General features: G+C 72.2%; 60 protein-coding genes (1 of these 60 only partly in view). 37 read left to right on the top strand and 23 right to left on the bottom strand.

Features of this window, described 5'->3' with window-relative positions; genetic code table 11:
• The first annotated feature begins 355 nt into the window (after nt 1–355).
• From NYO98_RS00005 to NYO98_RS00035, 7 genes are all read left to right on the top strand, one after another.
• Nucleotides 356–1,210, top strand: a complete 855-nt coding sequence (locus tag NYO98_RS00005) for an alpha/beta fold hydrolase (protein ID WP_268109459.1) — start codon at nt 356–358, stop codon at nt 1,208–1,210.
• 535 nt (nt 1,211–1,745) lie between these two features.
• On the top strand, nt 1,746–2,075 hold the full coding sequence (locus NYO98_RS00010) for a PepSY domain-containing protein (RefSeq protein ID WP_268109460.1): 330 nt from the start codon (nt 1,746–1,748) through the stop codon (nt 2,073–2,075).
• A 141-nt stretch (nt 2,076–2,216) separates the two neighbouring features.
• On the top strand, nt 2,217–2,804 hold the full coding sequence (locus NYO98_RS00015) for an ANTAR domain-containing protein (protein WP_268109461.1): 588 nt from the start codon (nt 2,217–2,219) through the stop codon (nt 2,802–2,804).
• Between the two features lie 77 nt (nt 2,805–2,881).
• A complete protein-coding gene (locus NYO98_RS00020; RefSeq protein ID WP_268109462.1) occupies nt 2,882–3,622 on the top strand; it encodes a TetR/AcrR family transcriptional regulator C-terminal domain-containing protein in 741 nt (246 codons plus the stop codon).
• A gap of 145 nt (nt 3,623–3,767) precedes the next feature.
• Nucleotides 3,768–4,595, top strand: a complete 828-nt coding sequence (locus tag NYO98_RS00025; protein WP_268109463.1) for a mechanosensitive ion channel family protein — start codon at nt 3,768–3,770, stop codon at nt 4,593–4,595.
• Nucleotides 4,596–4,671: 76 nt separating this feature from the next.
• Nucleotides 4,672–5,484: a PRC and DUF2382 domain-containing protein gene (locus NYO98_RS00030; RefSeq protein WP_268109464.1), complete on the top strand. Its 813-nt coding sequence runs from the start codon at nt 4,672–4,674 to the stop codon at nt 5,482–5,484.
• Nucleotides 5,481–6,140, top strand: coding sequence for a hypothetical protein (locus NYO98_RS00035; RefSeq protein ID WP_268109465.1), 660 nt, complete (start codon nt 5,481–5,483; stop codon nt 6,138–6,140). The genes NYO98_RS00030 and NYO98_RS00035 overlap by 4 nt, the downstream gene beginning before the upstream one ends.
• A gap of 73 nt (nt 6,141–6,213) precedes the next feature.
• Here NYO98_RS00035 and NYO98_RS00040 read toward each other — a convergent pair whose 3' ends face one another.
• Together NYO98_RS00040 and NYO98_RS00045 are read right to left on the bottom strand one after the other, a co-directional pair.
• Nucleotides 6,214–8,406, bottom strand: coding sequence for a glycoside hydrolase family 15 protein (locus NYO98_RS00040; RefSeq protein ID WP_268109466.1), 2,193 nt, complete (start codon nt 8,404–8,406; stop codon nt 6,214–6,216).
• Nucleotides 8,407–8,482: 76 nt separating this feature from the next.
• The gene (locus NYO98_RS00045) at nt 8,483–8,851 is read right to left on the bottom strand and encodes a SpoIIAA family protein (protein WP_268109467.1); all 369 of its coding nucleotides are present in this window, start codon (nt 8,849–8,851) and stop codon (nt 8,483–8,485) included.
• Between the two features lie 155 nt (nt 8,852–9,006).
• On the opposite strand from NYO98_RS00045, the gene NYO98_RS00050 reads away from it, so the two are divergent.
• Together NYO98_RS00050 and NYO98_RS00055 are read left to right on the top strand one after the other, a co-directional pair.
• Nucleotides 9,007–9,315 (top strand): hypothetical protein, encoded by a 309-nt coding sequence (locus NYO98_RS00050; protein WP_268109468.1) that lies wholly within the window; start codon nt 9,007–9,009, stop codon nt 9,313–9,315.
• Nucleotides 9,315–9,449 carry an ANTAR domain-containing protein gene (locus NYO98_RS00055; protein ID WP_268109469.1) on the top strand — a complete coding sequence of 45 codons (135 nt, stop codon included), beginning with the start codon at nt 9,315–9,317 and terminating at the stop codon, nt 9,447–9,449. Before NYO98_RS00050 ends, NYO98_RS00055 begins: the two co-directional genes overlap by 1 nt.
• A gap of 6 nt (nt 9,450–9,455) precedes the next feature.
• Here the strand turns inward: NYO98_RS00055 and NYO98_RS00060 are convergent, their stop codons facing one another.
• The gene (locus NYO98_RS00060; protein WP_268109470.1) at nt 9,456–10,469 is read right to left on the bottom strand and encodes a LacI family DNA-binding transcriptional regulator; all 1,014 of its coding nucleotides are present in this window, start codon (nt 10,467–10,469) and stop codon (nt 9,456–9,458) included.
• A gap of 197 nt (nt 10,470–10,666) precedes the next feature.
• Here NYO98_RS00060 and NYO98_RS00065 point away from each other — a divergent pair, with 197 nt between their 5' ends.
• The 12 genes from NYO98_RS00065 to NYO98_RS00120 all read left to right on the top strand — a co-directional run bounded on the left by NYO98_RS00065 (nt 10,667) and on the right by NYO98_RS00120 (nt 23,689).
• On the top strand, nt 10,667–12,184 hold the full coding sequence (locus NYO98_RS00065; RefSeq protein ID WP_268109471.1) for a sugar ABC transporter ATP-binding protein: 1,518 nt from the start codon (nt 10,667–10,669) through the stop codon (nt 12,182–12,184).
• Entirely contained in the window at nt 12,181–13,263 is a 1,083-nt protein-coding gene (locus NYO98_RS00070; protein ID WP_268109472.1) for an ABC transporter permease, read from the top strand. The genes NYO98_RS00065 and NYO98_RS00070 overlap by 4 nt, the downstream gene beginning before the upstream one ends.
• Complete coding sequence (locus NYO98_RS00075; RefSeq protein WP_268109473.1) at nt 13,260–14,309, top strand: ABC transporter permease; 1,050 nt, start codon at nt 13,260–13,262, stop codon at nt 14,307–14,309. Before NYO98_RS00070 ends, NYO98_RS00075 begins: the two co-directional genes overlap by 4 nt.
• Nucleotides 14,310–14,330: 21 nt before the next feature.
• Nucleotides 14,331–15,377: a rhamnose ABC transporter substrate-binding protein gene (gene rhaS, locus NYO98_RS00080; protein ID WP_268109474.1), complete on the top strand. Its 1,047-nt coding sequence runs from the start codon at nt 14,331–14,333 to the stop codon at nt 15,375–15,377.
• 99 nt (nt 15,378–15,476) lie between these two features.
• Nucleotides 15,477–15,863, top strand: coding sequence for an L-rhamnose mutarotase (locus NYO98_RS00085; protein WP_268109475.1), 387 nt, complete (start codon nt 15,477–15,479; stop codon nt 15,861–15,863).
• Entirely contained in the window at nt 15,863–17,026 is a 1,164-nt protein-coding gene (gene rhaI / locus NYO98_RS00090; RefSeq protein WP_268109476.1) for an L-rhamnose isomerase, read from the top strand. Before NYO98_RS00085 ends, rhaI begins: the two co-directional genes overlap by 1 nt.
• Nucleotides 17,027–17,059: 33 nt before the next feature.
• The gene (locus NYO98_RS00095) at nt 17,060–19,114 is read left to right on the top strand and encodes a bifunctional aldolase/short-chain dehydrogenase (RefSeq protein ID WP_268109477.1); all 2,055 of its coding nucleotides are present in this window, start codon (nt 17,060–17,062) and stop codon (nt 19,112–19,114) included.
• An 11-nt stretch (nt 19,115–19,125) separates the two neighbouring features.
• A complete protein-coding gene (locus tag NYO98_RS00100) occupies nt 19,126–20,616 on the top strand; it encodes a rhamnulokinase (protein ID WP_268109478.1) in 1,491 nt (496 codons plus the stop codon).
• 2 nt (nt 20,617–20,618) lie between these two features.
• On the top strand, nt 20,619–20,843 hold the full coding sequence (locus NYO98_RS00105) for a LuxR C-terminal-related transcriptional regulator (protein ID WP_268109479.1): 225 nt from the start codon (nt 20,619–20,621) through the stop codon (nt 20,841–20,843).
• Nucleotides 20,844–20,880: 37 nt separating this feature from the next.
• Complete coding sequence (locus NYO98_RS00110) at nt 20,881–21,618, top strand: (Fe-S)-binding protein (protein ID WP_407673837.1); 738 nt, start codon at nt 20,881–20,883, stop codon at nt 21,616–21,618.
• Nucleotides 21,615–23,108, top strand: a complete 1,494-nt coding sequence (locus NYO98_RS00115) for a lactate utilization protein B (RefSeq protein WP_268109480.1) — start codon at nt 21,615–21,617, stop codon at nt 23,106–23,108. The genes NYO98_RS00110 and NYO98_RS00115 overlap by 4 nt, the downstream gene beginning before the upstream one ends.
• Nucleotides 23,105–23,689, top strand: a complete 585-nt coding sequence (locus NYO98_RS00120; RefSeq protein WP_268109481.1) for a LutC/YkgG family protein — start codon at nt 23,105–23,107, stop codon at nt 23,687–23,689. Before NYO98_RS00115 ends, NYO98_RS00120 begins: the two co-directional genes overlap by 4 nt.
• 35 nt (nt 23,690–23,724) lie before the next feature.
• Here the strand turns inward: NYO98_RS00120 and NYO98_RS00125 are convergent, their stop codons facing one another.
• Complete coding sequence (locus NYO98_RS00125; protein WP_268109482.1) at nt 23,725–23,979, bottom strand: hypothetical protein; 255 nt, start codon at nt 23,977–23,979, stop codon at nt 23,725–23,727.
• 45 nt (nt 23,980–24,024) lie between these two features.
• A complete protein-coding gene (locus NYO98_RS00130) occupies nt 24,025–24,693 on the bottom strand; it encodes a hypothetical protein (protein WP_268109483.1) in 669 nt (222 codons plus the stop codon).
• A 112-nt stretch (nt 24,694–24,805) separates the two neighbouring features.
• Between NYO98_RS00130 and NYO98_RS00135 the strand changes: the two genes are divergently transcribed.
• From NYO98_RS00135 to NYO98_RS00150, 4 genes are all read left to right on the top strand, one after another.
• The gene (locus tag NYO98_RS00135; protein WP_268109484.1) at nt 24,806–25,798 is read left to right on the top strand and encodes an aldo/keto reductase; all 993 of its coding nucleotides are present in this window, start codon (nt 24,806–24,808) and stop codon (nt 25,796–25,798) included.
• Between the two features lie 25 nt (nt 25,799–25,823).
• Nucleotides 25,824–26,213, top strand: a complete 390-nt coding sequence (locus NYO98_RS00140; RefSeq protein ID WP_268109485.1) for a DUF1801 domain-containing protein — start codon at nt 25,824–25,826, stop codon at nt 26,211–26,213.
• 71 nt (nt 26,214–26,284) lie between these two features.
• The gene (locus NYO98_RS00145) at nt 26,285–26,923 is read left to right on the top strand and encodes a hypothetical protein (protein ID WP_268109486.1); all 639 of its coding nucleotides are present in this window, start codon (nt 26,285–26,287) and stop codon (nt 26,921–26,923) included.
• Nucleotides 26,924–27,051: 128 nt separating this feature from the next.
• The gene (locus NYO98_RS00150) at nt 27,052–28,566 is read left to right on the top strand and encodes a calcium-binding protein (protein ID WP_268109487.1); all 1,515 of its coding nucleotides are present in this window, start codon (nt 27,052–27,054) and stop codon (nt 28,564–28,566) included.
• Nucleotides 28,567–28,573: 7 nt separating this feature from the next.
• On the opposite strand, the gene NYO98_RS00155 is transcribed toward NYO98_RS00150, so the two are convergent.
• Nucleotides 28,574–29,350 (bottom strand): class I SAM-dependent methyltransferase, encoded by a 777-nt coding sequence (locus tag NYO98_RS00155; protein WP_268109488.1) that lies wholly within the window; start codon nt 29,348–29,350, stop codon nt 28,574–28,576.
• A gap of 39 nt (nt 29,351–29,389) precedes the next feature.
• On the opposite strand from NYO98_RS00155, the gene NYO98_RS00160 reads away from it, so the two are divergent.
• A complete protein-coding gene (locus NYO98_RS00160) occupies nt 29,390–30,025 on the top strand; it encodes a hypothetical protein (protein ID WP_268109489.1) in 636 nt (211 codons plus the stop codon).
• 14 nt (nt 30,026–30,039) lie between these two features.
• Here NYO98_RS00160 and NYO98_RS00165 read toward each other — a convergent pair whose 3' ends face one another.
• The 4 genes from NYO98_RS00165 to NYO98_RS00180 are packed head-to-tail and all read right to left on the bottom strand — an operon-like array spanning nt 30,040 to nt 32,800.
• Complete coding sequence (locus NYO98_RS00165; protein WP_268109490.1) at nt 30,040–30,924, bottom strand: homocysteine S-methyltransferase family protein; 885 nt, start codon at nt 30,922–30,924, stop codon at nt 30,040–30,042.
• Entirely contained in the window at nt 30,921–31,214 is a 294-nt protein-coding gene (locus NYO98_RS00170; RefSeq protein ID WP_268109491.1) for a virulence factor, read from the bottom strand. The genes NYO98_RS00165 and NYO98_RS00170 overlap by 4 nt, the downstream gene beginning before the upstream one ends.
• A gap of 48 nt (nt 31,215–31,262) precedes the next feature.
• Nucleotides 31,263–31,487: a hypothetical protein gene (locus NYO98_RS00175; RefSeq protein ID WP_268109492.1), complete on the bottom strand. Its 225-nt coding sequence runs from the start codon at nt 31,485–31,487 to the stop codon at nt 31,263–31,265.
• A 38-nt stretch (nt 31,488–31,525) separates the two neighbouring features.
• Nucleotides 31,526–32,800, bottom strand: a complete 1,275-nt coding sequence (locus NYO98_RS00180; protein ID WP_268109493.1) for a calcium-binding protein — start codon at nt 32,798–32,800, stop codon at nt 31,526–31,528.
• Nucleotides 32,801–32,988: 188 nt separating this feature from the next.
• Between NYO98_RS00180 and NYO98_RS00185 the strand changes: the two genes are divergently transcribed.
• The 3 genes from NYO98_RS00185 (at nt 32,989) to NYO98_RS00195 (ending at nt 36,485) form a co-directional block, all read left to right on the top strand.
• Nucleotides 32,989–34,341, top strand: coding sequence for a carotenoid oxygenase family protein (locus NYO98_RS00185; RefSeq protein WP_268109494.1), 1,353 nt, complete (start codon nt 32,989–32,991; stop codon nt 34,339–34,341).
• A gap of 87 nt (nt 34,342–34,428) precedes the next feature.
• Nucleotides 34,429–35,925 (top strand): amidase, encoded by a 1,497-nt coding sequence (locus NYO98_RS00190; protein WP_268109495.1) that lies wholly within the window; start codon nt 34,429–34,431, stop codon nt 35,923–35,925.
• Between the two features lie 116 nt (nt 35,926–36,041).
• The gene (locus NYO98_RS00195; RefSeq protein ID WP_268109496.1) at nt 36,042–36,485 is read left to right on the top strand and encodes a ferritin-like domain-containing protein; all 444 of its coding nucleotides are present in this window, start codon (nt 36,042–36,044) and stop codon (nt 36,483–36,485) included.
• A 79-nt stretch (nt 36,486–36,564) separates the two neighbouring features.
• On the opposite strand, the gene NYO98_RS00200 is transcribed toward NYO98_RS00195, so the two are convergent.
• The 6 genes from NYO98_RS00200 to NYO98_RS00225 all read right to left on the bottom strand — a co-directional run bounded on the left by NYO98_RS00200 (nt 36,565) and on the right by NYO98_RS00225 (nt 41,529).
• Nucleotides 36,565–37,056 (bottom strand): VOC family protein, encoded by a 492-nt coding sequence (locus NYO98_RS00200; protein ID WP_268109497.1) that lies wholly within the window; start codon nt 37,054–37,056, stop codon nt 36,565–36,567.
• A gap of 175 nt (nt 37,057–37,231) precedes the next feature.
• Nucleotides 37,232–38,590, bottom strand: coding sequence for a cytochrome P450 (locus tag NYO98_RS00205; RefSeq protein WP_268109498.1), 1,359 nt, complete (start codon nt 38,588–38,590; stop codon nt 37,232–37,234).
• A 55-nt stretch (nt 38,591–38,645) separates the two neighbouring features.
• Complete coding sequence (locus NYO98_RS00210) at nt 38,646–39,167, bottom strand: GNAT family N-acetyltransferase (RefSeq protein ID WP_268109499.1); 522 nt, start codon at nt 39,165–39,167, stop codon at nt 38,646–38,648.
• 80 nt (nt 39,168–39,247) lie between these two features.
• Nucleotides 39,248–40,120, bottom strand: coding sequence for an NmrA family NAD(P)-binding protein (locus NYO98_RS00215; RefSeq protein ID WP_268109500.1), 873 nt, complete (start codon nt 40,118–40,120; stop codon nt 39,248–39,250).
• A 65-nt stretch (nt 40,121–40,185) separates the two neighbouring features.
• On the bottom strand, nt 40,186–41,013 hold the full coding sequence (locus tag NYO98_RS00220) for a class I SAM-dependent methyltransferase (protein WP_326494418.1): 828 nt from the start codon (nt 41,011–41,013) through the stop codon (nt 40,186–40,188).
• A gap of 42 nt (nt 41,014–41,055) precedes the next feature.
• Nucleotides 41,056–41,529, bottom strand: coding sequence for a cupin domain-containing protein (locus tag NYO98_RS00225; protein WP_268109501.1), 474 nt, complete (start codon nt 41,527–41,529; stop codon nt 41,056–41,058).
• On the opposite strand from NYO98_RS00225, the gene NYO98_RS00230 reads away from it, so the two are divergent.
• The 3 genes from NYO98_RS00230 (at nt 41,530) to NYO98_RS00240 (ending at nt 44,292) form a co-directional block, all read left to right on the top strand.
• Nucleotides 41,530–42,027 carry a MarR family winged helix-turn-helix transcriptional regulator gene (locus NYO98_RS00230; RefSeq protein WP_268109502.1) on the top strand — a complete coding sequence of 166 codons (498 nt, stop codon included), beginning with the start codon at nt 41,530–41,532 and terminating at the stop codon, nt 42,025–42,027.
• Nucleotides 42,028–42,145: 118 nt separating this feature from the next.
• Complete coding sequence (locus NYO98_RS00235) at nt 42,146–43,198, top strand: aldose epimerase family protein (protein ID WP_268109503.1); 1,053 nt, start codon at nt 42,146–42,148, stop codon at nt 43,196–43,198.
• 71 nt (nt 43,199–43,269) lie between these two features.
• A complete protein-coding gene (locus tag NYO98_RS00240; protein WP_268109504.1) occupies nt 43,270–44,292 on the top strand; it encodes an NADPH:quinone reductase in 1,023 nt (340 codons plus the stop codon).
• Between the two features lie 25 nt (nt 44,293–44,317).
• On the opposite strand, the gene NYO98_RS00245 is transcribed toward NYO98_RS00240, so the two are convergent.
• The 4 genes from NYO98_RS00245 to NYO98_RS00260 are packed head-to-tail and all read right to left on the bottom strand — an operon-like array spanning nt 44,318 to nt 48,186.
• A complete protein-coding gene (locus tag NYO98_RS00245) occupies nt 44,318–45,019 on the bottom strand; it encodes a 3'-5' exonuclease (protein WP_268109505.1) in 702 nt (233 codons plus the stop codon).
• Nucleotides 45,016–46,869 (bottom strand): DUF294 nucleotidyltransferase-like domain-containing protein, encoded by a 1,854-nt coding sequence (locus NYO98_RS00250; protein WP_268109506.1) that lies wholly within the window; start codon nt 46,867–46,869, stop codon nt 45,016–45,018. Before NYO98_RS00250 ends, NYO98_RS00245 begins: the two co-directional genes overlap by 4 nt.
• Before the next feature lie 13 nt (nt 46,870–46,882).
• Nucleotides 46,883–47,689 (bottom strand): polyphosphate kinase 2, encoded by an 807-nt coding sequence (ppk2, locus tag NYO98_RS00255; RefSeq protein WP_268109507.1) that lies wholly within the window; start codon nt 47,687–47,689, stop codon nt 46,883–46,885.
• A gap of 53 nt (nt 47,690–47,742) precedes the next feature.
• Nucleotides 47,743–48,186, bottom strand: a complete 444-nt coding sequence (locus NYO98_RS00260) for an SRPBCC family protein (protein WP_268109508.1) — start codon at nt 48,184–48,186, stop codon at nt 47,743–47,745.
• A 99-nt stretch (nt 48,187–48,285) separates the two neighbouring features.
• Here NYO98_RS00260 and NYO98_RS00265 point away from each other — a divergent pair, with 99 nt between their 5' ends.
• The 5 genes from NYO98_RS00265 to NYO98_RS00285 all read left to right on the top strand — a co-directional run bounded on the left by NYO98_RS00265 (nt 48,286) and on the right by NYO98_RS00285 (nt 52,209).
• Nucleotides 48,286–48,780: a nucleoside deaminase gene (locus tag NYO98_RS00265; RefSeq protein WP_268109509.1), complete on the top strand. Its 495-nt coding sequence runs from the start codon at nt 48,286–48,288 to the stop codon at nt 48,778–48,780.
• On the top strand, nt 48,777–50,393 hold the full coding sequence (locus NYO98_RS00270; protein WP_268109510.1) for an amidohydrolase: 1,617 nt from the start codon (nt 48,777–48,779) through the stop codon (nt 50,391–50,393). The genes NYO98_RS00265 and NYO98_RS00270 overlap by 4 nt, the downstream gene beginning before the upstream one ends.
• 180 nt (nt 50,394–50,573) lie before the next feature.
• Nucleotides 50,574–51,056, top strand: a complete 483-nt coding sequence (locus NYO98_RS00275) for a PPOX class F420-dependent oxidoreductase (protein ID WP_268109511.1) — start codon at nt 50,574–50,576, stop codon at nt 51,054–51,056.
• Nucleotides 51,057–51,102: 46 nt separating this feature from the next.
• Nucleotides 51,103–51,693, top strand: coding sequence for a rhomboid family intramembrane serine protease (locus NYO98_RS00280; protein ID WP_268109512.1), 591 nt, complete (start codon nt 51,103–51,105; stop codon nt 51,691–51,693).
• A gap of 51 nt (nt 51,694–51,744) precedes the next feature.
• On the top strand, nt 51,745–52,209 hold the full coding sequence (locus NYO98_RS00285) for a hypothetical protein (protein WP_268109513.1): 465 nt from the start codon (nt 51,745–51,747) through the stop codon (nt 52,207–52,209).
• Here the strand turns inward: NYO98_RS00285 and NYO98_RS00290 are convergent.
• From NYO98_RS00290 to NYO98_RS00300, 3 genes are all read right to left on the bottom strand, one after another.
• On the bottom strand, nt 52,206–53,642 hold the full coding sequence (locus tag NYO98_RS00290) for an FAD-dependent oxidoreductase (protein ID WP_268109514.1): 1,437 nt from the start codon (nt 53,640–53,642) through the stop codon (nt 52,206–52,208). The two genes, NYO98_RS00285 and NYO98_RS00290, sit on opposite strands and share 4 nt — an antisense overlap.
• Entirely contained in the window at nt 53,639–53,782 is a 144-nt protein-coding gene (locus tag NYO98_RS00295; RefSeq protein ID WP_268109515.1) for a hypothetical protein, read from the bottom strand. Before NYO98_RS00295 ends, NYO98_RS00290 begins: the two co-directional genes overlap by 4 nt.
• Nucleotides 53,783–54,064: 282 nt before the next feature.
• On the bottom strand, nt 54,065–54,279 hold the 3' portion of the coding sequence (locus tag NYO98_RS00300; protein WP_268109516.1) for an HAD family hydrolase. The gene runs 475 nt beyond the window's last position; 215 of the gene's 690 nt are visible here — the last part of the coding sequence; its start codon lies beyond the right edge, outside the window — the gene reads right to left on this strand; the stop codon is at nt 54,065–54,067.

Consider the following 54,279-nt stretch of genomic DNA (forward strand, 5'->3'; position numbering starts at 1 on the left):
TCCCGCGGGGAGGTGAGGAAGAAGAAGGCCTCGATCCCGAGGCCGGCACAGGTCTAGATTCCGTTTCAGGGTGTCAAGCAGGTGCCGAACACCTCAGGTCAAGCAGGAACCGGAACTCTTCAGCGGCTCCGACTCCCCCGGGGACCCGAGACCCTGGGGGAGTCTTCTGCGTCCCGGGCAGGGCTCGCTCCACATCGAGTCCGCAGAACCCCGAGGGGTCAACGGTCCCGAGCGCGGGCGAGACCGATCATCCGTGCCGGCGACCGTCCTCTGTGTCCTGGAAGGGCGGAGACCGGCTCGGGTCGACGAGAACATGTGCTCTCACTTCCGTGACGCGGGGTCCACACTGAGTGTCATGGCCAATACGTACCGTTCGGCAGCCGGCGCCGAGGCGGTGCGCGACTGGTGCTCCGCTGGACTGGCGAGGTGGGAGCTTCCGCACTCCACACACGAGGTCGACACCTCCCACGGGACGACTCACGTCGTCGCGCTGGGGACGGGGGACGGGGTCTGCGTATACCTGCCCGGCACGAACTTCAACGCCGCGAGCAGCATGACGGTGCTCAGTCAGCTCGCCGACAAGTGTCGGGTCTATGCGGCAGACCTGCCCGGCCAACCGGGCCTGAGTGCGGCACAGCGGCCGCATCCCGAAGTGCCCGGCTATGCCGCCTGGTCGAGGGACCTGATCGCCTGGGTCAGAGAGCGCCACGAACACGGACGCATCGTGCTCGCCGGTCACTCCCGCGGAGCAGCGGTGGCCCTGTCGGCCGAACCGGACAGTGTGCAGGGCCTGGTCCTGCTGGCACCCGCGGGGCTGAGCGAGGTGCGCCCGTCCTTCGCGATGCTACAGGCGACACTGCCGTGGCTCGTCCGGCGCAACAGCGCCGGGTCGAGACGGTTGCTCGAGTACATGTCAGGCCCCACGCACGCGACTGACGATGACCTGGTCGAGTGGATGACCCTCGTGGCTCGGACCTGTCACACGACCGGGGCTCCCGGACCACTCCCGGACGACACACTGCTCCGTTGGAGGGGCCGCCAGGTGCTGGTCGCCGTCGGCGAGCATGACGTGTTCTTCCCCGTCAGCAGGCTCCGTGCGCCATGTCGGTCGATGCTCGGGCGGGAGCCGTTGGTGATACCCGGCGCCGGGCACCTCGTCGTCGACGAGGAGCCCGTCCTCGTGACGGAGCTGGTCGCGAGCCTGCTCTGACGGATCGTCTCATGCAGGGATCTCCTCGCCTGAGACGATCGCCGTCGCAAGGAGCCGTCCGATCGGAAGGGCCGAGGTGGCTGCCGGAGACGGCGCGTTGACCACGTGGAGGGTGCGCTGGGTGCGCCGGAGCATGAAGTCGTGCACGAACGTCCCGTCTGTGAGCACAGCCTGGGCACGTATCCCCGCCTCCCATGGCACGAGATCGGCCGCAACGAGACCCGGGGCGTACTTTCTGGCACTCGCGCAGGTAGCCGGTCTTCCAGAAGCATCTTGGTAACAGCCCGGACGCCATCCGCGCGCCCCCGTCCCGAGGGGGGAGGGGACGAGGGCGCGCGCTCGTGGGGTGCGCAGACCGTAGCGAGCCGGGCGGCGCCGGTCAGCCCGCGCCGCGGCGAAAGAGGCGATCTGAGGCAAACCTTTGCCCGGCGTCCAAGGCTTGGGCAACGTGCGCCCGGCAGCCGTGGCAGGCCGCTGGGTCAGTACCTGCCTACGGGTCTGGTCGTGCGGGTGTGCCGGGCGTAGCGTCGACGCCATGCGTTGGAAGCTGACCCGCAAGCGCATCGCGGCGGTCATCGCCGGCAGTGCCGCCCTCACGGCTGGGACGGTGGGTGTGGCGAGCGCGGTGTCCGGCGATGACGACGCTCGGGATCGCCCCATCCCCGCCTCGGAGCTGGAGCAGGCCGAGCGGGCCGCCCTCGAGGAGACCGGGAGCGGTGAGGTCACCGAGACCGAGGTCGGTGACGAGGAGAGCCGGTACGAGGTCGAGGTGACGCTGCAGGACGGCACGCAGGTCGACGTGCAGCTCGACGAGGATTTCCGGGTCGTGGGGACCGAGCGGGACGGTACCGACTCGGACGACTGACCGACCGCCCGTGACGCCCACCCCGCCCCGTCTCGGGTGCGGCTGAGTCTGGTCCGAAGGGGTTCTGGGTACTGTGCCTCGAAGACGTCGGGACCAGGTGGCAGTCGGCCTCCGGTCCGAGACGTCGGGCAGGCGGATGGCGTGGACCCGCTCCCGGCGACCGCCCAGGCGCTGGAGCTGCTGGGCGCGTCCGGTGACGAGGACGTCGGTGCCCGGATGGCGTGGCTCTCCGAAGCCGCCGCCGATGCCGTTCCGGAGGCCGGCGCCGTGGCGATCTGGTTCGCCGACGAGGACCTCACGCTGGCGTACGTCGCGCGGCACGGCGACGGGTCGCGTCATGTCGTCCATCCCGTGATGCGCTCCAGCCTGGCCGTGGCGATGGCAACGCCGACGAGGCTCATCTCGGTCGTCACGGTGTACTCGCGGCACACCGACGCGTTCGCCGGCCGCGTCGCCGCTCTCGAACGCGCGCTGGGCGCCGTTCGGGGAGCGTCCGTGGCGGACCACGACCTGGCGTTCGATGCCCGCCGGCGCGCCGAGCTCGCACCCACCCGGCTCCGCAGTCGCATGGTGATCGACACCGCCCTCGGGTTGCTCATGGGAAGTCGGGGGCTCAGCCTCGACGAGGCTGAGGAGTGGCTCGAGCGGATGTCGCGGTCCGACGGGCGCACCGCCCTCGAGGTGGCCACCCAGGTGGTCGCCGCCCACCGCGGCCCCGGTCAGGACTAGGTGCCCGCCGACGCGGCCCGGCGCGAGCTCCGCGCTACGGTGGCACGAAGGCGAAGTCTGCGACAGGGGGCGTCGAGGTGAGCGAGGAAGACGTGTACCCGGACGCGGACCGGGCGGCCGTGGACGACGAGCCGGCGCCGTCGGAGCGGGTCCCGCTCAGTCGCGAACGGATCGTCTCGGCGGCACTGGACTTCATCGACGCCAACGGCCTGCCCGGCCTGACCATGCGTCGGCTGGGGGAGCAGCTCGGGGTCGAGGCCATGTCGCTGTACCGGTACGTGCCCAGCAAGGAGGACCTGCTCGACGCGGTCGTCGAGTCCCTCGTGGCCGACGTCCGCAGCGACGACGTCGTCCTGGGCGCACCTCGAGACGGTTGGCAGGACTTCCTCCAGCGCCTCGCCCACGGGGTCAGGCGCATGGCGCTGGCGCACCCCAAGGCGTTCCCGCTCGTCGCCTCCCGGCCGGCCGAGGCGCCCTGGCTGCGGCCGCCGCTGCGCAGCCTGGAGATGGTGGAGACCTTCCTGTCCGGCCTCATCGAGGAGGGGTTCAGCGACGAGGCCGCCGTCGACGGCTACCGCGCCTACACCAGCTTCCTCCTCGGCCACCTGCTGCTCGAGGTGGCCGTCCACGGCGCCGACGTCGGCCCGCTCGACGTGCTCGACGACCAGACCGGCGAGCCCGGGACGTCGCACCACCCCACGGTCGCGCGCCTGCGCGACCCGCTGTCGCAGGACCGGTCGGCGGTCGAGTTCGAGGAGGCCCTCGAAGCGCTGCTCGACCGGATGACGGTCAGCCGCAACGAGCACCTGGCCGACTGAGTAGAACCCCCCCTTGCGGGGGTACGGACCGCATGGCCCTCTGGGACGTGGGTACGGCTTACAACGTAAACCACTCACCCATGCGGCGTCAGCCTGCGTCCTCTCCCCGTGCCGGGACGCAGCCGCGGCCGCGGACGGAGGACACATGAAAGACGCACTGCGTGACGGCTTGAGCACGATCGCCGAGTTCGTGCCCAAGCTCGTCCTGTTCCTGGTCATCCTGATCGTCGGCATCATCATCGCCAAGGTCATCGCCAAGGCCCTGAACGCACTGCTCGAGAAGGCCGGCTTCGACCGGGCGGTCGAGCGGGGTGGCATCAGGCGAGCCCTGTCGAACTCGACGATGGACGCCAGCGACATCGTCGCCAAGCTCATCTACTACACGCTGCTGCTGTTCGTGCTGCAGCTCGCCTTCGGCGTCTTCGGCGCCAACCCGATCAGCCGCCTCATCGAGGACGTGATCCGCTTCCTGCCCAGCCTGGTCGTCGCGATCATCATCCTCGTCGTGGCCGCCTCGATCGCCGCTGCGGTCAAGGGACTCGTCGAGAACATGATCGGCGGGCTCTCCTACGGCAAGGCGCTCGCCAACATCGCCTCCGGCTTCATCCTCTTCCTCGGTGTCATCGCGGCGCTCAACCAGGTCGGCGTGGCCACCACGGTCACCACCCCGGTGCTCATCGCCATCCTGGCCACCATCGCCGGCGTGATCGTCGTCGGCGTCGGCGGCGGGCTCATCCGCCCCATGCAGCAGCGGTGGGAGGGCTACCTGACAACCGCCGAGCGCGAGGCGCCCCGCATGAAGGCGCACGCCGACGGCGCGCCGTCGGTGCGTGAGCAGGCGAGGTCCGCTGCCCAGGACATGTCGTACTCCAGCAGCAGCAGCACCAACGGGACCACCGGGACCACGGGCAGCACCGCGGTCTACGACCAGACCGCCGACGCGGGCCACGACGCCACGCCGCGCCAGTACTGACCACCACAGACCCATCCACCAGGCAGGCCGACCGCTACCGGGCGGCCCGCGACGATCCCCCCAAGGAGAACGAAAGATGGACACCAACGACCACGGCCGCTACATCGGCCAGACGCTCTACTCCAGCGACGACGAGAAGGTCGGCAAGATCGGGCAGGTCTACCTGGACGACGACACCGACCGTCCCGAGTTCGTCACCGTCAACACCGGCCTCTTCGGCATGAACGAGTCCTTCGTCCCGGCCGCGAACGCCGACGTCACCGGCGACGGCGTGCGCGTCCCCTTCACCAAGGACCAGATCAAGGACGCCCCCAACGTCGACGTCGATGGCGGCCACCTCGACCAGGGCGAGGAGCAGCGGCTCTACCAGCACTACGGCATGACCTACTCGGAACGCTCCAGCGACTCGGGCCTGCCCGCCGACGGCACCGGCACCTACACCGGTGCCGGGACGGGCACCGCGGGCACGACCGGTGAGGGCCATGACACGTCGGGTCCGAACACCGACGAGGCGATGACCCGCTCGGAGGAGCGTCTCGACGTCGGTACGACGTCCCAGGAGGCCGGGCGCGCCCGGTTGCGCAAGTACGTGACCACCGAGCAGGAGACCGTCACCGTCCCGGTGAAGAAGGAGCGGGCCGTCCTCGAGACGGAGCCGATCACCGGGGAGAACCGCGACGAGGCGCTGGGCGGGCCGGCCATCTCGGAGGAGGAGCACGAGGTCGTGCTGCAGGAGGAGCGCGCGGTGGTGGGCAAGACCACGGAGCCGGTCGAGCGGGTCCGCCTGGGCACCGAGACCGTCACCGACGAGGAGACCGTCACCGAGGAGGTCCGCAAGGAGCACATCGAGGCGGAGGGCGAGGTCGACGACCGACGGGCGGACCGGTGAGCACCAGCGCCGACCACCCCCGCCACGACGGCCACGACACGAGCCGGGTCGACGTCGACGGCGCACGCGACGCGGACCGCGACGGCGTACCGGACCGGCGCACGGTCGTGGCACGCGAGAAGGAGGAGCACGGCGGCATCAAGTGGGGCTCGGCCTTCTTCGGCTGGCTCACGGCTGCCGGCACGGCGATCCTCGTCACCGCGCTCCTCAGCGCGATCGGGACTGCCGTGGGCCTGGGCGCACTGTCGGGCCCGCAGCAGGCCGAGCGCGAGGCGACGCAGAACGCCGAGACCGTCGGCATCGTCGGCGCGGTGGCCCTGCTGGTGATCCTCTTCGTGGCCTACTACGCCGGCGGCTACGTCGCCGGGCGGATGGCGCGCTTCGACGGGGCCAAGCAGGGCATCGCCGTGTGGCTGTGGGCTCTCGTCATCGCCATCCTGGTGGCGGTGGTGGTGGCCGTCGCGGGCAGTGAGTACAACGTGCTCTCGCAGCTGAACAGCCTGCCCCGCCTGCCGGTCAGCGAGGGCGACCTCGCCACCGGAGGGATCATCACGGCAGTCGCCGCGGTGGTGGCCAGCCTCGGCGGAGCGATCCTCGGCGGCCTGGCCGGGATGCGGTTCCACCGCAAGGTCGACCGCACCGGCCTGGGCGCCTGACCTCGGCACGAGCCGCCCGCCCCTCCGGATGGAGGGGCGGGCGGCTCTGCGTCGGGGACCGCCCGCTCCGACGTCAGCGCGCGTAGCGCCGGGCCACCACCGCCTGCTGGTCGACGGGTGTGCCGCGCTGGATCGTCCAGGCCAGCCGGACCAGCCCGGCGTGCGACCACGTGAGCGGGGTGGCGGCGCGGGTCCCCTCGCCCGCGGCGCAGCAGGCCTCGCCGGTGGGCGGCCGGCCGTCCCAGACCTGCTCGGAGATGAGGTCGCTCGTACCGGCGGCCGCGGCCATGGCGGCGAGGTAGGGCGTGGCGTCCTGCCCGGCGGTGACGGCGTACTCGCCGCGCTCCCCGGTCAGCAGCGGCCAGAGGCGACCGAGCGTCGTGCCGGTGTCGTCCTCGGTGATGTCCCACTGCCCGCCGTCGCGCGTCTCGCCGTACCCGTCGAAGCTGAAGCGGTGCCAGAACGGCCCGTTGGGCGTCTCGACCCGCAGGTCCGCGTCCACCACCGACAGCGTGGACAGCACGTCGGGGTCGTCCGGCTGCTCGAGCCCCAGACGGACCAGGTCGAGGAAGCTGGGGTCGACCACGCGTCGCTGGTCGACGTCGGAGGGGCCACCGTCGCCGATGCCGTACTCCGTGCCGCGGTCGGGACGACCGTCCTTGGTGATCCGCAGGTAGTAGGGGTCGTCGCTGAGCGGCCCGGTGGTGGTGCGGGTCCACTGCTTGACCTTCGACTGCCAGCGGTCGGCCAGTCGCAGCCAGCGGCGCGCGGACGCGCGGTCGCCGTTCTTCCGGGCGATGTCGGCGGCGCACACCAGCCCGGCGACCTGCGTGGCGATCGAGTTCGGGGAGTAGCCGGACTGGTTCTCCCACCGCTCCTGCGGGGAGTACGGCGCCCGCCGTCCGGTCTCCTCGTCGCGGAAGCGCACGAGGAAGTCCGCCGCCCGCTTCACGCTGCGGTAGGTGCGCGGTCCGTCGCGGCCGACCAGCCGGGCGAGCACGATCGGCAGCGCCACCTCGTCGAGCTGCAGCTCAGACCAGACCGGCGTCCCCTCGACGTCGGAGTTCTGCGGGAAGGACCCGTCGGGCAGCTGCTGCACGCCGAAGAGCCAGTCGACCGTGCGGCGCGCGGCCGCCCTGTCGCCCATCGCCCACAGCGCGGTGCCGAACTGGTAGGAGTCGCGCGACCACACGAGGTGGTAGGCGCCGGACGGGGACGAGAGGTCCTCGACCTCGTCGCCCCACACCCACGGGGCGGACGGCGAGGCCACGAGGGCGCCCGGGTTGAGCTTGTCCTCCGCGGCGGCCAGCACGAGGGCCGACGCGAGGTAGGCGCGGCGGACGGTCGCCGCGCTGTCCGGCACCGCCCGGAGCGTGCGCAGGTAGCGGTGCCACCCGCGGTCGTAGCGGGCAGCCGTGCGGCTCGCGCCCGCGTGGAGGCCCGCCCGGGCGGTGCGCTGCGCGTCCGCGCCGCTGCGGCCGTAGCCGAGCACCAGCGTCGCGCGCTGCTCACCGGCGAGCCCGGTCACGCCGGAGACCCGGCCGGTCTGGACGACGTTGCCGGGGCCGGCCGCGCGGCCGCCCTCGTCGAGGCGCTGGTCGCCCTCGAGGTCGGTCCACCCGTCGTCGCGACCGAGCAGGCCGGTGGTGCTCCGGCCGAGGCGGGGGCGTGCGACGAGGGCCGACGCGACGCCCGCCTTCGCGTCGGTCGCCACGAGCGCACCACGCGTCGCGCGGCCGCGGTCGTCCATGCCGGAGTTGGCCAGCGCCGGGTCGTGGACGGCGTACAGCCGGTAGCTGCCGCCGTCGAGCGACTCGAGGCGGACGCGGACGACGAGCGCGTCACGGCGCGGGTCGGTGACGTACGTCTTGGTGATCCGGTAGCGGCCGGAGGTGGCGGTGCCGACCTGCTGGAAGCGGAGGCTGCGCTCGTCGGGACGCGTCGTGACCACGTCGACGTCCTCGGTCTCGCGGTCGGTGAACGTGCGGCCGTCGGTCACGACGAGCTCGAGGCTGCGGGTGCTCGGCGTCGACAGGTCGGGGTAGAACACCTCGCTGACCCGCCCGTCCTGGAGCGTGAACCACACGTTGCTCCGCCGGGTGCGGGCCGTGCCGAAGCCCGCCTTGTCGGCCTCGGTCCACGTGCTCTTCGCGCCGCGGTCGGGGGCCGCGCGCTCGGCCGCTCCGGCGCTGGCGCCCGGGGACGGGGCCAGGGTGGCCACGGCGAGGGAGAGGGCGATCGGACCGATGAGCACGCGCAGCGACATGGGAGCCTCCGAGATGGGTTCCCCCCGTCGTACTCCCGCGACACGACGCGGACCACACCCCGGCGGGTACGACGCCTCAGTCCCCGGTCGCCGCCCAGCGCGTCGCTGCCTCCCGCTCCGCGAGCGGGAAGGCGCGCGCCTGCCCCGGGAGCAGGACGCTGAAGACCTTCATCGCCGGCCCGATCCAGCGAGCGTCGCTGACGACCGCGATCCGCTCGAAGGACGACAGGTGGCGGACACCGAGCTTGAGGTCCTCCCACACCGCCTCGCCCTCGTACTCGTCGAAGTCCGGACCGAGGACGTAGACGAGGCGCACCTTGCCGTGCTCGGCCACGGCTGCCTCGACGGCCGGGACGAGGACGTCCTCGTAGTCCTCCTTCTCGACGTCGTCGATCGCCTCGAGCCCGAGGACGCCGGCCGGCATGTCGCTGAGAACCCGGATCACGTGACCACGCTCCTTCCCGCCTGCAACGCTAGGCGCGACGGCGCGGCCGCGGATCACCCGGAGCGGACGAGGCGGCCGGCAGCAGCCCGCCCAGACGGTCGGCCTCACTCCGCGGCCCTGCTGACGTCGGTGGCCGATGAGCACATACTGCTGTCATGGGCACCGGCGGTGACCGAGATCTCGAGCGCCACATCGATGTCCTCGCCGCGCAGGTGTCGACCAACCGTGCCCGGATCGACGCCCTGACCGACCGCGCGGACGCTGCCCACCGGCGCGCGGACACGGCGCAGGAGCGCGCGGACGTGGCGGAGAGCCGAGCCGACCAGATGCAGGCCGACTCGCTGCTCGATCGCGAGCTGATCGCGCAGCTGCAGGCCGATGGCGCCCTGAGTCGGGACCACGTCGCCCAGCTCCAGAAGGCGCTCCTGGCGTCGCCCCACATCGGTGCGGCTGTGGGGATCTGATGGCCAGCAGGGAGGTCACCCAGGACGAGGCGCTCGCGATCCTGAATGTCGCGAGCCAGCGGTCGAACCGCAAGCTGTACGACGTGGCGTCGGAGCTCGTGGAGTCCGCCGAGCGCCGGGCGCAGTCCGGCTAGACGCCCTCAGCCCAGCGTCGAGCGACGGGCGACGAGCTCGGGGGTGAAGACCACCTGCTGGTGCTGGTGGTCGGGGTCCTCGGCCTCGTCGAGCACCAGCTCGGCGGCGCGGCGCCCGAGCTCCTGGCGTGGTTGGCGCACGGAGGTGAGGGGGACGGCGGCGGCAGCGGCGTACTCGATGTCGTCGTAACCGACGATAGCCAGGTCGCGCGGCACCGAGAGGCCGGCGGTGCTGAGCTGCTGGAGCAGGCCGAGCGCGAGCAGGTCGTTGACGCAGAACGCCGCGGTGGGGCGTCGGCTGCTGCCGATCCCCATCACGCGCTCACCCGCGGAGCGTCCCTCGGCGACGGTGAGGGCATCGGTGGCGATGACCGTGAGCTGGTCGTCGGGAAGGCCGGCCGCGGCCCAGGCCTGGCGGGCGCCGGCGAGGCGGTCGCGCACCTGCCCGATCGTCTCCGGGCCGCCGATGAACGCGACCCGGGTGTGCCCGGCCTCGACCAGGTGCTCTACCGCCAGACGTCCGCCGAGGACGTCGTCGACGGCCACCGAGCAGAACTCGGCATCCTCCCGGGTGCGGTCCACGATCACCAGCGGCGTGCCGTTGCGGCGTACGTCGTCGAGGACGGCGGCGTGCGGGTCGACCGGGGTGACCAGGATCCCCTGGACGCGCTGCTCGACCAGGTGGGCGAGGTAGTCGGCCTCGCGTGACGGCCGGTTGCCGGAGTGGCAGAGGAACAGCGAGAGCCCGGCCGACTCGGCCGCCAGCTCCGCGCCCTGCGCGACGTCGGTGAAGAAGGGGTTGCGGGCGTCGAGCAGGACGTAGGCCAGCGTCCGGCTCCGGCCGGCGCGCAGCTGGCGGGCGGACTCGTTGCGGACGAACCCGAGGTCGCGCATCGCCTGCTCGACCTTGGCGCGGGTGGCGGGGGAGACCCGCTCGGGGCGGTTGAGGACGTTGCTCACCGTACCCAGGGAGACGTGGGCACGCGCGGCGACGTCCTTGACCGAGGAGGCCCTCGCCATGGCCGCCACCTTCCGCGTCAGCCGTCGTCGCGAGGGTCGCGCCGAGGCGTTGAAACGATTGTCGCTCGGAGCGTACGCCATGGCGCCGGTGCGCGTGGCCGAGCGGTGACAGTCCGGAAATGACTCGACATGGTCCTTGACACCTGTGACGACGCTCACCTACCTTTCCGTTGAAACCTTTCAAACGAGGGAGTCACATGTCTGCCAGCAACGCCGCCGCGCCGGTGCTCGAGCTGCGCGACGTCTCGAAGTCGTTCGGGCCCGTGGTCGCGCTCCGCTCCGGCAGCCTCCGCGTCGAGGCGGGCTCCATCCACGCCCTGGTCGGCGAGAACGGCGCAGGCAAGTCGACGCTGGTCAAGGTCGTCGCCGGCGTCCATCGCCGCGACTCGGGCACCTTCGAGCTCGGTGGCGAGGCGGTCGACTTCTCCTCCACCGCCGAGTCCAAGAAGTCGGGCGTCGCGGTGATCTACCAGGAGCCGACGCTCTTTCCCGACCTCTCGGTCACCGAGAACATCTTCATGGGCCGCCAGATCCTCGCCCGCGGCCGTCGCATCGACCGCCCCGCGATGTACGCCGAGGCGGAGCGGCTCTTCGACCGGCTCGGTGTGCGGATCGACCCCCGCCGTCCCGCCGAGGGCCTCTCGATCGCCGACCAGCAGATCATCGAGATCGCGAAGGCCATCTCGCTCGACGCCCGGCTGCTCGTCATGGACGAGCCGACCGCCGCGCTGAGCGGCGTCGAGGTCGACCGGCTCTTCGCCGTCGCCCGCAGCCTGCGCGACGAGGGTCGCGCCCTGGTCTTCATCTCCCACCGCTTCGACGAGGTCTTCGACCTCGCCGACACGGTCACGGTCATGCGCGACGGGTCCTACATCGACACGTTGACGATCGCCGACACCACACCGTCCGAGCTGGTGTCCCTCATGGTCGGGCGCGAGGTCGACGAGCTGTTCCCGAAGGTCGCCGCCGAGATCGGCGAGCCGGTGCTGCAGGTGCGCGGGCTCAACCGCGCCGGCGTCTTCCACGACATCGACCTCGAGGTCCGCGCCGGCGAGATCGTCGGACTGGCCGGGCTGGTCGGCGCCGGCCGCAGCGAGGTCGCCCGCGCGGTCTTCGGCGTCGACGCCTACGACTCTGGGTCGGTCTCGGTGTCCGGCAAGCCGGTCAAGGGCAACGACCCCCGCTCCGCGATCCGCGCGGGCATGGCGTTCATCCCCGAGGACCGCCGCAAGCAGGGGCTCGTCGTCGACTCCTCGGTCACCCGCAACGTCGCCGGCGTCATCCGCCGCCGCATCGCGAAGGCCGGGCTGCTGACCACCTCCATGGAGAACCGGGCCGCCGGTCCCTGGGCCGGACGCCTGGAGGTGAAGACCAGTGCGCTCGACATGAACGCCGCGACCATGAGCGGCGGCAACCAGCAGAAGGTCGTCATCGCCAAGTGGCTGGCCACCGACCCGAAGCTGCTGATCATCGACGAGCCCACCCGCGGCATCGACGTCGGCACCAAGGCCGAGGTGCACCGGCTGCTCTCCGAGCTCGCCGGGCAGGGCCTCGCGATCTTGATGATCTCCTCCGAGCTCCCCGAGGTCCTCGGCATGGCCGACCGCGTCGTCGTCCTCTGCGAGGGCCGCGTGACCGCCGAGCTCGACCGTGCCGACGCCACCCCCGAGGCCGTCATGCACGCCGCCACCCACCACCTGGAGGACGTCCGATGAGCAACACCGACATCGAGCGCCCGCGGCCGGAGGCCGAGGTGTCCGCCGGCGAGGCGCTGCTCGTCGAGCCCAGCCGGCTCTCGCCCACCCGGCGCGCGCTGACCACCGTCCTCCGCTCGCGCGAGCTGTCGATCTTCCTCGTGCTGGTCGCCGTCGTGGTGCTCGCGACCACGAAGAACAACGGCTTCATCTTCAGCAACGACGGCTGGCGCAACTTCCTGCTCAACCCGTCGATCCTGCTCCTGCTCGCCGTCGGCCAGGCGGTCGTCATCATCACCCGCAACGTCGACCTCTCGGTCGGCTCGGTGATGGCGCTGACCGCCTACCTCACCGGCCGGCTGTTCATCGAGATGCCCGACATCCCGATCGTCGTGGTGCTGGCGGCGTGCCTCCTGGTCGGCGCGGTCCTCGGCCTCGTCAACGGCGTGCTGGTGGCGTACGGCGGTGTGCCCGCGCTGGTCATCACGCTCGGCACGCTCTACATCTACCGCGGCATCATGCTCACTTGGGCCGGCAGCGACCGGATCAACGCGGGCGACCTGCCCCGCGAGTTCCTCCAGCTCGGCACCCGCTCCGTGCTCGGCATACCGTTGCTGACGATCATGGCGCTCGTCGTCCTGGCGATTGTCGGCTACTACCTCTACACCGCGCGCGGTGGCCGCGAGCTCTACGCGATCGGCTCCGACCCGGACGCCGCGGTCCTCTACGGACTGCCCGTACGCCGCCGCCTGCTCGCCGCGTTCGTCCTCAGCGGCGCTCTGGCCGGACTCGCCGGCGCCCTCTACACCGCCCGCTACGGCACGGTGAGCTCGAGCGTCGGCCTGGGCATCGAGCTGCAGGCGGTCGCCGCAGCGGTCATCGGCGGCGTCGCGATCTTCGGCGGCAGCGGCACCGTGTGGGGCGCGGCCATCGGCGCCTTCCTGCTCGTCACCATCAACCGGGCCCTGCCCAGCCTCGGCATCGAGGACTTCTGGCAGCGCGCCGTCGTCGGCGCCCTGATCCTCGGCGCGATCGTGCTCGACCGCGTCCTCGCCCGCAGACAGGCCCGCAAGCTCGCCGAATCGAGGGACCACTCATGAGCACCCGGACGTACGCCGACTACTCGGCGCCGCTGTGGAAGCGCTGGCTGCTGACCCGCGAGATGGCCGTCATCGCGCTGACCGTCGCAGTCTTCGTCTACGCGACGATCAACGTGGACAACTTCGACGGGCCGCTGACCGTGAAGTTCCTCCTCCAAGACATCGCGCCGATCCTGCTGATCGCGCTGCCGATGACGCTCATCATCATCACCGGCGAGATCGACCTGTCGGTGGCCAGCATCATGGGCCTGAGCAGCGTGCTGCTCGGTGTCTTCCACGACAGCGGCATGTCGATCCCGACGGCCGCGGTCCTCGCCCTGCTGGCGGGGCTGGCGTGCGGCGCCCTCAACGGCTTCCTCATCGCCTACGTCGGACTGCCGTCGCTCGCCGTCACCATCGGCACGCTCGCACTCTTCCGCGGCATCGCGGTCGGCCTGCTCGGCACGACAGCCATCACGGACTTCACCGACAAGTGGTCCGACCTCGCCACCAACACCATCGGCGAGTCACGGATCCCGCTGGTGATGATCCCGTTCGCGGTGCTGACCGTCGTGTTCGTGGTGCTGCTGCACTTCTCCACCTTCGGGCGCGGCATCTACGAGATCGGGCTCAACGACGAGGCGGCCCACTTCACCGGCGTCAACGTCGCCCGGACCAAGCTCGTCCTCTTCGTCCTCTCCGGCGTGGTCTCCGCCTTCGCCGGCATCTACTTCACCCTGCGCTACGGCTCTGCCCGCGGCGACAACGCGACCGGCTACGAGCTGCAGGTCATCGCGGCAGTGCTCCTCGGCGGCGTCTCGATCTTCGGCGGCCGAGGCCGGCTGCACGGCGTGCTCGCCGGCGTCGTGCTGATCGGCGTCATCTCCAGCGCCCTGCGCCTGGAGAGCGTGACGGTCAACGTCACCAACATCATCGTGGGCCTACTCCTCGTGGCCTCGGTGATCCTCCCCAGTGTCCTTGCGTGGACCTCGTCGAGGTTGCCCCGCAAGGCAGCGACTCCTCCGGAGTCGCGTCCCACCCCGAGCGCCGCATCCGCCGGCGTCTAGGAACACGAAAGGCAGACCCACATGAAGTTCCACACCCGGCGGCCGATCGCTCTGGCTGCGATCATCCTCACCGCCTCCGCGGCCCTCACCGCGTGCGGCAGCGACGATGACGGCGGCGACAGCGGCTCCAGCGGCGGCGACGGTGGCGGCTCGCTGAGCATGACGATGCTCCCGAAGAACCTCGGCAACCCGTACTTCGACACCAGCACCGCCGGTGCGAAGGAGGCGGCCGACGACCTCGGCGCCGAGCTCGAGGAGGTCGGTCCCGAGACCGCCAGCCCCGACGCCCAGGTGTCCTACATCAACACCGTCGCCCAGCAGGGCAAGGACGCCCTGATCCTGTCGGCCAACGACCCCGAGGCCCTCTGCGACGCGATCGACGAGGCCCGCAGCGCCGACGTCAAGGTCGTCACCTTCGACGCCGACACCAACCCCGAGTGCCGCGACCTGTTCGTCAACCAGGCCACCGCCGAGGGCATCGCGTCCAAGCAGCTCGAGCTGATCTCCGAGCAGATCGGCGGCGAGGGCGAGATCGCGATCCTGTCCGCCGCGGCCAACGCGACGAACCAGAACGCGTGGATCGACATGATGGAGAAGGAGCTCGCCGACAACCCCGACTACGCCGACATCGAGCTCGTCGACACGGTCTACGGCGACGACGACGACCAGAAGTCGTTCGACCAGACCGAGGCGCTGCTGCAGAACCACCCCGACCTCAAGGGCATCATCTCGCCCACCACGGTCGGCATCGCCGCCGCTGCGCGCTACCTGTCGGACTCGTCCTCGAAGGGCAAGGTCGCGCTGACCGGCCTCGGCACCCCCAACCAGATGCGCGAGTACGTCGAGAACGGCACCGTCGAGTCCTTCGCGCTGTGGAACCCGAGCGACCTCGGCGCCCTGGCCACCTACGCCGCGGCCGCCCTGGCCAACGGTGACATCTCGGGCGAGGAGGGCGACTCCTTCGAGGCGGGCGACCTCGGCGAGTTCACGGTCGACGCCGACGGCGTCGTCCTGCTCGGCGAGCCGTTCACCTTCAACGCCGACAACATCGGCGACTTCGACTTCTGACCCCGACCTGAGTCGAACCCCACCACGTCCCGGGGCCGGCGGCCTCGAGCCGCCGCCGGCCCCGGGGCACCCCACCGCACCGTCCGAGAGGAGAGCGCCATGCAGCGCGTCTGCTTCACCCTGCAGGTCCGCACGGACCGCATGGAGGAGTACGCCGAGCGCCACGCCGCCGTGTGGCCCGAGATGCTCCGCGCCCTCCACGACGCCGGCTGGACCAACTACTCCCTCTTCCTGCGCGAGGACGGCCTGCTCGTCGGCTACCTCGAGACGCCCGACCTGGCCGCCGCGCAGGAGGGCATGGCCCGCACCGACGTGAACGCCCGATGGCAGGCCGAGATGGCCGAGTACTTCGTCGACCTCGACGTCCCGCCCGACCAGGGCTTCTGGCAGCTGAGCGAGGTCTTCCACCTCGAGGACCAGCTCGCTGCGCTCGCCCCCACGAGCACGACCACCGACTCGCCCACCCAGACAGCTCAGGACCAGTGATGACCAGCTTCTCCACCATCAGCGACCGACTCGGCGAGCTCGCCATCGAGGTGCCGTCCTGGGCCTACGGCAACTCGGGCACCCGCTTCCGGGTCTTCGGCACCCCCGGCACCCCGCGCACCGTCGAGGAGAAGATCGCCGACGCCGCGACCGTGCACCGCTTCACCGGCCTCGCGCCCTCCGTGGCGCTCCACATCCCGTGGGACGAGGTCGACGACTACGCCGCGCTGGCGGCGTACGCCAAGGAGCAGGGCGTCGCGCTCGGCACGATCAACTCCAACACCTTCCAGGACGACGACTACAAGCTCGGCGCCCTGACCCATACCGACCCGCGCGTGCGGCAGAAGGCGATCGACCACCACTTCGCGTGCATCGAGGTGATGAACCAGACCGGGTCGCAGGACCTGAAGATCTGGCTCGCCGAGGGCACCAACTACCCCGGCCAGGGCGACATGCGGGCCCGCCAGGACCGGCTCGCGGAGAGCCTGCGCACGATCTACGACCGGCTCTCCGACGACCAGCGGCTCGTGCTCGAGTACAAGTTCTTCGAGCCGGCGTTCTACCACACGGACGTCCCGGACTGGGGCACGTCGTACGCCCACGTGGCTGCCCTCGGCGACCGCGCCAAGGTGTGCCTCGACACCGGCCACCACGCGCCCGGCACGAACATCGAGTTCATCGTCGCCCAGCTGCTGCGGCTCGGGAAGCTCGGCTCGTTCGACTTCAACAGCCGCTTCTACGCCGACGACGACCTCATCGTCGGGGCGGCCGACCCGTTCCAGCTGTTCCGGATCATGGTCGAGGTCATCCGCGGCGGTGGGTTCGGCGCGGAGAGCGATGTCGCGCTGATGCTCGACCAGTGCCACAACATCGAGGACAAGATCCCTGGCCAGATCCGCTCGGTGCTCAACGTCCAGGAGATGACCGCCCGCGCGCTGCTCCTCGACACCGAGGCCCTCGACGAGGCTCGGTCCGCCGGCGACGTGCTGCGCGCCAACGAGGTCTTCATGGACGCCTTCTACACCGACGTGCGCCGTGACCTGGCGGCGTGGCGCGAGGAGCGCGGCCTGCCGGGCGACCCGATGCGCGCCTACCTCGAGTCGGGCTACCAGCAGCAGATCGAGGCCGACCGCGTCGGCGGCTCGCAAGCCGGCTGGAACTGACCCACCACACCCACCCCGAAGGAAACCTGCACCGTGAGTGACCTCAACCCCGCCGTCAGCCCAGTCGTGGCGGAGCTGGTCCAGCGCTCCAACCGCCTGGGCCAGGACCCCAAGAACACCAACTACGCCGGCGGCAACACCTCCGCCAAGGGCACCGAGACCGACCCGGTCACCGGGGAGGACGTCGAGCTGCTGTGGGTGAAGGGCTCCGGCGGCGACCTCGGCACGCTGACCCCGGGTGGCCTGGCCGTGCTGCGGCTGGACCGGATGCGTGCGCTCGTCGACGTCTACCCCGGCGTGGACCGCGAGGACGAGATGGTCGCTGCCTTCGACTACTGCCTGCACGGCAAGGGCGGCGCCGCCCCCTCGATCGACACGGCCATGCACGGCCTCGTCGACGCGGCGCACGTCGACCACCTGCACCCCGACTCCGGCATCGCGATCGCGACCGCGGCCGACGGCGAGGAGCTGACCCGCACGATCTTCGGCGACGCCGTGGTGTGGGTGCCGTGGCGCCGCCCCGGCTTCCAGCTCGGCCTCGACATCGCCGAGATCAAGGCGAAGAACCCTCAGGCCCGCGGCTGCATCCTCGGCGGCCACGGCATCACCGCGTGGGGCGACACGAGCGAGGAGGCCGAGGCCAACAGCCTCTGGATCATCGACACCGCCGCCTCCTACATCGCCGAGCACTCCAGGGCCGAGCCGTTCGGTCCGGCGCTCGAGGGGTACGCCGCCCTGCCGGAGGTCGAGCGCCGCGCCAAGGCCGCCGCCCTCGCACCGACGATCCGCGGCATCGCATCGGCGGACCGTCCGATGGTCGGCCACTTCACCGACGCCGACGTCGTGCTCGAGTTCCTCGCGCACGCCGAGCACCCCCGTCTCGGGGAGCTGGGCACGTCGTGCCCCGACCACTTCCTCCGCACCAAGGTCAAGCCGCTGGTCCTCGACCTGCCTGCCGCCGCCTCGGTCGAGGAGAGCATCGCCCGCCTGCAGGAGCTCGCGGTGTCCTACCGCGAGGACTACCAGGGCTACTACGACCGCAACGCCACGCCCGACAGCCCCGCGATCCGCGGCAAGGACCCGCTGATCGTGCTGGTGCCCGGCGTCGGCATGTTCAGCTTCGGCAAGGACAAGCAGACCGCCCGCGTCGCCGGCGAGTTCTACGTGAACGCGATCAACGTGATGCGCGGCGCGGAGGGCCTGTCGTCGTACGCCCCCATCGACGAGTCGGAGAAGTTCCGCATCGAGTACTGGGCTCTCGAGGAGGCCAAGCTCCAGCGGATGCCGAAGCCCAAGCCGCTCGCGACCCGCGTCGCGCTCGTCACCGGCGCCGCGTCGGGGATCGGCCTGGCGACCGCGAAGAAGCTCGCGTCCGAGGGCGCCTGTGTCGTCATCGCCGACCTGTCGCTGGAGAAGGCGCAGGCTGCCGCGGCCGAGATCGGCTCGGCCGACGTCGCCGTGGGCGTGCAGGTCGACGTCTCCGACGCCGCCGCCGTGCAGGCCGCGGTCGAGGCGACCGTGCTGGCCTTCGGTGGCGTCGACCTCGTCGTCAACAACGCCGGCCTCTCGCTGTCGCGCTCGCTGCTCGAGACCACTGAGGCCGACTGGGATCTCCAGCACGACGTGATGGCCAAGGGCTCGTTCCTCGTCGCGAAGGCCGCGGCCAAGGCGATGATCGAGCAGGGGATGGGCGGCGACATCGTCTACATCTCCTCGAAGAACTCGATCTTCGCCGGCCCCAACAACGTCGCGTACGGCGCCGCCAAGGCCGACCAGGCCCACCAGGTGCGGCTGCTGGCCGCCGAGCTCGGCGAGCACGGCATCAAGGTCAACGGGGTCAACCCCGATGGCGTCGTGCAGGGCTCGGGCATCTTCGCGTCGGGCTGGGGCGCCAACCGCGCCGCGGTCTACGGCGTGGAGGAGCAGGACCTCGGCAAGTTCTACGCGCAGCGCACGATCCTCAAGCGCGAGGTGCTGCCGGACAACATCGCCAACGCGGTCTTCGTCCTCTGCACCGAGCAGCTCAGCCACACGACCGGCCTGCACATCCCGGTGGACGCGGGCGTGGCGGCGGCCTTCCTGCGATGACGCACCCGGCGATGACGACCCTGCGCGTCGCGGCCGTCGACCTCGGGGCGACGAGCGGGCGCGTGATGGCCGCCCGCGTGGGTCCGGGGCACCTCTCGCTGAAGGAGGTGCACCGGTTCCCCAACGGCGGCGTCCCCGTCGGCGGCTCGCTGTTCTGGGACGTGCTCGGCATCCACCGCGAGGTGCTGGCCGGGGTCGCCGAGGTGGCGCGCACCGGGGAGCTGCACGGGATCGGCATCGACTCGTGGGCGGTCGACTACGGACTGCTCGACCGCGACGGCGAGCTGCTCGGCAACCCCTACAGCCACCGCGACCCGCGCACCCGCGACGTCCCCGAGCTGGTCGCGAAGACGGTCAGCGTGCAGGAGCAGTACGCCGTCAACGGCCTGCAGCAGCTGCCGTTCACCACCGTCTTCCAGCTGGTCGCCGCGCGCGGCACCGCGGCCCTCGAGTCGGCGCACACGCTGCTCCTGCTGCCCGACCTGCTCGGCTACTGGCTGACCGGCGAGGTGGGCGCCGAGCGCACCAACGCGTCGACGACCGGCCTGCTCGACGTCGGCACGGGGGAGTGGTCCAGCGAGCTGGCGAGCCGGCTGCAGCTGCCCTGGTCGATCCTGCCCCCACTGCGCGATGCCGGCTCCGTCATCGGACCGCTGCGCGCCGGGGTCGCGGCCGACCTCGGTCTCTCGCCCGACGTGCCCGTCGTCGCGGTCGGCTCGCACGACACGGCGTCGGCCGTCGTCGCCGTACCCGCCGACGCGGACACCTCCTTCGGCTACATCTCCTCGGGCACGTGGTCGCTCGTCGGCCTCGAGCTCGACGCGCCGGTCCTCACCGAGGAGGCCCGCGAGGCCGACTTCACCAACGAGGGCGGCGTCGACGGCACGGTCCGGTTCCTCAAGAACGTGATGGGCCTGTGGGTGCTGTCGGAGTGCCTCAGGGCGTGGCGCGACCGCGGCACCCCGGCCACCGACCTCGCGTCGCTGCTGGCCGACGCGAGCACGGCAGCGCCGCTGCGCACGGTCGTCGACATCAACCACCCGTCGCTGCTGGGACCTGGCAGCGCCACCGACCCGATGCCGGAGCGCGTCGTACGACTGGCGCGCGACGCCGGCGAGCCGCTCCCGCAGACCCCCGGCGAGATCACCCGCTGCATCCTCGACAGCCTCGCGCTCGCCTACCGGCGCCACCTCCGCGCGGCCGTCCGGCTCGCCGGCCGCGACCTCGAGGTCGTGCACGTCGTCGGCGGCGGCTCCCACAACCACCTGCTCTGCCAGCTGACCGCGGACGCCCTGGGCGTCCCGGTGCTGGCCGGCCCGGGCGAGGCGGCCGCTCTCGGCAACGCCCTCGTCCAGGCCCGCGCCCTCGGCGCCGACCTGCCCGACCTCGCTGCCATGCGCGCCCTCGTCCGCGAGACGCACGACGTGCGCCGTCACGATCCACGCCCCGGTCTCGACTGGGACGCCGCCGACCGCCGCGTCGGTCAGGAACGCCCGGGGTAGACATGGGCGCCACCGACGAGCGAGAAGCGGCCCAGGACCGGCTCACGGCGGTGGAGATCTACGTCCTGCGCCTGATGGCGGAGGGTGACACGATCGACGTCGTGGCCCGCAAGCTCGAGGTCTCCGAGCGGACGGTGCGACGCAAGGCGCGCAGCGCGTGCGACAAGGTGGGGTGCGAGACCACCATCGAGGCGATCGTGTGGGCGGTGCGCAACGGACTGTTCTGAACAAGACCACGAACGACGAGACGAGAGGAGCAGGGACGTGAGGGTTGCCCTCCAGATCACCTGCGTCAACGACGCCATGTTCCCCGACACGGGGAAGGCCGTCGTGCGGCTGCTGCGCCGTCTCGGGGTCGACGTCGACTTCCCGGGCGCGCAGACCTGCTGCGGGCAGCCGATGGTCAACACCGGCTACCTCGACGAGGCGGTGCCGGTGGTGCGCGCGTTCGTCGACGCCTTCGCGGGGTACGACGCCATCGTGACGCCGTCGGGTTCCTGCGCCGGGTCCGCCCGGCACCAGCACTCGATCGTCGCCGAGCGGTCGGGCGACCCCGCCCTGGTGGCAGCCGTCGCGGAGACGGCGCCGCGGACCTACGAGCTGACCGAGTTCCTCGTCGACGTGCTCGGCGTGACCGACGTCGGTGCCTACTTCCCGCACCGGGTGACGTACCACCCGACCTGCCACAGCCTGCGGATGCTCGGGGTCGGCGACCGGCCGCGGCGCCTGCTCGAGGCGGTGCGCGGCATCGAGCTCGTCGAGCTGCCGAACGCGACGGAGTGCTGCGGCTTCGGTGGCACCTTCGCCCTCAAGAACGCCGACACCTCGATCGCGATGGGCGCCGACAAGGCCCGCCACGTCCGCGACACCGGCGCCGAGGTGCTGGTCGCCGGCGACAACTCCTGCCTGATGCACATCGGCGGGATGCTCTCGCGCCAGCGCGCGGGGGTCCGCGTCATGCACCTCGCGGAGATCCTGGCCGCCACGGAGGGAGCAGCATGAGCGGCACCTTCGTCGGCATGCCGGCGTTCCCGACCGCCGCGCGTGAGGCGCTGGCCGACACCCAGCAGCGGCGCAACCTCGCCCACGCCACCCGCACCATCCGCGACAAGCGTGCGGCGGTCGTCGCCGAGGTCGAGGACTGGGAGGGGCTGCGGCTCGCCGGCGCCGCGGTCAAGGAGGCCGCGCTGCGCGACCTCGCCACCCACCTCGAGACCCTCGAGGAGTCCCTGACCCGCGCGGGCGCGATCGTCCACTGGGCCCGAGACGCCGAGGAGGCGTGCGCGATCGTCGCGCAGGTCGCCCGCGACCACGGCGTCGACGAGGTCGTGAAGGTCAAGTCCATGGCCACCGGCGAGATCGGTCTCAACGAGGCGCTGGAGGCCGAGGGCATCGCCGCCTGGGAGACCGACCTGGCCGAGCTGATCGTGCAGCTCGGCGACGACCTGCCGTCCCACATCCTCGTGCCTGCGATCCACCGCAACCGGGCGGAGATCCGCGAGATCTTCCGCCGCCGGATGGGTGACGTCGGCCGACCCGCGCCCGAGGCCCTGACCGACGACCCGGGTGTGCTGGCCGGGGCGGCGCGTGAGCACCTGCGGGAGAAGTTCCTCCGCGCCAAGGTCGCCGTGAGTGGCGCCAACTTCGCCGTCGCCGACACCGGCACGCTCGTCGTCGTCGAGTCCGAGGGCAACGGCCGGATGTGCCTGACCCTGCCCGAGGTGCTGGTCAGCGTCGTCGGCATCGAGAAGGTCGTTGCCACCTGGTCCGACCTCGACGCGATGCTGCGCCTGCTGCCGCGCTCGTCGACGGGGGAGCGGATGAACCCCTACACCTCGACCTGGTCGGGCGTGACGCCCGGCGACGGCCCGCAGGAGGTGCACGTCGTCCTGCTCGACAACGGCCGCACCCGTGCGCTCGCCGACGACGTCGGCCGCCAGGCGCTGCGCTGCATCCGCTGCTCGGCCTGCCTCAACGTGTGCCCGGTCTACGAGCGCGTCGGCGGCCACGCCTACGGCTCGGTCTACCCCGGCCCGATCGGCGCGATCCTGAACCCGCTCCTCCACGGCGTCTCGGACGAGCAGACCGCGTCGCTGCCGTACGCCTCCTCGCTCTGCGGTGCCTGCTTCGAGGTCTGCCCGGTGCGGATCGACATCCCCTCGGTGCTGGTCGACCAGCGCGCCGCCGTCGTCGACTCCCACCGCGGCGACCGCGTGCCGCGGAGTGGGTCTCATTGGCAGGAGGCGGTCGCGATGAAGGCGGCCGCCTGGACCTTCTCCGACTCCCGCCGCCTGCGCTGGGCAGAGCGTGCCTCCGGCCTGGCGGGGCGCGTCATCGGCCGCTTCTCGCGTACGACGCTGCCGGGTGGCCGCGCCGCGGCCGGACGCCTGCCGGGGCCCGCCGCCGGCTGGACCGGGGCGCGCGACCTGCCCGCGCCGCCCCCCGAGTCCTTCCGCGAGTGGTGGGACCGCACGGACGGGGGCCGTTCATGAGCGCCCGCGACGACATCCTGCGGCGTGTCCGCGAGGCACTGGACGGCGTGTCGCCCGCCGTCGAGATCCCTGCGGCCCCACGGGCGCCCGACCGCGGGGACCTCGTCGCGCTCTTCGTTGAGCGCGTCGAGGACTACCGGGCCATCGTCACCCGCTGTGCAGCCGACGAGCTCGAGCAGGTGGTCCGCGACGCCCTCGGTGAGGCCCGCGCCGTCGTACCCCCCGGCCTTGGCGTAGAGGTCGCCGGCGCCACGGTCGACGACGGCCTCACCGCCACCGAGCTCGACGCCATCGACGCCGTCGTCACCCGCGCCGCCGTCGGGATCGCCGAGACCGGGACCATCGTGCTCGACCACCGGCCCGACCAGGGCCGCCGCGCGATCAGCCTGGTGCCGGACCTCCACGTCTGCATCGTCGACGCGTCGCAGGTCGTCGCCGACGTGCCAGACGCGATCGCCGTCCTCGACCCCGCCCGCCCGCTGACCTGGATCAGCGGCCCGTCCGCCACGAGCGACATCGAGCTCGACCGGGTCGAGGGCGTCCACGGCCCGCGCACGCTGCACGTGGTGCTCGTCGGCTGACCTCCTGCTGCCGTGGACCGGTGATCCCGCCCGGCCTACGGGATCGCGTTGACCTGCTCCCAGTCCCGGGTGGGCCCGTTCCACCGCTCCAGCACCCACGGCCACTGCTCGCGGAGCTCGCGGGGCCGCATCTGGTTGCGGCTCGCGGCCCACTCGCGGGCGGCCTTCTCCGCCTCGCGGCCCGTCACGGCGGTGAAGTCGCGCAAGGTCCGGTCGCGGTCGGGCGGGTCCTGCGGCCCGGGCGCATAGGCGACGCGGTACATCACGTACATGAGCCCTCCTGTGTCCATGCCTCCACCTCTTCAGGAGGGCGGGCGAGGGGCTTTGATACGTGCTCAGGGACCGACCGTCAGCCGCGCCGCCTCGTCGGGGCGCTGGCGCAGGACGTCTGGCAGGAGGTGCTCGAGGACGCCGACCTCCTCGACGTTGTGCCGCACCCAGGCCTCGGCCATGGCCTCCGGGAAGACGCGCGTGGTGAGGTGGCGGTTGACTGGGCTGAACGTCCGCAGGCGGCAGCCGAGGTCCATCACGCTCACGTAGTGCGTGCCCTCGGGGCCCCACGACCAGGTGTGCTCGAGCTGGAAGACCCGGACCCCGGCGATACGGCGCACGAGGCGGATCCCGGTCTCGTCGAGCTTCTCGACCCGCTCGACGGAGTCCACGCGGAAGCGCTCGTCGCGCCCGAACGCCTCGACGATGCGATAGCTCGCGCCCTCGTCGGCGCCGCCGCTCGGCGCGGGACGGGCCAGCTCCCACGCGACGTGGTCGAGCGGATGCCACGCGAGGTAGCCCGACATCCGCTCACCGGCGTACTCGATCTCGTCCCCGATGTGGCGGAACCACCACAGCAGCATCGATGGCGTGACGCCGGCCAGCGGCTGGTGGTCGATGGTGACCCGGATCCGGTGGTGGGACAGCCGGCGCACCGCGCTGCGGGCCGAGTCCGTGGAGCGCAGCGGGTGGAGCACGGGCCGCGGCTCGGGCAGGGGCATCGGTCGGACCACGGCGCACACCTCCGGTCGGCGGGCTCCCACGGTAGGGCGGAGCCGCCGTGCGTGCCAGAGGTCACCCCGCCGAGGGAGGCCGCGCCTTGGCCGGGCTGTGAGACTCGGTCCCATGGAGCACCGCACCCTCGGAAGGACCGGCCGCGAGGTCTCGGTCGTCGGACTCGGCACCTGGCAGCTCGGCGCCGACTGGGGCGACGTCAGCGAGGCCGACGCGATGGCCGTGCTGGAGGCGTCGGCCGAGGCCGGCGTGACGTTCTACGACACCGCCGACGTGTACGGCGACGGCCGCAGCGAGCAGCTGGTCGGCCGCTTCGTCGCCGCCCACCCCGACGCCGGCTTCACCGTCGCGACCAAGATGGGCCGGCGCATGGACCAGGTGCCGGAGAACTACGTCGAGCAGAACTTCCGCCAGTGGCTCGACCGGTCGCGCCGCAACCTCGGCGTCGACACCATCGACCTCGTCCAGCTGCACTGCCCGCCGAGCGAGGTCATCGACGACGGCGCGACGTACGACGTCCTCGACCGCCTCGTCGACGAGGGCGTGGTGGCGGCGTACGGCGTGAGCGTCGAGACCGCCGCGCAGGCGCTCAGCGCGATCGCCCGGCCGAACGTCGCCAGCGTGCAGATCATCCTCAACGCCTTCCGCATGAAGCCGCTCGACGAGGTGCTCCCCGCGGCGGCCGACGCCGGCGTCGGCATCATCGCCCGGGTGCCGCTGGCCTCGGGGCTGCTGTCCGGCAAGTACGACCTCGACACGACGTTCGCCGACGACGACCACCGGACCTACAACCGCGACGGCTCCGCGTTCGACGTCGGCGAGACCTTCTCCGGCGTGGACTACGAGACGGGCGTCTCCGCCGCTCAGGAGTTCTCCTCGCTCGTGTCCGACTCCGGGCTCGACGTCACGCCGGCCCAGGCCGCGATCGCGTGGATCGTGCAGCAGCCGGGCGTCTCGACCGTCATCCCGGGCGCGCGCAACGTCGACCAGGCGCGGTCCAACGCCGCCGCCGGGCTCGTCGGCGAGCTGCCGCCTGCCTTCCTCGAGGGCGTGGCCGACCTCTACGACCGGCGGATCCGGGAGCAGGTCCACGCTCGCTGGTGAGCCTCGGCGGTGCCACAATCCGACCATGACGGGACGGGCACATCCGGGGGTCGACGCCTACATCGCGAAGCTGCCCGAGTGGCAGCAGGCGATCTGCGAGCAGCTGCGCGAGATCATCTGGGCCACCGATCCGGAGATCGAGGAGACGATCAAGCGGACGGTCCAGCCCTACTTCGTCCTCGACGGCAACGTCTGCGCCCTGCTCGCGACGAAGGACCACGTCAATCTCTTCCTCTACGACCCGACGGTCAGCGACCCCGCAGGGGTCATCAACCAGGGGCACGACAACCTGACCGCCCGGTCGATCCAGGTCTACCGGGACGACGCGATCAACCGCGAGGCGGTCACCGGGATCCTGGCCCAGATCGTCGAGCACAACCGGCAGGGCGGTTGGCGTCGGCTCAGCCGCTCCTGACCGCGCGGGCCGCGGCCTCGCTGGTCTGATCCATGTCGACCGGGGGCGCCCGCTGCGGTTCCATTGCAGGCATGGCTGACATCGTCCTGGGCATCCTCGCCATCATCGCCGGGGGCGTCATGCTCGTCGCCGGCCAGTTCGTGCTGCGGTTCGTGATCCCCATCTGGGGCTTCTTCGCCGGGTTCGCCTTCGGCGCCGGCCTCGTCGCCGGGATCGCCGACGTGCGCTTCCTCAGCACCGTGCTCGGGTGGGTGCTGGGCCTGGTGTTCGCGGTGGTCTTCGCGGTCCTGGCCTACCTCTACTACTACGTCGCCATCGTCCTCGCGATGGGCGCGGCCGGGTTCGCGATCGGCTCGGGCCTCATCGTCGCCCTCGGCATCACCTGGAACTGGCTGGCCGTGCTGGTCGGCCTGGCCGTCGGCCTCGTCCTCGGCCTGGTGTCGGTGTTCACCAACGTGCCGATGATGCTGCTCGTCGTCGTCGGCTCGATCGCCGGTGCGGTCGGGGTGACGGGCGGCCTCATGCTGCTCGTGGGCTCCCTGAACTCCACCGACTTCAGCCGGGGCGACTTCACCGACCGCGTCTCGGACAGCTTCGGGTGGACGTTGCTCTTCCTGGTGCTCGCCCTCGCCGGCATCGTCATCCAGGGCATGCAGCGGGCGCTGAGGAGCCAGACCATCCACGAGACCTGGTACGTCGAGAGCCGCTGACCGGGGCTCAGGCAGCCGCGAAGCGGTCGACGTCCCACTTTTCCCGAAGGGTTCGGGACTCCCGTCCCGTGTGCGGCGCGCGAGGAGCGCCCATCCTCGAAGTCACGGATCGTGGAGGGAGACGGGACATGGACACACACGCGGGCACGGCCCTGTTGCCGAAGAGGCTGGTGCGCGTCATGCCACCGGCGACGGGGAGGTGGAGGTCGGGCCGGACGAGGGCGCCGCACCTGGCCCTTGCCGGCTTCGCGCTCGTCGCGCCGCTGCTCCCGGCCGTGCCGGCGGGTGCCGTCGCGGGGACGTGCGAGGGCAGGCCGGCGACGATCCTCGGCACGCCGGGCGACGACACGCTGACCGGGACCAACGGCGACGACGTGATCGTCGGGCTGGGGGGCGACGACACGATCTCGGGGTTGCTCGGCAACGACGTCATCTGTGGGGACGAGGGGACGGACCGCCTGGCTGGGCTGGCGGGCGACGACCGCATCCTCGGCGGGTTCGACAGCAAAGCGGGTGGCGACGTCATCTGGCCGGGCGCGGGAAACGACTACGTGGACGCCGGCCTCGACCCGCTGACGCGCGACGACTTCTCCCTCCCCGCCGACACGGTGCTCTACTCGGACCTCCTCGGCGCCGGCTTCCCGGGCGGGATCAGGGCGGACCTCACCCCGGTCGGCGGGATGGGCACCGTGGCGGAGCCGTCGGGCACCGACCAGATCGCGGTGACCGAGGCCATGGCCGTCGTGGGCACCCGCACCGCCGACGTGATGATCGGCTCGCCGTACCTCGACGTGCTGATCGGCCGCGGCGGTGCCGACCGGATCGACGGCGCCGGAGGCAACGACACGCTCGTCTCCGACTTCAGCAACACGGACGCCGACCCGGCGACGGACGCCCCGGACGAGATCGTCGGCGGCCCGGGCATGGACTGGATCCGCCTGGGACAGGCGGGAGGTACGGCGCGTGGCGGGGGCGACCCGGACCACCTCGAGGTGCACCCGGAGACCGCCCCGGCGGTCCTGCGCGGTGAGGCCGGGTGGGACGAGATCCTGGTCGAGGCCGTGGATGACGTCGACGTCGACGGTGGGGGAGGCTCCGACAACATCTTCTTCAGGCTGGCCCGCTCGTCCCGCGGGATGTCGGTGGACGGTGGGGGCTCCCGTGACCTCGCCCTCCTCAACGTGCGCAAGGGCGGCTTCGCGAAGGGCTCGACGATCACGGTCGACCAGGGGCGCGGGGTCCTCCGGACCAGGGCGCGGGCCGGCCAGGTGCGCAGCCTCGAGGTCATGGCGGTCTTCGGCAAGGACGAGCGCTGGCGCTTCCGGGGGACCCCCGGCAACGACGACCTCTTCCTGCAGGGCGGTCGCAGCCTGGAGGCCGTGATGCGCGGTGGTCGCGACTCCGTCATCGGCACGCGCGGGCCGGACGTGCTCGACCTGGGCACGGGGCGCGGCGACTTCGCGAACGGCCGTCAGGGCAACGACACCTGCCTCGGCGCCGAGCGGGTCAGGAGCTGCGAGAACGTGAGGTCCAGCCGGTCGGACCGAGCCGCGGTCGACGAGCGGGGACCGTTCGAGCGACTCGCGCGTGGCCCTCGGGTCGTGCCCCGGGCGCTGGTCGAGCACGCCGGGCCCGAGCGGTGACGGGCCGCTACCGCTGCGGCTCGAGGGTCGCCACCCACAGCTCCTCCGCCGGCCACGCCGTCGCCCACTCCGGGGACACGATCTCGTAGAAGGGGTGGTCGAGGCCGGCGGCAGGCGCGTACAGCTCGTGCATGGCCTCGACGACGAAGCCGGAGCGGCGCAGCTGCCTGATCCACTCGCCGTGCGAGGGATGGAACTCGAACCCGCCGCCCGGCCACTGGACCCGGTGGACCTCGCGCTGGCCGCGCAGCAGCCGGTCCTGGGCCACGCCGCCCTCGGCCGGGACGCACAGCGTCGACAGGTTGCTGTTGGTCAGGAAGACCAACCGGCCGCCGGGCCGCAGCAGCCTGGCGACCTCGGGCAGCCAGCGCTCCGGGTCGCACCAGGCTGCGGCGCCGTGCTCGCTCACGACGAGGTCGAACTGCCCGCCGGCCAGCGGCACCCGCTCCGCGTCCCCCTGGACCAGCGGGAAGTCGGGACCGAGCCGGGTCTGGAGGTGCCGTGCCGTGGCGAGCTGCTCACCGGAGAAGTCCAGCGCGACCGGCCTGGCGCCCGCGCGCGCGAGCCACGCGGCGACGTACCCGGTGCCGCAGGCGAGATCCAGGACGTCGAGGCCGCGGACGTCGCCGAGGACGCCGAGCTGGTGCTCGGGCACGGTGAACAGGCCCCACGCCATCTCCGCCCGGCGCCACATGCCCTCGGCCGCGGCGTCGGTCCAGCGCTCGTTCACGATCGCCCAGAGCCTCCGGTTCTCGGCGATCTCTGCGGCCCTGTCCTCCGACATCGCTTCAGTCTTGCAGCCTTGGCGGAGCACAATCCAAGGATGGCGGTCACGGAGGACGAACGGGGTGCGGCAACGAGCAGGGCGGCCGGCGCCTGGGGCTGGGCCTTCGTCGTGCTGCTGCTGCTCAGTGCCGGGATGGCCTCGGTGCCCGGCGGGTCCGACTCCGACTCGACGGTGCGGAGCTTCTACACCGCCCACGCGGGCGTGATCGTCGCCGCGCAGGTCACCAGCCTCCTGGCGTCGGGCACCTTCGTCCTCTTCGCCCTGACGTTGCGGGGGCACGGGCGCAGAGCGAGTCGTGGGCGCGTCGAGGCGGCCGGGTTGGCGGTCGCGGCCGCGTCGGTCCTGACGGTCGTCCCGCCGTTGTGGCTGACCGTCGTCGCCGACACCGCCTCGGACGATGCGGTGCACCGGCTTGCCGTGGCGTCCGACCTGGTGGACGTCGTGCTGTTCCTGGCGATCGGTGCCTTCGGTGCCGCGCTGGTCACAGCGGCGCATGCCACCTGGTTCAAGGTCCTCGCGGCCGTGGTCGCGGTGCTGTCGGTGGCCCGAGCGGTCACCTCGCTCCTCGGCTCGGACCTGCTGGAGCTCGCGGCACCCCTGGCGTTCGTCGCGCTGGTGGTCGTCGTGAGCACCCTCGTCCTGATGGGTCGTACGCCCGTCGCGCGCCGGTAGCCGGACGCGGACCCTCAGGCCGGGTTCAGGGTCGCCCGCATCGCGGCGACGTGCGCCGGCGTCGAGCCGCAGCAGCCCCCGACGAGGTCGATCCCGAGCTCGGCCAGCCGGGTGGCGTGCGACGCCATGTCGTCCGCGGTGGCGTCGTACTCGAAGTGGTCACCCACCACCTGCGGGAGGCCGGCGTTGGACTGGGTGATGAGCAGGACGTCGCCGGTGCGGGCCTGTGCCATCTCCGCGGCGATGAGCTCCATCTCCGCGGGACCGCGACCGCAGTTGGCGCCCACGGCATCGGCACCTCCCGCGGCGAGGTGCACCACGGCGTCGCCCGGGCGGACACCCATCATCGTGCGCAGGTTGGTGTCGAAGCTCATCGTCACGACGACCGGGAGGTCGGGCGCGACCTCGCGTGCCGCGGCGAGGGCCGCATCGGCCTCGCCGAGGTCGCTCAGCGTCTCGACCAGCACCAGGTCGATCCCGCCCGCGAGCAGCGCGGTGAGCTGCTCGGCGAAGAGCGCCTGGGCCTCCTCGCCGGTGAGGGTTCCGAGCGGGGCCAGCAACTCGCCGGTCGGGCCGAGGTCGCCGGCGACGAGCACGCCGTGCTCGTCCGCCACCGATCGTGCGATCTGCGCCGCCTCCCGGTTCACGTCGCCGACGCGCCCACCGAGTCCGTGCAGGTCCAGGCGCGGCCGGGTGCCCCCGAAGCTGTTGGTGGTCAGCACCTGGGCCCCCGCCGTGGCGTACGCCGCGTGCGCCGCGCGGACCGCTTCGGGGTTCTCGAGGTTCCACAGCTCCCCGGGCACGCCGTCCTCGAGGCCGCTGTCCTGGAGCAGCGTGCCCATGCCGCCGTCGAACAGGACCGGACGGTCGGCGCCCAGCAGCGCCTTGAGCCGGTTCACGAGCCCAGCTCGTCGAGGTAGGCGGCGATCCTGTCGGCCGGCCACGCGGCGTCGAGCTCGGCGGCGACCCGGTCGAGCACCTCGCTCGGCGTCCCGTCTGCCTCCGTCCAGGGAGACCGTTCCCAGCCCGCCAGGTAGTCGTCGGCGCCGGTGTCACCCAGCCGCATCGCGGCCTCGTCGATCGCCTCCTGGAACCGCGGCGCGAGCTCCGACTTCACCGTCTCGTCGTCCGCCCGGGCCGCGACCATCGACGGGAGGTCGCGCCACCGGGTCACCTGGTAGTCCGCCATGTCTCGCACTGTAGTTCCGGCGGTGTGTCTCCGAGGGGAGCGTCCAGATCAAGGCGACCGCGACGTGCGAGTCTCGAGCAGTCGGCGCACGACACGCTCGATCAGGGCGTAGTCGGCCTCGGGGTACGGCAGCTTGAGCGTGCCTCTCGCCCCCGCATACGACGCGAGGTCGGCGTCCAGGTCAGGATCGCCCGCTGGTGGCACGGGGTAGACCTCGCGCTGCTCAGCGGGGAGCGATGAGAGGTAGTCGTCGACCGACGCGAACTTCGGCATGAGGGGGAGTATGTCTCGACGACGACGCCCACTCCGCGTCAGCGGCGCACCTCGCACTGCCGGCGCTGCTCGCCGCTGATGCACCGGTCCCGCCCGGGACCACCGACGAGCTGGTCGCGACCGGGACCGCCGACGAGGAGGTCGTCGCGCGAACCGCCCACGAGGATGTCGGCCCCTCGTCGCCCGTACGCCTTCACCTGCATGCCACCGCTCACCGAGAGCCGGTCGCGCCCGGGGCCGCCCAGGTAGGTCAGGGGGCCGGGACGCCCGGAGAAGCTGAGGCCCTCGACGCCCTCGTAGCGCGCACGCCTGGTGCCGTCGACCGTCACGCGCTTGCGCGGCACGTCGACGACGTACCGCGAGCCCCGCGGGAACTCCGACTTCGGCGCCCGCAGGCGGACGACGTCTCGTCGCCCGTCGCCGCCGTCGACCTCGATCTTCCTCCCGCGGATGAGATCCGCGTCGACCTCGTCGTCGCCCGCACCGCCGTGGACGCTCGCGCCGAGCTCGGCAACGAGGTAGTCGTCGCCACCACCGCCGCCGATCGCGCTGCCGCGTCCGCGCGCCTCGACGAAGTCCCGCCCACCGTCGCCGTAGAGCCGATCGCGTCCCTCGTCCGGCGACATGACGTAGTCGTCGCCATCACCGCCGCGCACCACGTCGTCGCCCTTCCCCGGCTCGAGCTCGTCGTCACCGCCCAGCGCGTGGATGCGGTCGTCGCCGGCGCCGCCGACGATGCGGTCCGGCCCGTCCGTCCCGGTCAGCACGTCGTCGTAGGCCGAGCCCACGATCCCGCCGGAGAAGGCCGGCACCGCGATCGTGTCCGTGCCCTCGCCCGTCGCCGTACCGGCCACGAGGTCCACGGTCACCGGACCGGGCGCGTCCTCGTAGACGACCCTGTCGTAGCGGGCCGGACGGTCGACCTCGTCGACGTTCGCCGACGCGGGGTCGTCGCCCAGGTCGATGACGTCGTTCCCGGGACCTGGCACGAGCGTGTCGCCGAAGTAGCCGTCGTCGGGGACGTAGTAGTCGTCGAGGCCGCCGAAGAGCCGGTCGTCCCCCGGCCCGCCGACCAGCCAGTCACCGTTGCCGAGCCCGCAGATCGTGTCGTTGCCCGCACCCCCGTCGATCCGGTCCTGGGCGTACGTCCCGAGGATCACGTCGTCGCCCGGCGTGCCGGTGGTCGGCGCACCGGGGACGGCGACGATCGTGGGCACCTTCCCGTCACAGGTCGTCTCGGCCGTCGCGGGACCAGTGGCCAGGCCCACGATGCCGAGCGGCGCCAAGGCGATCAACGAGACAGTGATGGGCATGCGTCGCATGGCTCTCCTCCGTGTGGGTCGGCCGCCGTCCGTGGGCCGTGACATGTGGGACGCACCGATGCAGCCGGGAGTTGCGGGTCGACCCGTCCTGGTTCCGCCCGCGGGCGGATTGACGCCTGGCGGGTGAGGGTGTCTATTGGTGGGGTCGGCTCGGCGGCCAGACGCCAGGGGGGCAGACGATGACTGCAGCGACCTACCTCGACGGCAACTTCGCGCCGGTGGCCACCGAGCTGACCGCCACGGACCTCGAGGTCACGGGCGCGGTGCCGCCGGACCTGGCGGGCAGGTACATCCGCACCGGACCGAACCCCTTCGCAGCGGACGCTGACACGTACCACTGGTTCGCGGGCGACGGGATGGTGCACGGCGTCGACCTGCACGGCGGCAAGGCACGCTGGTACCGCAACCGCTGGGTGCGCAGCCCGGAGGCCAGCGCGCACCTCGGTGAGTCCCCCGTGCCGCACGAGGACGGCGGGTGGTACGCCGGCTCGGGCAACACCAACGTGTTCGCCCACGCCGGCCGGATCCTGGCCGTGACGGAGGGGTCGCTGCCCTATGAGCTGACGGGCGACCTGGACACGGTCGCCACGCGCAACTTCGGCGGCCCTCTCCCTGCGGGCATCAACGCTCACCCCAGGTTCGACCCGAACACAGGCGAGATGCACGTGATGAGCTACGGCTTCGACAACCCCGCGTTGCGCTACCACGTGATCGACTCGTCCGGGGAGCTCAGCAGCACCGTCGACATCGACCTCCCGGCACCGGTGATGCTCCACGACATGGGACTGACCGCCTCCCGGGTCGTGCTCTTCGACCTGCCTGTGCTCTTCGACCTGGAGCTCGCCCTCCAGGGCGTGGCCCTGCCGTTCCGCTGGCGACCGGACAACGGCGCCCGGGTCGGGCTCCTGCCCCGGGCCGGCACCGGGTCCGACGTCGTGTGGATGGACGTCGAGCCGTGCTTCGTCTACCACCCGCTCAACGCCTTCGACGACGGCGACCGGGTGGTCATCGACCTGGTGGTGCACGACCACGCCTTCACCGAGAACGGCGAGCCCGTGTCCGATCGCCCCCGCCTGGAGCGTTGGACGATCGACCCGCGCGCACGCAAGGTCCTCACCGAGACCATCGACGATCGCGGCACGGAGTTCCCGCGCGGGGACGAACGACTCACGGGTCGCCGCCATCGCTACGGCTACACGATCGGCGCGGCCTCGGTGCGCGACCTGGGCGCGCTGGATGATCACCCTCAGACGGCGGTGCGCAAGCACGACCTCCTCGGCGGCACCACCGTCGAGGTCGACCTGGGCTCCGGCCGCATCGCGAGCGAGATGGTGTTCGTCCCGGCTGGCAGCGCGGCTGGCGAGGACGACGGCTGGCTCATGGGCTACGTGTACGACGCCGCGCGCGACGCCAGCGACCTGGTGATCATGGATGCCCACGACTTCGGGCATCCGGTGGCCTCGGTCCATCTGCCGGCCCGGGTGCCGCAGGGATTCCACGGGAACTGGATCCCCGACTCCGCTCTCGTCTGAGAACGACGCCCCGCACGCCCGCTCCGGCCCGTGCCGCCTGGCTCGTTCTTCGGTCCGGAGGGACGGTGCGCTCCTACACTCACCCCCGTGCACCTCGACGACTACCTGACCAGTGACGCGACCGACCTGGCAGCGCTGCTCGCCGACACGCAGGTCACTCCGGCCGAGCTGCTGGCCCTGGCACGTCGGCGTGCCGACCAGGTGAACCCGCACATCAACGCGATCACCAGGACGCTGGACGACGTGGCAGACGCGCGAGCCGCTGAACCGCTGACGGGTCCCTTCGCGGGCGTCCCCTTCCTGGTGAAGGATCTCGCCCAGGAGTACGCCGGGTTCCCCACCACCAATGGTTCGCACGCGCTCGCGGACGACGTGGCCGACGAGCACGCACTCGTCACCCAGCGCTTCCTCGACGCCGGTCTCGTCGTCTTCGGCAAGACCAACACCCCTGAGTTCGGAGCCAAGGGCATCACAGAGGACGACCTGCTGGGACGGGCGCGCAATCCGTGGAACCTGGCCCACACCCCGGGCGGCTCGTCCGGTGGCTCGGGTGCCGCCGTCGCTGCGGGCATCGTCCCGGCGGCCGGCGCGAACGACGGCGGCGGGTCGGTCCGCATCCCCGCGGCCTGCAACGGCCTGGTCGGGCTGAAGCTCAGCCGTGGCCTCACCCCCTACGGTCCGCAGGGCAGCGAGATGATGTTCGGGATGGTCACCCAGGGCGTGCTCTCCCGCAGCGTCCGGGACAGCGCCGCACTGCTCGATGCCATCGTGGGCGCGCCGACCCGCTACGCGGCGTACGCCGCAGCGACGCCCGATCGTCTGCTCCCGGACCTCGACCGCCCGCCCGCGCGTCTGCGGATCGGCTTCACGCACTCCTCGGCCATCAACCCCAGCCCGGACCCCGAGGCCGTCACCGCTGTCGAGGGCGCCGCCCGCCTGCTCGCCGAGCTCGGCCACGAGGTCGAGGAGGTCGACGCACCGCACGACGACGACGCCCTGGCCCGTGACTTCCTGAGCATCTGGTTCGCCCAGCTCCACGGTCAGATCAGCCTGATCAAGCACCGACTCGGTGCGTCCGACAGCGCCTTCGCGGCCGACTCGCTCGCGGCAGCGGAGATCGGCCGCGCCGCCGGCGTCGGCGCGCTCTTCGCGGCGTTGGAGAACGTCAACCGGCACATCCGCGCGCTCGACGACTTCCACCAGCGGTACGACCTGTTGCTCACGCCGACCCTGGCGAAGCCGCCGCTGGAAGTGGGCTCGATCGACACCCCGCCGTTGCTGCAGCGGGCCTCGCGGATCATCGCCAAGGTGCGCGCCGGCAAGCTGCTCAACGCGACCGGCATCCTCGACCAGCTCATCTCCGAGAACCTGGGCTGGGTGCCCTACACCCAGCTGGCCAACCTCACCGGCCGTCCCGCGATCTCCGTGCCTCTGCACTGGACCGCCACCGGCCTGCCCCTGGGTGTGCAGCTCGTCGGCCCCCTGGCCTCCGACGGACTCCTGCTGCGTCTCGCCGCGCAGCTGGAGCAGGCACAGCCGTGGTTCCACCGGTATGCCCATCTCGACCCGGCACTGACCGTCTAGCGCACGGACCCGTGGGACCGAGGGCGGCGCCCGTACGGCCCTTGCATCCCCACGGGTGATTCGTGGACGCGAGGAGTCCGCAACGGTGGGGGCTTCCATCCCACGAAGGAGCAGAGATGTCTGATGACGCCAAGGCGGCCAAGGAACTGGTCGAGACGTTGAAGGACGGCGAGCGGGGCTTCGCCGACGCGGCCGAGAAGCTCCGCGACGGCGAGCACCCCGAGTGGGCCACGACCCTGCAGCGCTTCTCCGACCAGCGCGCAGGATTCTGGCGCGAGATCGTCGACATGGGTCATGACTACGGTGACGACGTCGACGAGAGCGGCTCCGTCGCCGCGGCGGTCCACCGCGGTTGGATCGCGCTGAAGGATGCCGTGTCGGGCGACGACCCCGAGGCCGTGCTCAAGGCGGCCTTGACCGGTGAGGACCACGCCGTCTCGGAGTACGAGGACGCCTTGGAGAAGGACCTCAGCGCGGGGTTCCGCGAGGTCGTCGTACGCCAGCAGGCTGCTGTGGTCGCTGCCCGGGACGAGGTCAAGGCGCTCCAGGTCGCCAGCTAGCCGCGTCGCCCGGCGTCGCTGAAACATGGCGGCGTCGGGCGTGGCGCCACCACGGCGCGGCGTGACTGACCGACGCGGCTCAGTCCTTGCCGGCTCGCGGCAGGTCGAGGTCGTGATCCTCGATGAAGTCGTCGATGTCGGCCTGGCTCGTGTGGCCCTCTGCCAGGGCCTTCTTGGCCGCCAGCAGGTGCTCGTTGGGGGCCGAGAGCTCGAGCGCGATGTTGTCGGGGTCGCGGAAGTTGAGGTGGAAGCCGAACTCCATGTCGCGGATGGGCGTGTACGTGACGCCGAGCTCGTCGAAGCGACGCTCCCACTCCTCCAGGTCGGCTCGCGACGCTGCAGTCATGCCGAGGTGGTCGAGGCCGGTCGTGAGCTCGGTGAAGTCGCCGCCGCGCGCGCCTTCGTGCTTCATCAGGGACAACGTGAAGCCGGTGTCGGGATGCATCAGGATCCGGCCGTACCCGACATCCAGCACCGGCACGAAGTCGAGCACCGTGACGTAGAAGTGCTGGCTTCGATCGAGGTCGCACACCGTCAACGACACGTGGTCGATTCCCGCGAAGCTCACCATCTCCACATCCTCCGTCCTCTCCCGCGCGATGACGATCGCCGCCACCGAGCGGCACCACCATCATCTGCTCCTCGGAGCACGACAAACAGACCCAGCTGCCGGAGCGAAGACGACCGGCGGCGGTCATCCGGCGCGACACCCGACTCCTTGCCCGCGGGCCGGCCGTGTCCGGCGCTCACGAGCGGGGGGTCACCAGCGCCGGGATCGGCCCGCCCGCCGTCATCGTGAAGGGTACGGCCAGAGGGAATCGTGGCTCGAGGGACTCGACCCGCACCGCCCGGACGATGGTGGCCAGGCCGAGGGTCGCCTCGAGCATCGCGAAGTGGTCGCCGATGCAGGAGCGCGGCCCCGCACCGAACGGGAGGTACTGCCAGCGGTCGCGGCCGCGGGAGTGCTCGGGGAGGAACCGGTCGGGGTCGAACCGCTGCGGCTCGGGCCACAGGGCCGGGTCGGTGTGCAGCGCCATGATGCCCACGACGACGTTGCTCCCGGCCGGCACCCGCCAGCCGTCCACGATGACGTCACGCATGGCCAGCCGCGCCACGACGGCGGCGGGCGGGCAGAGGCGCAGCGACTCGTGGATGACGCGGGTCGCGAGCTCGAGCGCGGGAACGTCGTCGGCGTCGAGCGTACGGCGGCCGAGCTCGGCGGCCTCGGCGGCAACCCGGTCCTGCAGCGTCTGATCCCGGCCGAGCGCCCAGAGGCCGTAGCACAGGGTGGTGGCGGTGGTGTCGTGCCCGGCGATGAGGAACGCAGAGAGCTCTCCGCGGATGTCCTCGTCGGTGAGCGGCTGACCCGTCTCGGGGTCCCGTACGTCGAGCAGCAGCCGGATCAGCTCCGCCGGATGGTCCGGGTCGCGTCGGCACTGATCGACCGCCTCGTCGATCACGGCGAAGAACCGCTCCCTGGCCCGGGCGAAGCGTCGGTTCGCGGGCGTGGGCCACCTCGCCGGAACCCGGACCGGTGCGATCCCGCGATCGGTGAAGTACTGCAACAGCGTGGCAAAGTCGCCTGCCATCGCCTCCGCTCGCGGGCCGAGGTCCTGGCCGAGGACGGATCGGCCGAGGACCTGCAGCGTCAGCCGCCGGGTCAACGGGTCGAGCTCGACCCGTCCGGTGTCGACGGCCCGCTCGGCGGCGAGCTGGGCCTCGGTCGACATGTGGACGGCGAAGTCCCGCACGTGCTTCCTGGTGAACAAGGGTTGGAGCGCGCGCCGGCGCGGCGTCCAGGCCTCGTGCGGGAGGTTGAAGAGGTTCAGGCCGACGTGCTTGGTCTCCTCGTGGACCTGGACGCCCTTGTCCATCGCCCCGTCGAAGCCGGCCAGCACGTCGTGGGCGCCGGCGGGTGAGGTGACGATGACGAACTGGGGAGCCACCCGCCGGGGCCCGATGGGCACGCGTACGACCGGCCCGCCGTGGTCGCGCAGGACTGCCGCGCCGGTGTGGAAGTTGCGCAGGGCGTCGAGCCGCTCCCCCAGGCCGAGACCGACCACCTTCGGTGGGAGTGGTGCCGTGACAGCACCTGGCGATGCCATCTCACCATGGTCGCACCACCGTCAGCGCTGCACCAGACACCCCGTCCGGGCGACGTCACTCCATCGAGGCACCGGACGCGCGGGGCGACGGCGTCGCCTGGTCGTGGCGCTCGGCAGGTGGCGGATCGCAGTGCTCCAACCAGCGGTACGCGACGGGCTGGCCCTGGTTCCACGCAGCAGCTTGTACGTCATCGACCTCGCGGAACCCGCTTCGCCGGTACAGGGCGAGAGCGCGGTCGTTGATGGGGTCGACGCGCAGGAAGCAGGAGGATCGGGCACTGGCTCGGGCCAGGGCGACGAGTCGTTCGACGAGGTGGGCGCCGACGCCGTTCCCTCGGCGGTTCGGGTCGACGATCAAGCGGGCGACCTCCTGCTCGTTCTCCTCCTCGTCGTCCCACAGTTCGCCGTAGGCGACGGGATGTCCCTCCGGGTCGACGAGCAGCCAGGGCTGGACGTCGTCCGGTTCCCACCACTCGAGCACCACGGCCGGGTCGATGGGGTGCCAACCGGCGATCGTGGGGGCATGGTGCGGTGACGGCGTGGTCAAGGCCCACGAAGCCATGTCGTACGGAGGCATGCCTGTGTGTCCTGTGTGCTCGTGGGATGAGGAGGTGTCCGCGCCTTCGTGGCGAGCCCGGGGCTACGGGTGGACGGGAGTCAGCCGGCCACCCGTTCGGTGAACGCGCTGGCGTGGGCCGCGACGAACTCAGCGAGCGGTGTCGCGGCCCGGCCGGTGACGCTGGCGACGCTGTGGGTGGGGACTGACTGATCGCCGCGGCGCAGCGAGTCGTACACACGGACCACTTCTCGTGCGCCCGCCTCGGGTACGCCAGCCGACACCAGCCCTGCGACGGCGTCCTGTGGAGTCACGTCGACATAGCTCACGTGCCGTCCTGTTGCTGCCGTCAGTGCAGCCGCGACCTCGTGGTGGGTGACTGCCGCGGGCCCGGTCAGCTCCAACACCCCTGGCTCGAAGTCGGAGTCCTGCAGTGCCCGTGCCGCGATCAGGGCAACGTCACCCGGGTCGATCATCGCGATCCGCGCGTGGCCTGCCGGCGCCAGGAGGAGGCCGCGCTCTCGAATCGGGGTAGAGGCTGCGAGCAGGTTGCTCATGAGGAAGGTCGGCCGAAGGAGCACGCTGGGCACCCCAGTGGCCGCCAGGTACGCCTCGACCTCGGAGTGGGCCCGCCAGAAGGCGTTGGACGCCTCAGGGTGCGCGCCGCTCGCCGACACCTTCACGAGTCGATCCAGGCCGACGGCGGATGCTGCATCGATGACGGCCTGCTCGTGGTGCACCTGATCGGGACCGTTGGCCGAGACCAGGAACACGCGGTCGACGCCTGCGAGGGCAGCGCGCACGCTGGCGGGTTCTGCAAGGTCGCCCTGGACCAGGTCAGCGCGGTCGCGCACGACCCCGGCTGCTCGATCCGGGTCTCGCACGAGTGCGCGGGGGCGGACACCCTCGTCGGACAGGAGGTCGAGGAGGCGGCTGCCGATCGTGCCGGTGGCGCCGGTGACGAGGATGGTCATGCGGGTCCTGCTCTCTGGTGGGTGTGGGTGCGTGCGGTGTCGTTGTCCCGTGAGCGGCCGACCGCTCAGTCGCGACGTGCGGCCACCAGCCACGTGGCCGAGTCGAACTGCACGCCGTCCGGGCCGGCATGAGCGGCCAGCGTGTCGCGAAGGGCCTGTAGCGCTCGGGGTCGATCTGCAGGTGGGCGCTTCTGGAGCATCCACGCGAGCAGACCCGTGAGCAGCTCCTGGGCTTCGTCGATGCTGCGCCCGTACGTCGTCGGCCCCGTCAGCCCCGTGATCTCGATGCGGGAGAAGCCTGTCGTCCCGAGCAGGCCGTTCACGTCGTCCGGGTCGCTCATCGAGAAGGGTCCAGCCGCCCCCCGAGGAGGTGCCGGCACCACTCCGAGCAGCGCGGACGCGAACGCGCCGAACCAGGGATTCGCTGCGGGTGGCTGCCACGTCAGAAGAGTCAGTCGTCCCCCGGAGCGCATGGATCGCGCGATGTTGGCGAACGCCTCTTCGGGCTGTCCGAAGAACATGGCTCCCGTGCGGCTGATCACCGCATCGTGCTCCTTCGGCACGAAGGGGTGCACCTGGGCATCGGCGCGGGCGAACGTGGCACGCGTCAGTCCTTCGCGCGCGGCCAGGCCCCGCGCCACGTCGATCATGCTCGAGGACAGGTCCACGCCGAACGCACTCCCCTCGCCAGCAGCTCTGGCTGCGGCACGGGTCGTGGCGCCCGTCCCGCACCCGATGTCGAGGACCCGGTCACCACGTCGGATGTCAGATGCTCCTTCGAACGCCGCCTGGTAGTGCCCGAGGACCGCGTCGAGCTGCTCGTGGCGTGCTGCCCACAGCTCCCCCTCGTCGCCGTCCCATGCGTTCGCCTGGTCCACGTTGGTCACGTGCACGTCCGAGTTGGTCAATGTCCCTCACTAGGTAGGTCGTGAACGTCAAGAAGGCACGGGACCCAACAGCTCGATCCCGTTCTGCTTCGCGACCTCCAGCACGTCCTGCATCGTGGGCGCGCCCGTGGCCGCCAGCGCAGCAGCGGCTCGCGTGAACCCCTCCATGGCCGCGCCCGGAGCATGTACGCAGAACGCGACGGCCGGTTCGGTCGACTCGTTGCGAATGGTGTGGGGGGTGTTCCCGGCCAACGCCACCGTCTGCCCCGCGCCCGCAGTGCGCCTCGTGGTCTTGCCGTCGGAGGTGGTGACGTAGAACGTGAACTCGCCCGACAGCACCCGGTACACCTCGCTCGGCGCGTGCCGGTGCATGACCGGGGGCCCTCCGCCCGGGGGCATCCGGAGCTCGACGGCGAACAGGTCACCGCCAGTCTCGGCACTGGTCGCGAGCACGACCGCTTCCTCGGCACCGACGCGGAGCGTCTCCGGCATGGGCGATATTTCGACAGGTAGCATGTCCATGTGACCAACATAGACAGGCAGCATGTCGATGTCAACGTGCGCGGTGCGCCTGAACGCGACGACGGGCCGCGCAACATCGTCGTCCAGCTCCGCGAGGCGTACGCCACCCTGAACGCCTTGGTGCCCGAGCGCCTGGTCGACCACGGCTTCCTCGACTTCCGACCTGCCCACAGCAGCGTCTTCGAGCATCTGGATGACAGCGGCACGACGGTGAGCACGTTGGCCGAGCGCGCCACGATGACGAAACAGGCCATGGGCGAGCTCGTGGCGCATCTGGAGGCGGGCGGCTACGTGGTGCGCGTTCCCGACCCGAACGACCGCCGCGCAAAGCTCGTGCTGCCCACCGATCGCGGCCGCGAGGTCTACCGCGTCGCTCGCAGCCTGGTTCCCGAGCTGCACGAGCAGATCGCCGAGCTCCTCGGGACGAAGCGCTTCCTCCAGCTCCGCAAGGACCTCGACCTCGTGCAACGGACATTCGCGTCACGCCGGGACACCTGATGGGTCATCCGTCGCGATTCGCGTCGTCGGTGCTCGGCGGGAGTGCGGGCGCCGGGGCCGAGGTCCGCTCGGACCCGTACGAACCCTCAGTCGGCGGTCCATGCCGGAGGATGTCCCCGTGACCCAGGACCCGACCCGCGACGTGAGCTCCGGAAGCATGCCCGACGGACGTGACGTCCGCCTGCTCACGATCGGCGCGGAGCCCGGTCCCGTGGTCGAGGTCCTCACCCTCGGCGCGGCCGTCCACCGGCTGGTGGTGCCGTGCGGGGACGGCGAGCGGCGCAACGTCGTGCTCGGTCATCCCGACGTCGAGGAGCGGCTCGCGAGCGGGGACTACATCGGCGGCGTGATCGGGCGGTACGCGAACCGCATCGCCGGGGGTCGCTTCACGCTCGACGGTCAGGCGGTCGAGGTGCGCACCCACGACCGGGGCAACAGCCTCCACGGCGGGCCCGAGGGGTTCGACGTACGCCTCTGGGGCGTCGAGTCGCACCAGGCGGACGAGCTGGTGCTGACGCTGGTGAGCGAGGACGGCGACCAGGGGTTCCCCGGCACCGTCACGACCCGCGTCACCTACCGGGTCGACAGGGCCACCGTGCGCGTCACGATGAAGGCGACCGCCGACGCCACCACGGTGGTCAACCTGACCAACCACGCCTACGTCAACCTCGACGGGGAGGGAGCCGGGACGATCGACGGCCACGAGCTGCTCGTCGAGGCCGACGAGTTCACCCCTGTCGACGCGACCGGCATCCCGACCGGCGGCCACGCGCGCGTCGACGGCACCCCCTTCGACTTCCGCGCGCCGACCAGGATCGGTCCAGCCGTCAGGACCGAGCACCCGCAGGTCGTCGACGCGAGGGGCATCGACCACAACTTCGTCATCCGGGGCAGCGGCCTGCGTCGAGCGGCGAAGCTGACCTCGGACAAGACCCGCACCACCGTCGAGCTGTGGAGCGACCAGCCGGGCCTGCAGGTCTACACCGGCAACTTCCTCGACGGCACCCGCCGCTCGACCACCGGCGGCCGCTACCGCCAGGGCGACGGCGTCGCGCTCGAGCCGCAGCTGTTCCCCGACTCGCCCAACCGGCCCGAGTGGCCGTCGGCGACGCTGCGTCCGGGGGAGACGTACGTCGCCCACCTCGAGTGGCGCTTCGGCACGACGTCGTGACCGGGTCGGCATAGTCGGCGGGGTCCGTGCGTTGGGGCCCACGAACACGTCCCCGACGAAGGAGAAGCGCGATGCGTGCCGTGGTCTACACCGAGACAGGCGACAGCTCGGTCCTCGAGGTGGTCGAGCGCGAGGCGGCCGAGCCGGGACCCGGTGAGGTCCGGGTGCGGATCGTCCGGGCCGGCGTCAACCCGACCGACTGGAAGTTCCGCGCCGGCGGGATGGGCGAGCTCGCCTTCCCCGAGGTCGTGCCCGGCCAGGACGGTGCCGGCGTCGTCGACGCCATCGGGCCGGACGTCGACGGCCTCGCCGTCGGCGACCGGGTCTGGACGATGCTGGCGCAGCACAAGCGCCCGGGCGGCACCGCGCAGGAGCTGGTCGTCCTCCCCGTCGGCCACCTGACGAAGCTGCCCGACGCGGCGTCGTACGACGTCGGCGCCTCCCTCGGCGTCCCCGCGATCACCGCCCACCGGGCCCTGACCACCTCCGAGGACGGGCCCGACCGCCTCGCCCCGGGCGCGCTGTCCGGTCGCACGGTGCTCGTCGCGGGCGGCGCGGGCGCGGTCGGCAACGCCGCGATCCAGCTGGCGCGATGGGCCGGCGCGACCGTCATCGCCACGGTCAGCAGCGACGACAAGGCCCGCCTCGCGTCCGCCGCCGGCGCGCACCACACGGTCAACTACCGCGAGGGCGACACCGCCGACGCGATCCGCGGCCTGGCGCCCGACGGCGTCGACATCGTCGTCGAGGTGGCACCGGCGCAGAACCTCACGCTCGACGTGGGCGTCATCAAGCCGCGCGGCACCGTCGCGATCTACGCCAACAACGGCGGCGACGAGGTGACGTTGAGCGTCCGGCAGACCTTCTCGACCAACGCCCGCTTCCAGTGGGTGCTCCTCTACACGGTCGGCGAGGCCGCGCTGCGCCGGGCCGCTGACGACATCACGGCCGCGCTCGCCGACGGTGCCTTCGGGGTCGGCGAGGAGCACGGGCTGCCGCTGCACCACTACCCGCTCGAGCGGACCGCCGAGGCCCACGCCGCCGTCGAGGACGGCGCGGTTGGGAAGGTGCTGATCGACGTCAGCGACGCCTGACGAGCGCCGCGCCCGGCGCGCTGACCTATCGCGACCGCCGGGGGAGCAGGTCGCGCAGCAGCACCTCGCGCCCCAGCCGCTCCTCGAGCTCGGCGACCTGGGCGAGCAGCAGCTCGGCGGCGGCGAGGGCGTCGGTGAGCGCGTGGTGGGCGGAGTAGCGGGGGAGACCGTGGGCACGGCGTGCCGCGTCCAGGCGGAGCGAGCCCTGCACCTCGCCGTTGACGTCGGCGCGCAGGCGGTGCTCCAGCGCCAGGGTGTCGACGACGGTGAGCGGCGGGCGGGCGCCGTACGCCACCTCGGTGGCCGCCCCGACGAACTCCACCTCGACCGCCGCGTGGTGCGCGAGGAGCACCCGCCCGTGCAGGGCGCCCAGCAGCAGCGGCAGCACGTCGGAGAGGGCCGCGGCCCCGGCGAGCGCGTCGTCGGTCAGACCGTGGATCGTCGCCGACGACCCCACGTCGACGCCGGACGGGGGACGCACCCGGACGTCGCGCGCCGACGCCAGCAGCACCTCCCCGCCGGCGACCGTCACCCACCCGAGCGCCAGGACGTGGTCGGTGCGCGGGTCGAGGCCGGTGGTCTCGAGGTCGAGCGCGACGAAGCCCACCTGTGCCACCGGCGTCGTGCCGGGCGGTGGAGGTGCGGCCGCGAGGTCGCGCAGCGGACCCGGCGGGTAGTGCCCGGGGCCGCGCCGACGGCGACGGAGGAAGGGGAGGCGCGCCCTCACTCGAACCCCGGCGGTAGGGCGCTGGACAGGCGCTGCTGCGCCGACCGCACGATCTCGAAGGCGTCTCGCAGGTCGCGTCGCTGCCGCTGGGTGAGGTCGGCGGGGCGGAGGTGGTTGTCGGGCGTCCGCGCCGCGCGTGCCTGGGCCGCCTGGTGGTGCAGGCGCAGGTAGGACATCAGCTCGAGGGCGTCGGTGAGGTCGGCGGCCGTGTCGTCGTCGATCGTCCCGGACGCGGCCGCGGCGGCGAGCCGCCGCCGCGTCGACAGGGCCGCCGACCCGGACCGCAGGGCGTGGATGCGGGCCAGCTGCACGACCGCCGAGATCGGGCGCTTGATGTCGAGGGCGTCGCGGTGCTCGCCGTGGCGCTCGAGCACGAAGCCGCGGAAGAAGCCGAGCGGAGGCCGCATCGAGAGCGCCTGCCGGGAGAGGTGGCCGAGCAGGCGCGGTGACGCCGTCGAGACGGAGGCCAGGTGCACCTGCTCGGTGAGCTCGCGGTCGCCGGCGAGGTGACGCATGTCGTGGAAGACCGCGGTGTGCAGGACGGCGTCCGGCTGCGGCTCGCGTGACCAGTCGGCGAATCGCGCCCGCCACTGCGCGACCGTCAGCCGCCACTCCGGGTTGGTGGCCATCACCTCGCCGGGGCAGCGGGGCCAGCCGCACTGCTCGAGCGTCGCCGTGACCCGCTCGGCCAGCGCGGCGAACCACGCCCCACCCGCTTCGTCGGGCTCGGCGGCCAGCACGATCGCGTGGTCCTGGTCGGCGGTGAGCCCCTCCTCGTCGCGGGCGGCCGAGCCCAGCACGACCCAGCCGTACGGCACCGGCGGCGGCCCGAGCTCCTCCTCGACCAGCGCGACCACGCGGCGTCGTACGGCGTCGCCGAGCGCGGTGGCCACTCGCGAGACGTCCGCGGCGCTGACGTCGCGCTCGACCAGCCGGCCGAGGACGGCGTGGATGCGGGGCGCCTGCGCCACGACGCCTGCCAGGGTCGTCTGCCCGCCGATGGCCGCGGCGAGGTGGACGGGGTCGGCGTCCTCCAGCCGCACCAGGTCGGTGGTGGTCACCAGCCCGACCGGGCGGCCGGTCTCGTCGACGACGGGCAGGTGGTGGATGTCCCGGCTGACCATCTCCAGCAGGGCCTCGAACGCGAGCGCGTCGGCGGGCAGGGTGACGGGGTCGGGGGTCATCACCGACCGCACCGGGCTGACGGTCGGCAGGTCGGCAGCGAGCACGCGGTTGCGCAGGTCGCGGTCGGTCACGATGCCGACGAGCGCGAGGTGCTCGACCACCAGGACGCAGGAGACGCCGGCGTCCGACATCGTGGCCGCGGCGTCGCGCACCGACGTGGCCGGCGTGGTCGTCACCGGATCGCGGTCGACGAGGTCGGAGACCCGGGTGCCGAGCGCGGTGCTGCCGGACGTCGCGCGCTGCAGGTTGCCGATCGCCCGGGACAGCCGCTCGTGGTGGGTGGCGGCGAAGAACGTCGCGAAGTCCGGGTGCGCCTGCGCCAGCTCGTCGAACGCCGCGGGCTCGAGGACGAGCAGCAGCGTGTCCTCGACCGCGGTGCACCGGTGGCGCGCGGGCCGGTGCTCGAGGAGCGAGCTCATCCCGAAGGCCTCGCCGGTGCCGACGCGGTCGACCAGCTCGGCGGTCTCGTCGCGCACGTCCACGGCGCCCGAGCGGACGACGTACAACCCGTCGCCGCGGTCGCCGACGTCGAGGACGACGCTGCCGCGCCGGGCGTAGCGGATCGTGCACCGGCGTGGCAGGGCGGCGAGCTCCGCCGCGGGCAGGGCGTCGAACGGGGCGTGGCCGGCGAGGAAGTCGCGGACCTCGGCGAGCTCCACCTCCATGGTCGCCGACGCCTCAGAACACCTGGGGCACGAACGTCTGGTCGTGGGCCGGCGGGCGGACGTAGGGGATGTCGCGCACCTCGGGCAGCACCACGCGCGGCGGTGCCACGTCCTCGTAGTCGAACTGCGAGAGCAGGTGGGTGATGCAGTTGAGCCGCGACGCGCGCTTGTCGTCGGACGGGACGACCCACCACGGCGCCTGCTTGATGTCGGTGTAGCGGAAGGTGGTGTCCTTCGCCATCGAGTAGCGGACGTAGAGCTCACGCTCGGCGAGGTCCATGTCGGACAGCTTCCACCGCTTGAGCGGCTCGTCGTTGCGGGCCTCGAAGCGGCGCAGCTGCTCCTCGGCGCTGACGGAGAACCAGTACTTCAGGACCACGATCCCCGAGCGCACCAGCATCCGCTCGAACTCCGGGCAGCTGCGCAGGAACTCCTGGTGCTCGTCCTCGGTGCAGAAGCCCATCACCCACTCGACGTTCGAGCGGTTGTACCAGCTGCGGTCGAACAGGACCATCTCCCCGGCGGCCGGCAGGTGCTCGACGTAGCGCTGGAAGTACCACTGGGTGCGCTCGCGGTCGGTCGGCCGGGGCAGCGCCGCGATCCGCACCGTGCGCGGGCTGGTGCGCTCGGTGATCCGCTTGATCACGCCGCCCTTGCCGGCCGTGCCGCGACCCTCGAAGATCACCAGGACCTTGAGGCCCTGCGACTGGATCCAGTACTGCAGGAGCACCAGCTGCTCCTGGAGCCGTTCCATCTCGGCGTCGTACACCGAGCCCCGCAGGCGTCCCGCAGAGTTGTAGCGCTCGTCGTCCCCGGCCATGGCCCCTCCGCTCGTGCTCGGCGTGGTGGGCACCGAGACTACGGCGCGGCGCGTCAGGCGGCGAGACGGTTGAGGACGTTGGTCATGTCGTCCTCGGTGTCGCTGCCGATCTTCTCGAAGACGATCTTCATCACCGGGTCGGCGATCCTGGCCGCGCCCTTGAGCTCGATGACGGCCTCGTAGGTGATGCGGCTGCCCGGCCCGTCGGGGCTGGGCACGACGGTGATCGTGTCCACGGAGCGCGCCGTGTCGTTGTGGCCGACCAGCACGATCTGGTCGTCGGTCAGCTGCTGGAGCGTGTAGGTCAGCTCGGTGGTCACGCCGGCGATCTTCGAGACGTTGTGCCACGTCGATCCGACGCGGACGGGCCCCGAGTCCTGGCGGGTGCACGACTCGGTGCCGGGGTCCCACTGCTCCGCGTTGCCGAAGTCCTTGAGGTAGTCGAGGACGACTGCGGGCTGGGGACGGACGTCGAAGGTGCGGCTCACGGTGGTCATGCCTCGACAGTAGGCAGACGGCCGTGCAGGACAGACCGCCCGAACGGGTGCGCGCCCCGCACCTTGTCCGCGAGCGGCCGGATCGGCCAGATTGGGCCCATGCCACGCGACCTGCCGGACCTGCCCGGAGCCGCCGACCACCTCGAGCTGTGCCTGCGCCTGGCCGAGGAGGCACTCGAGGACGGGGACGGTGCCTTCGGCTCGGTGCTGGTCGACGCCTCGGGTGCCGTCCTGCGCACCGGGCGCAACCGCGAGGTCTCCGGCTCGGACCCGACCGCCCACCCGGAGCTCGAGCTGGCCCAGTGGGCGGCCGCCCACGTGCCCGAGGAGGAGCGCGCGGGCTGCGTCGTCTACACCTCGGGCGAGCACTGCCCGATGTGCGCCGCCGGCCACGCGTGGGTCGGCCTCGGGACGGTCGTGTACGCCGCCTCGTCCGCGCAGCTGTCGCAGTGGCGGGCCGGATGGGGACTGCCGGCCTCGCCCGTCGCCGCCCTGCCGATCGAGGACGTCGCCCCCGGTGTGCGCGTCCACGGACCCGTCGCGCCGTACGACGACCGCGTCCGCGAGCTGCACCGGCGCGGCCTCGAGCGGTGACCGACACACCGGACACCGTCCTCACCGGCGCACGTGTCTTCGACGGCTCCCGCCACCTCGGTGACGTCGGCGACGTGCTCGTGCGCGACGGCCGCGTCGCGGCGGTCGGCGGCTCGCTGCGCACGCCCGGGGTCGAGGTCGTCGACTGCGGCGGGGCGCTGCTCCTGCCGGGGTTCACCGACGCGCACGTCCACCCCGTGCAGGGCGGCCTCGAACGACTGACGTGCGACCTCAGCTGCCTGCCGATCGACCGTGCCGCCTACCTCGCGCACGTGGCGTCGTACGCCGCCTCCCGCCCCGAGCTCGAGTGGGTGCAGGGCGGCGGCTGGGCGATGGCCGCCTTCCCCGGCGGGCTGCCGACCGCGGCCGAGCTCGACGCCGTGGTCGCCGACCGCCCCGCCGCGCTGGTCAACCGCGACCACCACGGCATGTGGGTCAACAGCCGTGCGCTCGAGGTTGCCGGCATCACCCGCGGGACCCCCGACCCCGCCGACGGTCGCGTCGAGCGGGACGCCTCGGGCGAGCCGACCGGCGTGCTGCACGAGGGCGCGATGGACCTCGTGCTCGCGGTGCTCCCGACACCGACGGCCGAGGAGCTCCGCGCCGGCCTGCTCGAGGGCCAGCGCCACCTCCTGTCCCTGGGCGTCACCGGCTGGCAGGACGCGATCGTCGGGGCGTACGCCGGCATGCAGGACACCGGCCCGACGTACCTGCGCGCGGCCCGCTCGGGCGACCTCCGGGCCACGGTGGTCGGGGCGCTGTGGTGGGAGCGCGAGCGCGGCCTGGAGCAGGTCGCCGAGCTCGTCGCGAAGCGGGAGGCCTACTCCCACGGGCGCTTCGCCGCGACCTCGGTGAAGATCATGCAGGACGGCGTGGCGGAGAACGGGACCGCCGCCCTCGTCGAGCCGTACCTCGACCGGTGCGGGCACCCGACGACCAACGCGGGACTGTCGTTCGTCGACCCGGCCGCCCTGCGCGGCATCGTCCGCGCCCTCGACGAGGCCGGTTTCCAGGTGCACGTCCACGGCCTCGGCGACCGCGGGGTGCGCGAGGCGCTCGACGCGCTCGAGGGCACCGAGCCGCTGCACCGCCACCAGGTCGCGCACCTCCAGCTGGTGCACCAAACCGACGTGCCGCGGTTCGCCGAGCTGCAGGTCGCGGCCAACATCCAGGCGCTCTGGGCCTGCTACGACGAGCAGATGGTCGACCTCACCATCCCGTTCCTCGGCGAGGAGCGGGCGGGCCGGCAGTACCCCTTCGGCGACCTCCACCGCGCCGGTGCCCGACTCGTCGCCGGCAGCGACTGGCCGGTCAGCACCCCGAACCCCCTCGAGGCGGTCCACGTCGCCGTCCACCGCATGGCGTACGACGACCCCGGTCGGGCGGGCACCGAACCCTTCCTGCCCTCGCAGGCGCTGTCGCTGGAGGTGGCGCTGGCGGCGTACACCTCCGGCTCCGCGTGGGTCTGCCACCGCGACGACGCCGGGATGGTCGAGCCCGGTGCGGTCGCCGACCTCGTCCTCCTCGACCGCGACCCCTTCGACGCCCCCGGCGAGGTCGGCGCCGCCCGGGTCGAGCGGGTGTGGATCGGGGGAGAGGTCGTCGTCGGCTGACGCCCGCTCGCCGGTCCGCGCAAGCACCAGGAAGGCAGTTCGTGGGCTCGAAGGCGGGCGGCACGCTCAGGCTGTCCTTCGCGGGCTCGAACTGCCTTCATGGTGAGCCCAAGGCTCGCCGATCAGCGGCGGCCGCGGGGAGTCACTTCGAGGCAGGCGTCGCTAGGTAACCTCGACAGCATGGCACCCAACATCGCGACGAACACCGAGGTCGGGCTCGACGAGCTTCTGGAGTTCGTCCGCCCGCGCCACCGGATGCTGCTCATCACCGAGCGCGCGGACGGCAGCCCGCAGGCCTCGCCGGTCAGCGGCGGCGTCGACGACAGCGGCCGGATCGTCATCGCCACCTACCCGCAGCGCGCGAAGACGAGGAACGCGCGGCAGCGACCCGGCGTCTCGGTCGTCGTCCTCTCCGACGAGTGGGACGACGCGTGGGTGCAGGTCGACGGGACGTGCGAGGTGCTCGACGCCAGCGAGGGGGAGGAGGCGCTCGACGGCTTCGTCGAGTACTTCCGCACCATCGCCGGCGAGCACTCCGACTGGGACGAGTACCGCCGGGCGATGGTGGACCAGGGCAAGTCCCTGCTCCGCATCACCCCGACCCGCTGGGGCACCGTCTCCACCGGCGGCTTCCCGCCCGAGGTCGCCGCGCGTCGGGGCTGAGCGTCGCTGCGCGGCCTTTTTCACGAGGGCTGTCACGATGAAGGGCATGCAGACCACCGCCCGCGAGCCCGCGTGGAAGGCCGCCGCGCTCGTCACCGGCGGGTTCGTCGCGCTGCTGTGGGTGCTCGAGATCCTCGACGCGGCGACGGGCCACCCGCTCGACGCGTACGGCGTCCAGCCCCGCAGCGAGGACGGGCTCGTGGGCGTGGCGCTCGCGCCGACGCTGCACTTCGGCTTCGACCACCTGGTCAGCAACACCGTGCCGGTGCTCGTCCTCGGCTTCCTCACCCTCGCCAGCGGCGTGGCCCGCGGGCTCGCGGCCACCGCGATCATCTGGGTCGTCGGCGGTCTCGGCGTCTGGCTCTTCGCCCAGCCGGGCAGCACCCACGCCGGCGCCTCGGTGCTGATCTTCGGCTGGATCGTCTACCTGGTCGTCCGCGGCTTCCTCAACCGCCGCACCATCGAGATCTTCATCGGGGTCGCGGTCTTCCTGCTCTACAGCGGCGCGCTCCTCGGCGTGCTCCCCGGACAGCCGGGCGTCTCGTGGCAGGGCCACCTCTTCGGCGCCATCGGGGGCTTCGTCGCCGCGCGGGTGCTGACCACCCGGCAGCGCAGTGAGTCGAGCATCACGTACTGATCGGTAACAAACCCCGGACGGGCGCACGGCCGCGCTCCTAGCCTGCCCGTCATGCGCGCTCCCGCCCTCCGCCCCCTCGTCCCCACCGCCCTCCTCGCCGCCTTGCTCCTCCCGGGACTCACCGCCTGCGGCGGGGACGCCGACGCCACCTCGGGGTCCGGGGCGGCCTCGCGCGCCGAGGACGAGGCGCTCGCCGACTGGGAGGCGGCGCTGGCCGACGAGCTCGGCACCGGGACCTTCGACTTCGCCGCGCTGCGTCAGGCCGCGGCCGCCGACTGCGTCCGCACCGACGCCGCGGACTGGACCGTCGAGCTGGCGCTCAGCGGCGACCTGTCGACGTCCACGCTCACCCGCATCGGCCTCGAGCACGCCTGCGCCGACGTGGTCCCGGCCTTCGACGAGGCCGTGGCCACCGTCGAGCAGGCGGCCGACCCGCTCGACCTGGTGTGCGGCCCCGACGTCGAGCTCTCGGGCGAGGCGGCCCTGTCCGCCGACCTGGTCTGCGCCAACCGCTAGGCCTCGTCGCTCCTCGACCGCCTCACCAGTGGCCTGGTCGCCGGGCCCTCGAGCACCTCTCCCTCCGCGGAGAAGCGCGAGCCGTGCAGCGGGCAGTCCCACGTCTCCTCGGCGTCGTTCCACTTCAGCAGCCCGCCGAGGTGGGTGCAGACGCCGACGACGCCGCACTGGTCGGCCTTGGCCGGTCCGGCGTTGCCCGGCAGCCGCTCGCGCGCGGCCCGTACGGCCCCGGTGACGAGCGCGGCGCCGACGCCGAGGTTGATCCGGGCGATCTCACCCGCCTCGGACACCGACGGGGTGCGGCCGCTGAGCGTGCGCGCCCACGGCGGCATGTCGCCGAGGATGTCGGAGGAGATGGCGCGGGCCGCGACGACGGCGTTGGTCATGCCCCACTTCTCGTAGCCGGTGGCGACGTGGATCCGGTCGCCGCCCAGCCGCAGCGGACCGACGTACGGCACCCCGTCGGGGCTGCTGTAGTCCTGCGCCGACCAGTGGTGGGTCTCGGTGGTGGCCGGGTACCACTCCGCCGCCCACGCCCGCAGGGCCTCGAGGTGGGCGAGGTGGGAGTCCGTACGACCGACGACGTGGCCGGCGCCGCCGAGGACGAGCGTGCCTCCGGGGGCGTCGCGCACCGACCGGGCATCGGACCCGGCGGAGAGGTACATCCCCTCCATCGGCCCCGCGCCGTCGAGGGCGAGCACGTAGGAGCGTTGCGGCTCGAGCCGCGCGAAGTGCAGCCCCCGGTCGAGGATCGGGGTGCCGGTGGCCAGCACGAGGTGGTCGGCGGTCAGGGTCTCGCCACCCTCGAGGCGGACGGTCGGGCGGCCGCCCTTCGAGACCGACCGCACCCGGTGTCCCTGGTGCAGGGTGCCGCCGTGCTCGCGGAGCTGCTGGGCGAGCGCGGCGAGCACGTCCATCGCGTCGAGCTGGGCCTGGTCGGCGAGCGCCGTCGCGGCCACGTGCGGGAAGGGCACGTCGAGGGTGTCGCGCCACTCGACCGCCAGGCCGAGGGCGGAGGCGGCCTCGTGCTCCCGCTCGACCGACGAGCGCTCCTGCTCGTCGGCGGCGTACGTCACCGCGGTGCGGCGCTGGTAGTCGACCCCGTGGTCGTCGCAGAAGCGCAGCAGCCACTCCATGCCCTCGCGGTTGGCGTCGACGTAGGCGGCCGCGACGTCCTCGCTCTGGTGGCTGCGGATGCGCGAGAGGTGGGTGCCCTGCAGGAGCGAGACCTTGCCGGTCGTCCGGCCCGTCGTCACGGCGCCGACCTGGCGGGCCTCGACGCACGCGACCCGCATCCCGGAGCGGGCGAGCAGGAGGCTGGTCGTCAGGCCGGTCAGTCCGGCCCCCACGACCACGGCGTCCAGCGCCTCCCCGGAGCCGGGGAGGGGGTCGTCGGCGACCGGTGCCGCCCGGTCGAGCCAGAGGGAGGTCACGACTCGTCCTCGAGGGGCTGGTCGGTCTCGCCGGTCGCGTCGGGCCCGGGCGGAGCCGGGTCGGCGTTCACCGGGTCGGTGTCGAGGTGGGTCTGCGGGTCGGTCCAGGGATCCTGCGACCGGTCGTCGGACGGACTCATCTCTCCTCCTGAGGGCGGGGTGAGGGTGGGGTGGGGGTGTGGGTGTGGACACAGCTCGGGACGCGATCCCCGTACCCCGTCGCCGGGCTCGTAGTCACCCCGTCCGGCAGGTCGGGGGGATGGAGGCGTATGTCCTCCACCCCTGAGGGGTACACGTCAGTCACGCCGGGGTCGTCGAGCACGATCTCGGCGGCCAGCGCGAGACCCGCCGGTCTTGACCTCCCGTACGCCGTGCGAGGTGACTCCGGCGGGTTTCGTACGTGTCCTGCCGAGCGGCCTTGCTCAGGGCGTCGAGCTGCCCTGCCGGGTGAGCGGTCCGCCGCCGAGGTGGTCGAGCAGGTCGCGCGGGCCGTCGTGGACCCAGGACGCGCCCGCGGAGGCGAGGCGCTCGGCACTGATGCCACCGCTGCGCAGCCCGATGCACGGCACGCCCGCCGCCTCGGCTGACAACGCGTCCCACACGGCGTCACCGACGACGATCGCCTTGCCGCCCCCGG

The organism is Nocardioides pini (genome assembly GCF_026712185.1).
GTDB lineage: Bacteria > Actinomycetota > Actinomycetes > Propionibacteriales > Nocardioidaceae > Nocardioides > Nocardioides pini.

What these genes read in the sequence shown, in the direction of transcription:
- NYO98_RS00070 (WP_268109472.1), top strand. Translation starts at nt 12,181, where the DNA reads ATGAGCAACACCGACATCGAGCGCCCGCGGCCGGAGGCCGAGGTGTCC.
- NYO98_RS00120 (WP_268109481.1), top strand. Translation starts at nt 23,105, where the DNA reads ATGAGCGCCCGCGACGACATCCTGCGGCGTGTCCGCGAGGCACTGGAC.
- NYO98_RS00285 (WP_268109513.1), top strand. Translation starts at nt 51,745, where the DNA reads ATGCGCGCTCCCGCCCTCCGCCCCCTCGTCCCCACCGCCCTCCTCGCC.
- NYO98_RS00135 (WP_268109484.1), top strand. Translation starts at nt 24,806, where the DNA reads ATGGAGCACCGCACCCTCGGAAGGACCGGCCGCGAGGTCTCGGTCGTC.
- NYO98_RS00060 (WP_268109470.1), bottom strand. Translation starts at nt 10,469, where the DNA reads ATGGCGAGGGCCTCCTCGGTCAAGGACGTCGCCGCGCGTGCCCACGTC.
- NYO98_RS00125 (WP_268109482.1), bottom strand. Translation starts at nt 23,979, where the DNA reads ATGGACACAGGAGGGCTCATGTACGTGATGTACCGCGTCGCCTATGCG.
- NYO98_RS00040 (WP_268109466.1), bottom strand. Translation starts at nt 8,406, where the DNA reads ATGTCGCTGCGCGTGCTCATCGGTCCGATCGCCCTCTCCCTCGCCGTG.
- NYO98_RS00100 (WP_268109478.1), top strand. Translation starts at nt 19,126, where the DNA reads ATGACGACCCTGCGCGTCGCGGCCGTCGACCTCGGGGCGACGAGCGGG.
- NYO98_RS00175 (WP_268109492.1), bottom strand. Translation starts at nt 31,487, where the DNA reads ATGCCGAAGTTCGCGTCGGTCGACGACTACCTCTCATCGCTCCCCGCT.
- NYO98_RS00055 (WP_268109469.1), top strand. Translation starts at nt 9,315, where the DNA reads ATGGCCAGCAGGGAGGTCACCCAGGACGAGGCGCTCGCGATCCTGAAT.
- NYO98_RS00030 (WP_268109464.1), top strand. Translation starts at nt 4,672, where the DNA reads ATGGACACCAACGACCACGGCCGCTACATCGGCCAGACGCTCTACTCC.
- NYO98_RS00005 (WP_268109459.1), top strand. Translation starts at nt 356, where the DNA reads ATGGCCAATACGTACCGTTCGGCAGCCGGCGCCGAGGCGGTGCGCGAC.
- NYO98_RS00155 (WP_268109488.1), bottom strand. Translation starts at nt 29,350, where the DNA reads ATGTCGGAGGACAGGGCCGCAGAGATCGCCGAGAACCGGAGGCTCTGG.
- NYO98_RS00295 (WP_268109515.1), bottom strand. Translation starts at nt 53,782, where the DNA reads ATGAGTCCGTCCGACGACCGGTCGCAGGATCCCTGGACCGACCCGCAG.
- NYO98_RS00275 (WP_268109511.1), top strand. Translation starts at nt 50,574, where the DNA reads ATGGCACCCAACATCGCGACGAACACCGAGGTCGGGCTCGACGAGCTT.
- NYO98_RS00170 (WP_268109491.1), bottom strand. Translation starts at nt 31,214, where the DNA reads ATGGCGGACTACCAGGTGACCCGGTGGCGCGACCTCCCGTCGATGGTC.
- ppk2 (WP_268109507.1), bottom strand. Translation starts at nt 47,689, where the DNA reads ATGGCCGGGGACGACGAGCGCTACAACTCTGCGGGACGCCTGCGGGGC.
- NYO98_RS00025 (WP_268109463.1), top strand. Translation starts at nt 3,768, where the DNA reads ATGAAAGACGCACTGCGTGACGGCTTGAGCACGATCGCCGAGTTCGTG.
- NYO98_RS00065 (WP_268109471.1), top strand. Translation starts at nt 10,667, where the DNA reads ATGTCTGCCAGCAACGCCGCCGCGCCGGTGCTCGAGCTGCGCGACGTC.
- rhaS (WP_268109474.1), top strand. Translation starts at nt 14,331, where the DNA reads ATGAAGTTCCACACCCGGCGGCCGATCGCTCTGGCTGCGATCATCCTC.
- NYO98_RS00145 (WP_268109486.1), top strand. Translation starts at nt 26,285, where the DNA reads ATGGCTGACATCGTCCTGGGCATCCTCGCCATCATCGCCGGGGGCGTC.
- NYO98_RS00010 (WP_268109460.1), top strand. Translation starts at nt 1,746, where the DNA reads ATGCGTTGGAAGCTGACCCGCAAGCGCATCGCGGCGGTCATCGCCGGC.
- NYO98_RS00200 (WP_268109497.1), bottom strand. Translation starts at nt 37,056, where the DNA reads ATGGTGAGCTTCGCGGGAATCGACCACGTGTCGTTGACGGTGTGCGAC.
- NYO98_RS00050 (WP_268109468.1), top strand. Translation starts at nt 9,007, where the DNA reads ATGGGCACCGGCGGTGACCGAGATCTCGAGCGCCACATCGATGTCCTC.
- NYO98_RS00075 (WP_268109473.1), top strand. Translation starts at nt 13,260, where the DNA reads ATGAGCACCCGGACGTACGCCGACTACTCGGCGCCGCTGTGGAAGCGC.
- NYO98_RS00115 (WP_268109480.1), top strand. Translation starts at nt 21,615, where the DNA reads ATGAGCGGCACCTTCGTCGGCATGCCGGCGTTCCCGACCGCCGCGCGT.
- NYO98_RS00150 (WP_268109487.1), top strand. Translation starts at nt 27,052, where the DNA reads ATGGACACACACGCGGGCACGGCCCTGTTGCCGAAGAGGCTGGTGCGC.
- NYO98_RS00265 (WP_268109509.1), top strand. Translation starts at nt 48,286, where the DNA reads ATGCCACGCGACCTGCCGGACCTGCCCGGAGCCGCCGACCACCTCGAG.
- NYO98_RS00160 (WP_268109489.1), top strand. Translation starts at nt 29,390, where the DNA reads ATGGCGGTCACGGAGGACGAACGGGGTGCGGCAACGAGCAGGGCGGCC.
- NYO98_RS00210 (WP_268109499.1), bottom strand. Translation starts at nt 39,167, where the DNA reads ATGCCTCCGTACGACATGGCTTCGTGGGCCTTGACCACGCCGTCACCG.
- NYO98_RS00180 (WP_268109493.1), bottom strand. Translation starts at nt 32,800, where the DNA reads ATGCCCATCACTGTCTCGTTGATCGCCTTGGCGCCGCTCGGCATCGTG.
- NYO98_RS00280 (WP_268109512.1), top strand. Translation starts at nt 51,103, where the DNA reads ATGCAGACCACCGCCCGCGAGCCCGCGTGGAAGGCCGCCGCGCTCGTC.
- NYO98_RS00105 (WP_268109479.1), top strand. Translation starts at nt 20,619, where the DNA reads ATGGGCGCCACCGACGAGCGAGAAGCGGCCCAGGACCGGCTCACGGCG.
- NYO98_RS00205 (WP_268109498.1), bottom strand. Translation starts at nt 38,590, where the DNA reads ATGGCATCGCCAGGTGCTGTCACGGCACCACTCCCACCGAAGGTGGTC.
- NYO98_RS00260 (WP_268109508.1), bottom strand. Translation starts at nt 48,186, where the DNA reads ATGACCACCGTGAGCCGCACCTTCGACGTCCGTCCCCAGCCCGCAGTC.
- NYO98_RS00140 (WP_268109485.1), top strand. Translation starts at nt 25,824, where the DNA reads ATGACGGGACGGGCACATCCGGGGGTCGACGCCTACATCGCGAAGCTG.
- NYO98_RS00215 (WP_268109500.1), bottom strand. Translation starts at nt 40,120, where the DNA reads ATGACCATCCTCGTCACCGGCGCCACCGGCACGATCGGCAGCCGCCTC.
- NYO98_RS00195 (WP_268109496.1), top strand. Translation starts at nt 36,042, where the DNA reads ATGTCTGATGACGCCAAGGCGGCCAAGGAACTGGTCGAGACGTTGAAG.
- NYO98_RS00250 (WP_268109506.1), bottom strand. Translation starts at nt 46,869, where the DNA reads ATGGAGGTGGAGCTCGCCGAGGTCCGCGACTTCCTCGCCGGCCACGCC.
- NYO98_RS00225 (WP_268109501.1), bottom strand. Translation starts at nt 41,529, where the DNA reads ATGGACATGCTACCTGTCGAAATATCGCCCATGCCGGAGACGCTCCGC.
- NYO98_RS00185 (WP_268109494.1), top strand. Translation starts at nt 32,989, where the DNA reads ATGACTGCAGCGACCTACCTCGACGGCAACTTCGCGCCGGTGGCCACC.
- rhaI (WP_268109476.1), top strand. Translation starts at nt 15,863, where the DNA reads ATGACCAGCTTCTCCACCATCAGCGACCGACTCGGCGAGCTCGCCATC.
- NYO98_RS00240 (WP_268109504.1), top strand. Translation starts at nt 43,270, where the DNA reads ATGCGTGCCGTGGTCTACACCGAGACAGGCGACAGCTCGGTCCTCGAG.
- NYO98_RS00085 (WP_268109475.1), top strand. Translation starts at nt 15,477, where the DNA reads ATGCAGCGCGTCTGCTTCACCCTGCAGGTCCGCACGGACCGCATGGAG.